The sequence below is a fragment of the Microbacterium wangyouchuni genome, assembly GCF_054072595.1.
Genome location: NZ_JBSVRM010000006.1, coordinates 1 through 57,671 on the forward strand (window position 1 = coordinate 1; position 57,671 = coordinate 57,671).

The 57,671-nt window shown below is 64.2% G+C and carries 51 protein-coding genes and 1 pseudogene (1 of these 52 running past the window's edge); 46 read left to right on the forward strand and 6 right to left on the reverse strand.

All coding sequences use genetic code 11. The features are described from left to right. Both ACW5CM_RS11280 and ACW5CM_RS11285 read left to right on the forward strand, forming a co-directional pair. A partial coding sequence (locus ACW5CM_RS11280) for an immunoglobulin domain-containing protein (RefSeq protein WP_457125052.1) occupies positions 1-994 on the forward strand: 994 nt, incomplete at its 5' end. A gap of 279 nt (positions 995-1,273) precedes the next feature. Beyond that, entirely contained in the window at positions 1,274-4,216 is a 2,943-nt protein-coding gene (locus ACW5CM_RS11285) for an RCC1 domain-containing protein (RefSeq protein WP_457125053.1), read from the forward strand. Positions 4,217-4,279: 63 nt separating this feature from the next. Here the strand turns inward: ACW5CM_RS11285 and ACW5CM_RS11290 are convergent, their stop codons facing one another. Next, entirely contained in the window at positions 4,280-4,786 is a 507-nt protein-coding gene (locus tag ACW5CM_RS11290; RefSeq protein WP_457125054.1) for a hypothetical protein, read from the reverse strand. Between the two features lie 237 nt (positions 4,787-5,023). Here ACW5CM_RS11290 and ACW5CM_RS11295 point away from each other — a divergent pair, with 237 nt between their 5' ends. The 4 genes from ACW5CM_RS11295 (at position 5,024) to ACW5CM_RS11310 (ending at position 9,735) form a co-directional block, all read left to right on the forward strand. After that, positions 5,024-6,463: a cell wall-binding repeat-containing protein gene (locus tag ACW5CM_RS11295; RefSeq protein ID WP_438254496.1), complete on the forward strand. Its 1,440-nt coding sequence runs from the start codon at positions 5,024-5,026 to the stop codon at positions 6,461-6,463. Between the two features lie 126 nt (positions 6,464-6,589). After that, positions 6,590-7,036, forward strand: a complete 447-nt coding sequence (locus ACW5CM_RS11300; protein WP_457125055.1) for an aromatic acid exporter family protein — start codon at positions 6,590-6,592, stop codon at positions 7,034-7,036. Positions 7,037-7,246: 210 nt separating this feature from the next. Then, the gene (gene thrS / locus ACW5CM_RS11305) at positions 7,247-9,184 is read left to right on the forward strand and encodes a threonine--tRNA ligase (protein WP_438254854.1); all 1,938 of its coding nucleotides are present in this window, start codon (positions 7,247-7,249) and stop codon (positions 9,182-9,184) included. Beyond that, on the forward strand, positions 9,181-9,735 hold the full coding sequence (locus ACW5CM_RS11310; RefSeq protein ID WP_457125056.1) for an HIT family protein: 555 nt from the start codon (positions 9,181-9,183) through the stop codon (positions 9,733-9,735). The genes thrS and ACW5CM_RS11310 overlap by 4 nt, the downstream gene beginning before the upstream one ends. Here the strand turns inward: ACW5CM_RS11310 and pdxY are convergent. Further along, positions 9,723-10,574: a pyridoxal kinase PdxY gene (gene pdxY, locus ACW5CM_RS11315; protein ID WP_439254589.1), complete on the reverse strand. Its 852-nt coding sequence runs from the start codon at positions 10,572-10,574 to the stop codon at positions 9,723-9,725. The two genes, ACW5CM_RS11310 and pdxY, sit on opposite strands and share 13 nt — an antisense overlap. 40 nt (positions 10,575-10,614) lie before the next feature. Beyond that, positions 10,615-11,922, reverse strand: a complete 1,308-nt coding sequence (locus ACW5CM_RS11320; protein WP_457125057.1) for an aminotransferase class I/II-fold pyridoxal phosphate-dependent enzyme — start codon at positions 11,920-11,922, stop codon at positions 10,615-10,617. A gap of 96 nt (positions 11,923-12,018) precedes the next feature. On the opposite strand from ACW5CM_RS11320, the gene pdxS reads away from it, so the two are divergent. The 11 genes from pdxS (at position 12,019) to ACW5CM_RS11375 (ending at position 23,160) form a co-directional block, all read left to right on the forward strand. Further along, the gene (gene pdxS, locus ACW5CM_RS11325) at positions 12,019-12,918 is read left to right on the forward strand and encodes a pyridoxal 5'-phosphate synthase lyase subunit PdxS (RefSeq protein WP_438254503.1); all 900 of its coding nucleotides are present in this window, start codon (positions 12,019-12,021) and stop codon (positions 12,916-12,918) included. After that, positions 12,908-13,525, forward strand: coding sequence for a pyridoxal 5'-phosphate synthase glutaminase subunit PdxT (gene pdxT / locus ACW5CM_RS11330; protein ID WP_457125058.1), 618 nt, complete (start codon positions 12,908-12,910; stop codon positions 13,523-13,525). Before pdxS ends, pdxT begins: the two co-directional genes overlap by 11 nt. A gap of 9 nt (positions 13,526-13,534) precedes the next feature. Beyond that, the gene (locus ACW5CM_RS11335) at positions 13,535-14,410 is read left to right on the forward strand and encodes a ribonuclease FAU-1 family protein (RefSeq protein ID WP_457125059.1); all 876 of its coding nucleotides are present in this window, start codon (positions 13,535-13,537) and stop codon (positions 14,408-14,410) included. Between the two features lie 121 nt (positions 14,411-14,531). Further along, positions 14,532-15,299: a YebC/PmpR family DNA-binding transcriptional regulator gene (locus tag ACW5CM_RS11340; RefSeq protein ID WP_438254509.1), complete on the forward strand. Its 768-nt coding sequence runs from the start codon at positions 14,532-14,534 to the stop codon at positions 15,297-15,299. Between the two features lie 57 nt (positions 15,300-15,356). Beyond that, the gene (gene ruvC / locus ACW5CM_RS11345; RefSeq protein WP_457125060.1) at positions 15,357-15,938 is read left to right on the forward strand and encodes a crossover junction endodeoxyribonuclease RuvC; all 582 of its coding nucleotides are present in this window, start codon (positions 15,357-15,359) and stop codon (positions 15,936-15,938) included. 9 nt (positions 15,939-15,947) lie between these two features. Next, a complete protein-coding gene (gene ruvA, locus ACW5CM_RS11350; protein ID WP_457125061.1) occupies positions 15,948-16,568 on the forward strand; it encodes a Holliday junction branch migration protein RuvA in 621 nt (206 codons plus the stop codon). Then, on the forward strand, positions 16,561-17,604 hold the full coding sequence (gene ruvB / locus ACW5CM_RS11355) for a Holliday junction branch migration DNA helicase RuvB (protein ID WP_438254514.1): 1,044 nt from the start codon (positions 16,561-16,563) through the stop codon (positions 17,602-17,604). Before ruvA ends, ruvB begins: the two co-directional genes overlap by 8 nt. A gap of 71 nt (positions 17,605-17,675) precedes the next feature. Next, positions 17,676-18,077: a preprotein translocase subunit YajC gene (locus ACW5CM_RS11360; RefSeq protein WP_457125062.1), complete on the forward strand. Its 402-nt coding sequence runs from the start codon at positions 17,676-17,678 to the stop codon at positions 18,075-18,077. Between the two features lie 43 nt (positions 18,078-18,120). After that, complete coding sequence (secD, locus tag ACW5CM_RS11365) at positions 18,121-19,851, forward strand: protein translocase subunit SecD (protein WP_438254517.1); 1,731 nt, start codon at positions 18,121-18,123, stop codon at positions 19,849-19,851. After that, a complete protein-coding gene (gene secF / locus ACW5CM_RS11370) occupies positions 19,851-20,840 on the forward strand; it encodes a protein translocase subunit SecF (RefSeq protein ID WP_438254518.1) in 990 nt (329 codons plus the stop codon). The genes secD and secF overlap by 1 nt, the downstream gene beginning before the upstream one ends. Positions 20,841-20,910: 70 nt before the next feature. Next, positions 20,911-23,160: a RelA/SpoT family protein gene (locus tag ACW5CM_RS11375; protein WP_439254602.1), complete on the forward strand. Its 2,250-nt coding sequence runs from the start codon at positions 20,911-20,913 to the stop codon at positions 23,158-23,160. Here the strand turns inward: ACW5CM_RS11375 and ACW5CM_RS11380 are convergent. The 3 genes from ACW5CM_RS11380 to ACW5CM_RS11390 all read right to left on the reverse strand — a co-directional run bounded on the left by ACW5CM_RS11380 (position 23,130) and on the right by ACW5CM_RS11390 (position 25,525). After that, positions 23,130-23,708, reverse strand: a complete 579-nt coding sequence (locus ACW5CM_RS11380) for a type IV toxin-antitoxin system AbiEi family antitoxin (protein ID WP_457125063.1) — start codon at positions 23,706-23,708, stop codon at positions 23,130-23,132. The two genes, ACW5CM_RS11375 and ACW5CM_RS11380, sit on opposite strands and share 31 nt — an antisense overlap. Positions 23,709-23,758: 50 nt before the next feature. Continuing rightward, on the reverse strand, positions 23,759-25,123 hold the full coding sequence (locus ACW5CM_RS11385) for a DUF349 domain-containing protein (RefSeq protein ID WP_457125064.1): 1,365 nt from the start codon (positions 25,121-25,123) through the stop codon (positions 23,759-23,761). Positions 25,124-25,237: 114 nt separating this feature from the next. Continuing rightward, a complete protein-coding gene (locus tag ACW5CM_RS11390) occupies positions 25,238-25,525 on the reverse strand; it encodes a hypothetical protein (protein WP_457125065.1) in 288 nt (95 codons plus the stop codon). 97 nt (positions 25,526-25,622) lie between these two features. Between ACW5CM_RS11390 and ACW5CM_RS11395 the strand changes: the two genes are divergently transcribed. From ACW5CM_RS11395 to ACW5CM_RS11535, 29 genes and pseudogenes are all read left to right on the forward strand, one after another. Next, positions 25,623-26,951 (forward strand): replication-associated recombination protein A, encoded by a 1,329-nt coding sequence (locus ACW5CM_RS11395; protein WP_438254525.1) that lies wholly within the window; start codon positions 25,623-25,625, stop codon positions 26,949-26,951. Between the two features lie 161 nt (positions 26,952-27,112). Beyond that, positions 27,113-27,742, forward strand: coding sequence for a 30S ribosomal protein S4 (gene rpsD, locus ACW5CM_RS11400; RefSeq protein WP_438254526.1), 630 nt, complete (start codon positions 27,113-27,115; stop codon positions 27,740-27,742). A gap of 118 nt (positions 27,743-27,860) precedes the next feature. Further along, positions 27,861-28,049, forward strand: coding sequence for a hypothetical protein (locus ACW5CM_RS11405; RefSeq protein ID WP_438254527.1), 189 nt, complete (start codon positions 27,861-27,863; stop codon positions 28,047-28,049). Positions 28,050-28,116: 67 nt separating this feature from the next. Beyond that, complete coding sequence (alaS, locus tag ACW5CM_RS11410) at positions 28,117-30,777, forward strand: alanine--tRNA ligase (RefSeq protein ID WP_457125066.1); 2,661 nt, start codon at positions 28,117-28,119, stop codon at positions 30,775-30,777. Next, positions 30,774-31,250: a Holliday junction resolvase RuvX gene (gene ruvX / locus ACW5CM_RS11415; RefSeq protein WP_438254530.1), complete on the forward strand. Its 477-nt coding sequence runs from the start codon at positions 30,774-30,776 to the stop codon at positions 31,248-31,250. The genes alaS and ruvX overlap by 4 nt, the downstream gene beginning before the upstream one ends. Before the next feature lie 2 nt (positions 31,251-31,252). Next, on the forward strand, positions 31,253-32,629 hold the full coding sequence (gene mltG / locus ACW5CM_RS11420; protein WP_457125067.1) for an endolytic transglycosylase MltG: 1,377 nt from the start codon (positions 31,253-31,255) through the stop codon (positions 32,627-32,629). 7 nt (positions 32,630-32,636) lie between these two features. Then, entirely contained in the window at positions 32,637-33,449 is an 813-nt protein-coding gene (locus ACW5CM_RS11425; protein ID WP_457125068.1) for a shikimate dehydrogenase family protein, read from the forward strand. A 64-nt stretch (positions 33,450-33,513) separates the two neighbouring features. Continuing rightward, positions 33,514-34,743 (forward strand): chorismate synthase, encoded by a 1,230-nt coding sequence (gene aroC, locus ACW5CM_RS11430; protein ID WP_457125069.1) that lies wholly within the window; start codon positions 33,514-33,516, stop codon positions 34,741-34,743. Next, entirely contained in the window at positions 34,730-35,248 is a 519-nt protein-coding gene (locus ACW5CM_RS11435) for a shikimate kinase (protein ID WP_438254535.1), read from the forward strand. The genes aroC and ACW5CM_RS11435 overlap by 14 nt, the downstream gene beginning before the upstream one ends. Beyond that, on the forward strand, positions 35,245-36,333 hold the full coding sequence (gene aroB, locus ACW5CM_RS11440; RefSeq protein WP_457125070.1) for a 3-dehydroquinate synthase: 1,089 nt from the start codon (positions 35,245-35,247) through the stop codon (positions 36,331-36,333). Before ACW5CM_RS11435 ends, aroB begins: the two co-directional genes overlap by 4 nt. Next, positions 36,330-36,800 (forward strand): annotated as a pseudogene (locus ACW5CM_RS11445) (GNAT family N-acetyltransferase); the annotation flags it as partial. The gene aroB and the pseudogene ACW5CM_RS11445, both read left to right, overlap by 4 nt. Positions 36,801-36,839: 39 nt before the next feature. Next, positions 36,840-37,304: a type II 3-dehydroquinate dehydratase gene (locus tag ACW5CM_RS11450; RefSeq protein WP_439255035.1), complete on the forward strand. Its 465-nt coding sequence runs from the start codon at positions 36,840-36,842 to the stop codon at positions 37,302-37,304. A gap of 92 nt (positions 37,305-37,396) precedes the next feature. Further along, positions 37,397-37,957, forward strand: a complete 561-nt coding sequence (efp, locus tag ACW5CM_RS11455; protein WP_438254537.1) for an elongation factor P — start codon at positions 37,397-37,399, stop codon at positions 37,955-37,957. Between the two features lie 3 nt (positions 37,958-37,960). After that, on the forward strand, positions 37,961-38,371 hold the full coding sequence (gene nusB, locus ACW5CM_RS11460; RefSeq protein WP_438254538.1) for a transcription antitermination factor NusB: 411 nt from the start codon (positions 37,961-37,963) through the stop codon (positions 38,369-38,371). A gap of 86 nt (positions 38,372-38,457) precedes the next feature. Continuing rightward, complete coding sequence (locus tag ACW5CM_RS11465; RefSeq protein WP_457125071.1) at positions 38,458-41,718, forward strand: DEAD/DEAH box helicase; 3,261 nt, start codon at positions 38,458-38,460, stop codon at positions 41,716-41,718. Between the two features lie 86 nt (positions 41,719-41,804). Continuing rightward, positions 41,805-43,373, forward strand: coding sequence for a Rieske 2Fe-2S domain-containing protein (locus ACW5CM_RS11470; RefSeq protein WP_457125072.1), 1,569 nt, complete (start codon positions 41,805-41,807; stop codon positions 43,371-43,373). 236 nt (positions 43,374-43,609) lie between these two features. Continuing rightward, a complete protein-coding gene (gene pyrR, locus ACW5CM_RS11475; RefSeq protein ID WP_438254541.1) occupies positions 43,610-44,140 on the forward strand; it encodes a bifunctional pyr operon transcriptional regulator/uracil phosphoribosyltransferase PyrR in 531 nt (176 codons plus the stop codon). Next, a complete protein-coding gene (locus ACW5CM_RS11480; protein ID WP_457125073.1) occupies positions 44,137-45,099 on the forward strand; it encodes an aspartate carbamoyltransferase catalytic subunit in 963 nt (320 codons plus the stop codon). The genes pyrR and ACW5CM_RS11480 overlap by 4 nt, the downstream gene beginning before the upstream one ends. After that, positions 45,099-46,403 (forward strand): dihydroorotase, encoded by a 1,305-nt coding sequence (locus ACW5CM_RS11485; RefSeq protein WP_438254543.1) that lies wholly within the window; start codon positions 45,099-45,101, stop codon positions 46,401-46,403. Before ACW5CM_RS11480 ends, ACW5CM_RS11485 begins: the two co-directional genes overlap by 1 nt. After that, complete coding sequence (locus ACW5CM_RS11490; protein ID WP_438254544.1) at positions 46,400-46,909, forward strand: PH-like domain-containing protein; 510 nt, start codon at positions 46,400-46,402, stop codon at positions 46,907-46,909. Before ACW5CM_RS11485 ends, ACW5CM_RS11490 begins: the two co-directional genes overlap by 4 nt. Further along, positions 46,906-48,048: a glutamine-hydrolyzing carbamoyl-phosphate synthase small subunit gene (carA, locus tag ACW5CM_RS11495; RefSeq protein ID WP_457125074.1), complete on the forward strand. Its 1,143-nt coding sequence runs from the start codon at positions 46,906-46,908 to the stop codon at positions 48,046-48,048. Before ACW5CM_RS11490 ends, carA begins: the two co-directional genes overlap by 4 nt. Continuing rightward, positions 48,048-51,335, forward strand: a complete 3,288-nt coding sequence (gene carB / locus ACW5CM_RS11500; RefSeq protein WP_457125075.1) for a carbamoyl-phosphate synthase large subunit — start codon at positions 48,048-48,050, stop codon at positions 51,333-51,335. Before carA ends, carB begins: the two co-directional genes overlap by 1 nt. Next, positions 51,332-52,195: an orotidine-5'-phosphate decarboxylase gene (gene pyrF / locus ACW5CM_RS11505; RefSeq protein WP_457125076.1), complete on the forward strand. Its 864-nt coding sequence runs from the start codon at positions 51,332-51,334 to the stop codon at positions 52,193-52,195. The genes carB and pyrF overlap by 4 nt, the downstream gene beginning before the upstream one ends. Continuing rightward, the gene (gene gmk / locus ACW5CM_RS11510; protein ID WP_438254550.1) at positions 52,188-53,093 is read left to right on the forward strand and encodes a guanylate kinase; all 906 of its coding nucleotides are present in this window, start codon (positions 52,188-52,190) and stop codon (positions 53,091-53,093) included. The genes pyrF and gmk overlap by 8 nt, the downstream gene beginning before the upstream one ends. Before the next feature lie 83 nt (positions 53,094-53,176). Then, positions 53,177-53,434 carry a DNA-directed RNA polymerase subunit omega gene (rpoZ, locus tag ACW5CM_RS11515; protein ID WP_438254551.1) on the forward strand — a complete coding sequence of 86 codons (258 nt, stop codon included), beginning with the start codon at positions 53,177-53,179 and terminating at the stop codon, positions 53,432-53,434. A 14-nt stretch (positions 53,435-53,448) separates the two neighbouring features. Then, complete coding sequence (metK, locus tag ACW5CM_RS11520) at positions 53,449-54,645, forward strand: methionine adenosyltransferase (protein WP_457125077.1); 1,197 nt, start codon at positions 53,449-53,451, stop codon at positions 54,643-54,645. 22 nt (positions 54,646-54,667) lie between these two features. Further along, positions 54,668-56,608: a primosomal protein N' family DNA-binding protein gene (locus ACW5CM_RS11525; protein ID WP_457125078.1), complete on the forward strand. Its 1,941-nt coding sequence runs from the start codon at positions 54,668-54,670 to the stop codon at positions 56,606-56,608. A gap of 23 nt (positions 56,609-56,631) precedes the next feature. Then, positions 56,632-57,549 carry a methionyl-tRNA formyltransferase gene (fmt, locus tag ACW5CM_RS11530; protein WP_457125079.1) on the forward strand — a complete coding sequence of 306 codons (918 nt, stop codon included), beginning with the start codon at positions 56,632-56,634 and terminating at the stop codon, positions 57,547-57,549. Positions 57,550-57,641: 92 nt separating this feature from the next. After that, positions 57,642-57,671, forward strand: the 5' end (the start) of a protein-coding gene (locus tag ACW5CM_RS11535) for an RsmB/NOP family class I SAM-dependent RNA methyltransferase (RefSeq protein WP_457125080.1). 1,323 nt of this gene lie beyond the right edge of the window; the window shows 30 of its 1,353 coding nt (coding positions 1-30); the start codon lies at positions 57,642-57,644; its stop codon lies beyond the right edge, outside the window.

Here is a 57,671-nt window from a genome sequence, read left to right on the forward strand (position 1 = left end):
GGTCGAGACGACGGGCACCCCGGAACCGAGCTTGTTGTGGGAGTTCAGCACCGACGACGGCGCCACCTGGACTGTGGTTGGTGCAGCGGACGGCACGGTCAGTGATGACGGAAAGACGTTGACTATTGCGGCGACGGAAGCATTGTCTGGCTTCCAGTATCGGGTGACTGTCGAGAACAGTGTTGATGCGGTGACGAGTGAAGCGGCGACGTTGACGGTGTCTGCAGCGCCGGTGGCACCGACAGTCACTGACCCTGTGGATCAGGTGGTGACCGCGGGAGATCCTGCCACGTTTACGGTCGAGACGACGGGCACCCCGGAGCCGAGCTTGTTGTGGGAGTTCAACACCGACGACGGCGTCACCTGGAGCGAGGTGGGTGCAGCGGACGGCACAGTCAGTGATGACGGGAAGACCCTGACCGTTGCGGCGACGGAGGCATTGTCTGGCTTCCAGTATCGGGTGACCGCTGAAAACACGGTTGATGTGGTGACGAGTGAAGCGGCAACGCTGACGGTGACTGCAGCGCCGGTGGCGCCGACGGTGACTGACCCTGCAGATCAGGTGGTGACGGCGGGGGATGCTGCCATGTTTACGGTTGAGGCGACGGGCACTCCGGTGCCGAGCTTGTTGTGGGAGTTCAGCACCGATGACGGTGTCACCTGGATTGCGGTGGGTGCAGCGGATGGCACGGTCCGTGATGACGGGAAAACCCTGACCGTTACCGCGAGCGAGGCCTTGTCTGGCTTCCTGTATCGGGTGACTGCTGAGAACAGTGTTGGTGCGGTGACGAGTGCTGTGGCAACGCTGACGGTGTCTGCAGCGCCGGTGATTCCGCCGGTCACTGATCCGGTGGCTCCGCCGGTGACTGACTCTGTGGGTGAAACGGATCTAGCTCGCACGGGCAGTGATCCTGTACCGGCTATCGCGGCAGCAGTTCTCTTTGCGCTAGTTGGAGCTGGTCTTCTACTTGCCTCGCGGCGCAAGCACGCGTAGGTGTGTGGCGCATTCGTTCGAAGTATCGGGACGAATGCGCGCTGCTGCACATTATTTTCTGGCTCGAGGTTGAGCTGCCATATGGATAGAACGACAAGAGGTTGTTGAGTGATGTTGCGTAACGTGTTGCGGGGACTGCTCGCTGTGAGTGTGGCGGTAGGGCTCGTCGGGGTGGGGGTCGCGGCGAACGCGGCGCCAGATCCGGCGAACGCGGGATCGATACCGACGAGTGCGGTGCTGGCCCCGACGAGCGGACCTACGACAGGGGGTACCGAGGTTATGATCGAACCACCTCCCGGGGTGACCTTCACACAGGTGAGTGCAGGCCGTGAACATTCGGTCGCGCTTGCTGAAGACGGCACCGCGTATGCCTGGGGAGAGAACAACCTCGGGCAGCTGGGTGACGGCACAAGCGGGGACAGTCTGGTGCCGGTGCGGGTGGATATGCCTGATGGGGTGAAATTTACGCAGGTGAGTGCAGGCGGCTCACATTCGGTCGCGGTTACTGCAGACGGTACCGCGTATGCCTGGGGAGACAACAGCCGCGGGCAGATGGGTACCGGTGAAGGCTCGGTTATTGTGCGGGCGCCAGTGGAGGTAGAGATGCCTGGCGGGCTGGCCTTTACGCAGGTGAGTGCAGCTTATCTTCATTCGGTCGCGCTTGCTGCAGACGGTACCGCGTATGCCTGGGGATACAACCGCGACGGGCAGCTGGGTAACGATTCACTCGTTGGCAGCTCCGTGCCGGTGCGGGTGCATATCCCTGATGGGGTGACTCTTACGCAGGTGAGTGCAGGCTCTTCACATTCGATCGCGGTTGCTGAAGACGGTGCCGCGTATGCCTGGGGAAACAACACCTACGGGGAGCTGGGTAACGGTAGAACCGCGTTCATGCCGGTGCAGGTGCCGGTGCAGGTGTCTGCTGAGGTGTCTTTTACACAGGTGAGTGCAGGCAGTGCGTATTCGCTCGCGGTTGCTGACGACGGTGCCGCGTACGCCTGGGGATCCAACAGGTTCGGGAGGCTGGGTAACGGCACAGCCACGGAGATTCAGGTGCCGAATCCGGTGCCGGGGCGGGTGCAGATGCCTGATGAGGTGACCTTTACGCAGGTGAGTGCAGGCATGTTACATTCGGTCGCGGTTGATGAAGACGGTACCGCGTATGCCTGGGGATACAACTACGTTGGGGAGCTGGGTGACGGCAAAAACACGGACAGTCATGTGCCGGTGCGGGTGGAGATGCCTGATCAGGCGACTTTTACGCAGGTGAGTGCAAGCTCTGCGTATTCGGCCGCGCTTACTGAAGACGGTACCGCGTATGCCTGGGGAGACAACGACTACGGGCAGCTGGGCGACGGTACCAAGGATCAGAGGAACGTGCCGACCCCGGTTCTTACGGATGCGACAGTAACGGGTGTTTCGTTTGGCGGGGAGAGTGCAACCAATCTCGTGGATAACGGCGACGAGTCGTGGACGGCCACTACTCCGCCTCACGATGCTGGCCCAGTTGATGTTGTTGTGTCGTGGGAGCTGAACGGTGTGGCCCAACCAGACATCACGTATGCGGACGCGTTCACCTATGTCGCTCCCGATGTGGCTCCGACGGTTTCTGATCCTGCAGACCAGGTGGTGACGGCGGGGGACGCTGCCTTGTTTACGGTCGAGGCGACGGGCACCCCGGAACCCGGTGTGACGTGGGAGTTCAGCGCCGATGACGGAGGTACCTGGACTGTGGTTGGTGCAGCGGATGGCACGGTCAGTGTCGACGGAAAGACCCTGACTGTTACCGCAACCGAGGCATTGTCTGGAACCCTGTATCGGGCGACAGCCGAAAACACGGTTGGTACGGTGACCAGTGCTGCGGCGGCTTTGACGGTTTCTGCTGTGCCGGTGGCACCGCAGGTTACTGACCCTGCAGATCAGGCGGTGACGGCGGGAGATCCTGCCACGTTTACAGTCGACACGACGGGCACCCCGGAACCCGGTGTGACGTGGGAGTTCAGCGCCGATGACGGCGCCACCTGGAGCGAGGTCACTGCAGCAGATGGCACGGTCCGTAGTGACGGAAAGACCCTGACTGTTACCGCAACCGAGGCATTGTCTGGAACCCTGTATCGGGCGACAGCCGAAAACACGGTTGGTACGGTGACGAGCGCTGCGGCGACGCTGACGGTGTCTGCAGTGCCGGTAGCTCCGACAGTCACTGACCCTGTGGATCAGGTGGTGACCGCGGGAGATCCTGCCACGTTTACAGTCGAGGCGACGGGTACCCCGGAACCTAGCTTGTTGTGGGAATTCAGCACCGATGACGGAAGCACTTGGAGTGCGGTTGGTGCAGCGGATGGCACGGTCAGTGATGAGGGGAAGACCCTGACTGTTACCGCGACCGAGGCATTGTCGGGCTTCCAGTATCGGGTGACAGCCGAAAACAGTGTTGGTGTAGTGTCCAGTGCTCCAGCGACATTGACGGTGTCTGCAGTGCCGGTGGCTCCGACGGTTACTGATCCTGAAGACCAGGTGGTGACGGCGGGGGATGCTGCCATGTTTACGGTCGAGGCGACGGGAACCCCGGAACCCGGTGTGACGTGGGAGCTCAGCGCCGATGACGGCGCCACCTGGAGTGCGGTTGGTGCAGCGGATGGCACGGTCAGTAGTGACGGAAAGACCCTGACTGTTACGACGACCGAGGCATTGTCTGGCTTCCAGTACCGGGCGACTGCCGAAAACACGGTTGGTGTGGTGACGAGTGCTGCGGCGACGCTGACGGTGACTGCTGCGCCGGTGGCACCGACGGTTACTGATCCTGAAGACCAGGCGGTCACCGCGGGGGATGTTGCCACGTTTACGGTCGAGACGACGGGCACTCCGGAACCGAGCTTGTTGTGGGAGTTCAGCGCCGATGACGGTGTCACCTGGAGTGCGGTTGGTGCAGCGGATGGCACGGTCAGTGGTGACGGGAAGACCCTGACTGTTACCGCGGCCGAGGCATTGTCTGGCTTCCAGTATCGGGCAACAGCCGAAAACACGGTTGGTGTGGTGACGAGTGCTGCGGCGACATTGACGGTGGCTGCTGTGCCGGTGGCACCGCCGGTCACTGATCCTGTGGGTGAAACGGATCTAGCACGCACGGGCAGTGATCCTGTACCGGCTATCGCGGCAGCGGTTCTCCTTGCGCTAGTCGGAGTTGGCCTGGTGCTCACCTCGCGGCGCAAACAGGCGTAGGTGTGTGGCGCATTCGCCCCAAATTGTTGGGTCGAATGCGCCAGTTGCACTGCGCAGGAACCATCACGCCAACGGCCGGTATGCCTTGGCCAATCGAGGAGGAAGGTCGGAGAGCATGAGAGTGTCCTCGTTGCTTAACTCGTCGTCTGCATTATCGAGTTCATAGATGTCGCTGAGTAGCCTGTCAATGATGGTGTTGCTCGCATGACAGGGAGAACCTTTGATGAGGTCGTTCGCGCGCAGTTGAGCAGCGCGCTTTTCGGGGCTCAGCGACTCAGCGTCGTCTTCGTCGTTTTGCTCGCTGTCGAGCTCCCAGTCAATGCCGGTGAGTAGATGTGCATGGCGAGCGATGCGTTCCTCGCCGGAAATATCGTCGCAGACCGCAGAAGTGACCTCCGAGGGTGCTGTCCTAACGCTGGTGGGAGCGGGGCACGACTGCGGGTCAGAGTCGGACCAGAGCACCGATATGAAGGCACCGGACACTTCCGCGGCATCGTTTTCCTGCAGGACCGCGAACTCATCCAATAAACAGTAAAAGGCTCCGTATAGATGAACGTCGAGATTCTGCACACCAACGCACACTAGATGGTGGCGACGATTGGACGCCGGTGTCTCGAAATGACACAATTACACGACCGGGAACTGTCGTGAATCTGGGACAAAGTCGGACATCGTGACCGTGAACGGTCAGGATGTCATGGTGCTCACACACCTTCGATCCCAGTATCGCGCACAGAGAACCCCGGTTGTGCCGGGTTTTTTTATGCCCGGATGGGTATCGGCGGGGGCTGATCAGAAAGACACACCATGCGATTCAAGATCGTCCTCGCTGCAGCCGTTGCTGTGTTGCTTGGCCTCACAACGGCCGTTCCCGCCAACGCCGCTGACACCAACGCAGATTCACCGAACGTCGCATACAACGAGGTGCTCAGCGTTCAGCAAGCGCGCCAGCTGATTTTCAACGAGACCAATGCTGCGCGCGCAAGCAAGGGCCTCCCCGCGCTGAAGCAGTCCAGCGGCCTGACCGACTTGGCGCAAGGCTGGTCACAACAGCAGGCCCGAGCCGATCGGATGTATCACAACCCGAACTACGCCTCCGGGTCACCGGCAGGCTGGTTCTGGCTGGCGGAGAATGTGGCCGCCGGCTACAACTACACCGATGTCGTCGATGCGTGGCTGCGTTCTCCCGGTCACTACCGCAACATCATGAACGCCAACGCCACCCATATCGGCATCGGCATCGCCTACAGCGCGACACGAGGCACGGCCTACTTCACCCAGAACTTCGGCGGGTACTCGTCATCACCCGATTCGGGAATCGACGACGTCGTTGTGACGCCGTCGACGGTGAAGGTCTCACGATTGTGGGGCGCTGATCGCTATGAAACGGCGCGCCGCATCCTCTCGCAGTTCCCCAAGAGCGACACGTTGTATGTTGCATCCGGTCAGGTATTCGCCGACGCTCTGTCGGCAGCAGCCATCGCTGGACGAAGCGGCGACCCTGTGGTCATCACACCGTCACAGGGGCTCACGGACAACCTCATCCACTCCATCTGGAAGCGCAGCCCGAAGCGCATCATCATCATGGGCGGTACAGGGGCTGTCAGCGAGAACGTCGTCAACCAGCTTCGTCGGTATCTGCCGAACACCGAATACATCCGCATGGCAGGGGCCGACCGCTATGCGACGAGCATGATGGCGGTGGAGAAGCTCTGGCAGGGCAAGCTTGAGCACGCCTACCTCGCGGTGGGATCCAACTATCCGGATGCCCTCGCAGCTGCCCCGGCCGCGATCAAACAGGGCGCGACCGTCATCCCCGTTCGGGGCGCTAAACCTGACGCTCAGCTGTTGTCGCTGTTGCAGAAGAAGGGCGTGAAGAAGATCACCCTCGTCGGCAGCACGGGTGTCATTCCGAGCAGCTTCGAGCAGAGTCTCAGGTCGAAGGGATTCAGCGTCACTCGTCTGGGCGGTCAGGATCGGTACGCCACCGCCGAGGCGATCGCGAAGAAGGTTTTCCCCGGCGCACAGGAGAAAGCCTTCATCGCAACCGGCTCCAACTTCGCGGATGCTCTGGCCGCTGCGCCACTGGCCGGCAAGACGAAATCACCGCTGCTGCTGTCGCGGACGACATGCTTGCCCGCAGGAACATCTGCCTATCTGAAGAGCAGTACAACCCGTCAGGTCGTGCTGTTGGGCGGTTCAGGTGTTCTCACGAACGCGATTGAACGACACCTCGCCAGCTGCTGACCCGCGAACCCTCATCGGGCGCGGTGTCAATGGGGCAGTCGCATTCGGCGACACGGGCGATGATCTGATTCTGCACACAGATCGTATTACGCGCCTCTCGGCGTTCTCGTCAGCATGTATCCGACGTTGGCAGGGTCCGCGCGGGCGGGGGTGCAGTCGCTGGCGGGACTCGCGATCGGCATCGCGCTCGGAGTCGGAGGATTGGGAATCGTGCTCCTGGGCGGTCCCGCCGTCGTCGCCGTTGTCATCGCGGCCGGGATCATCATCGGAGGAATCAGGGTTCTCGGTGCCGGCAGCGACTGGGTAGCCATCGCCGGACTGTTCGTCCTCCTGCTGGGTGGCACCGCAGCCGATGAGTTCTCCGTGTCTTATCTGCTGACGATGGCCTTCGGCATCATCGTCGGAGTTCTGACGAACCTTCTTGTGTTCCCTCCGCTTCATCTTCGACGTGCCGCTGCACGCCTATCGGCTTTGCGTGATGCGACGGCCACGGCGCTGGATGACATCGCGGATGCATTGCAGCGCGATCGCGCCAGCGCGGAACCGGCATCCGAATTCCGCGACGAAGCCTGACTATTCGCCCGCGTATGCGTACGCCGCCATCGTGTGTGCGAGGCGCATCGTCGACGCCTGCAGGGCGTTCGCCATCGGAACCCGCTGAACGTGCGTCGAAGCATCCCTCGGGCGAGTAATCTGGACGAAGACCTAGTGGAGTGATCTGTGCCTGAAAATGCCCAGCCGAAAGACGGCTTCGCCCTGTTCTCTGACCGTTCCGTCGTTGCCATGCGCGTCGACGGCGAGCTGAAGGATCTCGCGGCTACCGTGACGGATGCCGATGTTGTCGAGCCGGTCACGATCGATAGTGAGGATGGGCTCGCGATCCTGCGGCACTCTGCAGCTCACGTGCTCGCCCAAGCTGTGCAGCGGATCAACCCGCAGGCGAACCTCGGCATCGGCCCGCCCGTCACCGACGGCTTCTACTACGACTTCGGCGTCGAAACGCCCTTCACTCCCGAAGACATCAAGGCCATCTCGAAGGAGATGCAGCGCATCATCCGCGAGGGACAGCGCTTCACCCGTCGTGTCGTCACCGAGGCAGAAGCACGCGCCGAGCTGGCGGACGAACCGTTCAAGCTCGAGCTCATCGAACTCGCCGGTGGCCCCGGTTCCGGGGCGAATGCCGCTGAGGGCGCGTCTGCGGAGATCGGCGCGGGCGAGCTGACCATCTACGACAACGTTTCCAAGGACGGCGAGGTGGTCTGGAAGGACCTCTGCCGGGGCCCGCACCTGCCGAGCACGCGCATGATCGGCAATGGTTGGGACCTCACGCGCATCGCTGCCGCATACTGGCGCGGTAGCGAGAAGAATCCGCAGCTGCAGCGCATCTACGGAACGGCCTGGCCGAGCAAGGATGAACTGAAGGCCTACAAGGACCGTCTCGCCGAGGCCGAGCGCCGCGATCACCGCAAGCTCGGCGTCGAGATGGATCTGTTCTCCTTCCCGGACGAGATCGGCTCGGGACTCGCGGTCTTCCATCCCAAGGGCGGAATCATCCGCTACGAGATCGAAGAGAACCTGCGCAGGCATCTGCTGCGCAACGGCTACGACGTAGTCAACAGTCCGCACATCACCAAGAAGGATCTGTTCCAGACTTCTGGGCACCTGCAGACCTACTCGGACGGCATGTTCCCTCCGATGCACCTCGACGAGATTACGGACGAGGACGGCAACGTCACGAGGCAGGGCCAGGACTATTACCTGAAGCCGATGAACTGCCCGTTCCACAACCTCATCTATCGCTCGCGCGGACGTTCATACCGTGAGCTGCCGCTGCGATTGGCCGAGTTCGGAACCGTATACCGCTATGAGAAGAGCGGCACACTGTCGGGCCTCACCCGTGTGCGCGGTCTCACCCAGGATGACGCGCACATCTACGTCGCCCAGGACCAGGTGCAAGAAGAGCTCACGACGAACCTCAATCTCGTGCTTGATCTGCTCCGCGATTACGGTCTGAATGACTTCTACCTCGAGCTGTCGACCAACGAGGAGGGCAACCCGAAGTTCCTGGGCGAGCCGGAGCAGTGGACAACTGCGATCGAGTCACTGCGTCAGGTCGCCGTGGCATCCGGTCTGGAGCTCGTCGCCGATCCCGGAGGCGCCGCGTTCTACGGCCCGAAGATCTCGGTGCAGGCGCGTGACGCGATCGGACGCACCTGGCAGATGTCGACCATTCAGCTCGACTTCAACCAGCCTGAACGCTTCGAACTCGAATACACCGGCTCCGACGGCCAGAAGCATCGTCCGGTGATGATTCACCGTGCACTGCTCGGGTCCGTTGAGCGCTTCTTCGCGATCCTCCTCGAGCACTACGCCGGCGACTTCCCGGTATGGCTGGCCCCGATGCAGGTTGTTGGTGTGCCGGTAGCAGAGCAGTATTCGGAATACCTCGACGGCGTGATCGCCCAGCTGCGCCAACAAGATGTGCGTGCGGAAGTGGATCACTCCGATGACCGGATGCAGAAGAAGATTCGCAACCACACCACGGCCAAGGTCCCGCTGATGCTCATCGCCGGTGAGCAGGATCGGGATGCCGGTACCGTCTCGTTCCGCTTCCGCGACGGCACGCAGGAAAACGGTGTGCCGATTGCGGATGCTGTCGCCCGCATCCGTGCGGCCATCGCATCGCATGCGCTTGTGCACACGGCGGAAGACCTCGCATGATCGATAGGGATGCCGTCGAGGATGCCGCACACCTCGCCGGCGTCCCCGACGAGTTTCAGCGGCTGTGGACCCCGCACCGGATGGCATACATCCAGGCGGGGCCTGAGCCGCTGCGCGAAGAGTGTCCGTTCTGCGAGGCGCCGAAGCATCCCGATGCCGAGCGTCTGATCGTCGCCCGCGGGAAGACTGCCTACGTGCTGCTGAATCTCTTTCCGTACAATTCCGGCCACCTGCTGGTCTGCCCGTATCGGCACATCGCCACCTACGATCAGGCCACGGCAGAAGAGGTCGCTGAAATCGGCGAGCTCAGCCAGATCGGCATGCGTGTGCTGCGCCAAGTCTCGAACTGCGACGGCTTCAACCTGGGCATGAACCAGGGTGCGGTGGCGGGGGCAGGCGTCGACGCCCACCTTCATCAGCACATCGTGCCGAGGTGGACGTCGGATGCGAACTTCTTCCCGATCATCGCCAAGACGAAGCCGCTGCCGCAACTGCTCGGCGAGGTGCGCGAAGCGGTGGCCGCGGCGTGGTCGAGCGGTCAGCGGACCTGACGCGCAGCGAACTGCATCTTCGGGTGCGCGTAGTACTCCTGCGCCTCGATGAGCTTCAGCTCGCGGGCGTCGGAATCCAGCGTCAGCTGCAGCAGATCGAACACGCTTGACGCGGTGCGCTCCAACGCCACCTGAGCGCTCCGGGTCGAAACGTAGTGCGCGGTGAAGAGCGCCGCGGTGACATCTCCGGACCCGTTGGCCTTCATCGGCAGGAACGGGGTCTGCACGATCCAGGCGCCGGCATCGTCGGCGGCGAGCATTTCGATGGTGCCCTCTTCACGGTCAGGACGCTCCACACTGGTCACCAGAACGATCGACGGGCCCATGGCACGTGCCAGATCAACGGAATCGAGCGTCGACTCCAGTGTGTCCGGCTCAGTTCGGGTGAGGAACCCCAACTCGAACTGATTCGGCGTGATGATGTCAGCGACGGGAACCACCCGCTCGCGCAGAAGCTCAGGGATAGCCGGTGCGACGAAGCATCCGGACTTGGCATTGCCCATGACCGGATCGCACGCGTACAGCGCGGCCGGGTTCGCCGCCTTGACTCGCGCGACGGCATCGATGATCACGTCGCCGATGCCCTCGCCGCCCTGATAGCCGGAAAGAATCGCGTTGACCTCGGGGAAGACCCCGCGCTCTTCGATGCCGGTGATCACGTCTGCGACGTCGCTGGGAGCGATCAGCGGACCACGCCAGGCGCCATAGCCGGTGTGGTTCGAGAAGTTCACAGTGTTGACCGGGAGGACATCGACGCCGATGCGCTGCAGGGGGAACACCGCGGCCGAGTTGCCGACGTGGCCGTAGGCGACAGCTGACTGGATCGAGAGGATCTTCATCTTTGAATCTTCTCACTGCCGGCGGCGTGCTTCGCGCACATCAGTCGATAGCCGCGGCGATATCTGCGACGAGTTGCTCAGCATCGGTGGGGGAAAGGTCATGCACGGTGAGGCGCAGGTGATGGGAAGGCCTGTCCGTGTCGATGAGCGAGAAGCCGTCGCCGGTCCTCACCAGCCACCCTCGTCGCATCAACCGTTCTGACACAATCTGGGCTGGCTGGGGCAACTCGACCCAGAGGTTCATACCGTCGGAGTAGTGGGTGCCGATGCCGTGATCGCGCAGCCGCCCGGCAAAGGCCGTATTTCGCTCGACGTAGTGCGCTCCGGAGGCGCGGATCGACTCTCGCACCTGTTCATTGCTGAGCAGGCCGAGCGTCAGACGCTGCAGCAGGTGACTCACCCAGGTGGTTCCGGGGCTCAGCCGCATCGCGAGTTGGCCGGCTGTTTCCCGGTCGGTGGCAGCCACGGCCAGGCACATGTCGGGACCCAGGAACTTCGACACCGAGCGCAGCAGGGCGAACCGCTTGTGCTCGGGGCCGATCAGAGACTCGTATGGTCGTGATGACAGCATCGAGAAGTGGTCGTCTTCGATGATCAGAACGTAGGGATGCTCCGCCATCAGTTCCCGTAGCGCCGCAGCACGTGCTTGCGAGAGGCTCGCACCGGTCGGGTTCTGCGCGCGCGGTGTGCAAATGACTGCGCGCACACCGGCATCCAGCGCCGCCTGCAGTCCCTCGACGGTCATGCCCTCGTCATCGACCGGGACAGGGACCGCGCGATAGCCACCCAGGCGAACGGTATGGATGCTGGCAAGAAAGCACGGATCCTCCAGAGCGACGGCATCGTCGCGCATCAACGCCTGCGCGAGCAATCGCTCGACGGCATCCACTGCGCCACTGGTGATCGTGATCTGAAAGTCAGACGGGTGCAGGTCGGGAGAGACCCAATCCCGCGCCCAGGCGTCAAGCGCAGTGTCGATGACCGGCTCCCCGTACAGCACCGGCCGGCCGGTCACGCTCGCCAGGACGGGGGACGGGTCCGGGATCAGTCGGGGGTCAGGATTTCCGGTGCCGACATCGCGCAGGACAGTGTCGGCGGCATACCCTTCCTGCGCGACAGCGCTGTGCTCGACGAGCATCGTTCCGGCACGCCCGCGACTGATGACCAGACCGGCTTGGGCGAGTTGCCGGTACGCGGACACAGCTGTGTTGCGGTTGACGCCGAGGCGTGCAGCGAGCTCGCGCACCGGCGGAAGAACCGCGCCCGGGGTCAGGACACCGCGCTGTCGCAGTTCACGCACGCTCGAGGCGATATCGGCTGCCGTCGTACCCGTGATCTGGTCGCTCATGTCACCTCTCGACATATGAGTCTAGGCGGTCTCGAACTGGTGCTATCTTTTGGCATAGATCAATGACTCTGTTTGGATGATTGAAAGGAGCAGCTCATGGCTGCAGACCAGAATTCCACCACCGGATCATCCCGCGTCAAGCGCGGACTCGCTGAGATGCTCAAGGGCGGCGTCATCATGGACGTTGTCACTGCGGAGCAGGCAAAGATCGCGGAGGATGCCGGCGCTGTCGCCGTCATGGCGCTCGAGCGTGTTCCGGCAGACATCCGCGCGCAGGGCGGAGTTTCGCGCATGAGCGACCCGGACATGATCGACAGCATCATCGACACCGTCTCGATCCCGGTTATGGCCAAGGCACGCATCGGTCACTTCGTTGAGGCTCAGGTGCTGCAGGAGCTCGGCGTCGATTACATCGACGAATCGGAGGTGCTTTCGCCTGCCGACTACGTCAATCACATCGACAAGTTCGGCTTCACCGTGCCCTTCGTCTGCGGCGCCACGAACCTCGGTGAGGCCCTGCGCCGCATCAACGAGGGTGCCGCCATGATCCGCTCCAAGGGGGAAGCGGGCACCGGCGATGTCTCTGAGGCGACGAAGCACATTCGTAAGATCCGCTCCGAGATAAACGTGCTGCGATCTATGACCAAGGACGAGCTGTTCGTCGCGGCCAAAGAACTGCAGGCACCGTACGAGCTCGTCGCCGAGATCGCTGAGACGGGCAAGCTCCCGGTCGTGCTCTTCGTCGCCGGGGGAGTCGCAACCCCCGCCGACGCCGCGATGATGATGCAACTCGGCGCTGATGGCGTCTTCGTCGGCTCGGGCATCTTCAAATCGGGTAACCCCGCCGAGCGTGCGGCGGCAATTGTGAAGGCGACGACCTTCTATGACGACGCGAAGGTGGTCGCAGAGGTGTCACGCGGACTCGGCGAGGCGATGGTGGGTATCAACGTCTCGGATCTGCCCGCACCGCACCGGCTCTCCGAGCGTGGCTGGTAACCCCGACGCTCCACGGATCGGCGTTCTCGCGCTGCAGGGCGATGTGCGCGAGCACGAACGCGTGCTGCACGGACTCGGGGCGGACGTCATCCGCGTGCGCCGCCCCGAGGAGCTCGCGACGGTGAGCGGCCTCGTGATTCCCGGCGGCGAATCCACTGTCATTGACAAGCTGTCCCGGCAGTTCGGATTGCAGCAGCCGATCCGGGATGCGATCGCCGGGGGGATGCCCGTACTCGGCACCTGCGCCGGGCTGATCATGCTCGCCGACTGTGTGCGCGACGGAATCGACGGTCAGCAGAGCTTCGGCGGGTTGGACGTGGTCGTCCGGCGCAACGCGTTCGGTCGACAGCTCGAGTCATTCGAAGCCGAACTTGATGTCGCTGTGCTCGGGGCTCCGCCGGTGCGGGCGACCTTCATCCGCGGTCCTGTCGTGGAGTCCGTCGGCACGAGCGCCACGGTGCTGGCCTCGCTGCCGGATGGTCGCGTCGTCGCGGTCGGGAAGGGCCATCTCGTCGGGCTGAGCTTTCACCCGGAGCTCACGGGGGAGTACCGGTTCCACGAACGGCTGGTGAGGGTTACTGCCGTTCACCACGCCGTCACACGATAGCGTGGCGGGATGCGATTGCCGATCGGGTCCACAGCTGTCAGCGCGAGTGGTGGAAACGCCGAACTCATCGGCCGGATCGGCAGCGGGTGGCTCCCGATCTCTGCGGGAACCATGACGCTGGATCAAGCGATCTCCCTCCTCGATGATTCCGGCCGCGACGAGTACGTCGACCCGCTCCTGCGCAGCGCGGTGCCCTCATCCGACGAGGATGCCCCGCGCTTCACACCGGGAGAAGCGATTCTCTGGCGGTACTCGCGCCATATCGAAGCGGCACGGGTGGTCCGTGATGATGCCCAGGGTCTGGTGATCTGGATCCCCTCCGGATCGGCACGTCTGGAATCAGTTCCTGCCGATGGCCGGCGCCCGCGCGAGGTGTCGCTGGATGAACGCTTCAGCGTTCCCTGGAAGATGCAGGAGTCGACGTGGACGGGCCCCGGCATCGTTCGAGTGGCTCCTGCCGGTCGCCCCTGGTCGATCTGGTTCTTCCGTCGCCCGGACGGTACGCCCGACGGCGCCTACGTGAACGTGGAGCTGCCCCACCGCCGCGTCGCCGGTGAAGCCGGCGGAATCTTCTCGCGCGACCTCGTGCTGGACATCTGGATCGATGCCGAGCACCCGGGAGCGCAGGATGTCTGGCTGAAGGATGCCGACGAACTGGAAGCAGCGGTCGCGCAGGGACGCTTCACGGCAGAACAGGCCGAAGCCGTGCGCGTACTGGCTGATCACGCCGGCGCGGAATTCATCGCCACAGGCGGTTGGCCGCTCGATGAGCAGTGGGATGAATGGAAGCCAGATGCCGCATGGGATCTGCCGGTGCCACTGCCGGACAGCTCCGTCATCGACTCCGCACGCCGACGATCAGGGCGGTCGAGCCTGGAGGGCTGAACAACTGGCAGACGGTCCCGCGGACCGTCTCGGCGGGGGCGTTCCCACACGTCACGACCAGATTCTTTAGAATGGACCATGCGCTGCGACGTCAGCAGAGCGAAACGAAGAGCGGAGAAACATGGCCGGGCACTCTAAATGGGCAACTACGAAGCACAAGAAGGCTGTCATCGACTCCCGTCGTGCGAAGTCGTGGGCAAAGCTCATCAAGAACATCGAAGTTGCGGCCAAGCTCGGTGGTGCCGACCTGGCTGGCAACCCGACGCTCTATGACGCGGTGCTCAAAGCGAAGAAGATGTCGGTCCCGAAGGACAACATCGACCGTGCCGTCAAACGCGGCGCCGGTATCGGTGGCGAAGCGATCGAATATACCTCGATCATGTACGAAGGCTACGGTCCCAACGGCGTCGCACTCATGATCGAGTGTCTGACCGATAACAAAAACCGTGCAGCCGCTGAGGTGCGTACGGCACTCACCCGCAACGGTGGCACCCTCGCCGACCCGGGCAGCGTCGCCTACAATTTCACCCGCAAGGGCCTCATCGTTGTCGGTGCGGAAGACACGACCGAAGATGCCGTGATGGAAGCGGTCCTGGAAGCCGGTGCTGAAGAGATCGAGCCGCACGGCGACGGCTTCGGCGTCATCACCGAGGCAACGGATCTGGTCTCCGTGCGCACCGCCTTGCAGGAAGCCGGTATCGACTACGACTCGGCTGATGTGGAGTTCATCCCGAACCTCAAGGTCGAGATCGATGCTGCGACCGCTCGCAAGATCTTCCGCCTCATCGATGCGCTCGAAGACAGCGAAGACGTGCAGAACGTATACAGCAACTTCGACCTCACCGCTGAAGTGCAGGCCGAACTCGAGGAAGACAGCGACGAGGACTGACCTGCCTTCACAGCGCGCCGCTGAAGCCGTCGCTCCTCTGGCACCTAGCCTGGGGGAGTGACGGCTTCTTCTTTGCGCGTGCTCGGTATCGACCCGGGACTGACCCGGTGCGGCATCGGCGTCGTCGACGTGGACCGCGCACGCCGAGGAACCCTCGTGCATGTCGGGGTGATACGAACGTCGCCGGATGCTCCGATCGGCGAACGACTGGCCGGAGTTGCCGCCGGCATCCGAGAGGTTCTCAACGAACATCAGCCGGATGCCGTAGCTGTCGAGCGGGTGTTCGCACAGCACAACAGCCACACGGTGATGGGCACGGCGCAGGCCAGCGGGGTGGCCCTGCTGATCGCCGCAGAGGCGGGCCTGCCCGCGGCGACCCACACCCCGAGTGAGGTAAAAGCGGCAGTCACCGGGTACGGATCGGCCGATAAGAAGCAGGTACAGGCGATGATCGCCCGTATCCTGCGGCTGGATGCCCCACCGCAACCCGCGGACGCGGCCGATGCCCTCGCTATCGCCCTGTGCCATGCGTGGCGGCGAGGCGGTGTTGCAGCGGCAGCTGGCGCTCTGACCCCGGCCCAGCAGGCCTGGGCCGATGCTGAGCGTGTCGCTCGAACATACATACGATCCGGCTCGTAGGCTGGGGAGATGATCTCCTCTCTGCACGGAACCGTGCTGGCCACCGGTGCGGACCATGTCGTCATCGAAGTTGGCGGGGTCGGATTCTTCGTGTTCGTGCCCGGAGACGTCGCTCACACCGCGCGCACTGGCGCTCAGCTGCGGTTGCACACGAGTCTCATCGTGCGCGAAGACGCTCTCACGCTGTACGGCTTTGCCGAGCCGACGGAGCTGGAGGTCTTCGGACAATTGCTCAGTGTCACCGGTGTCGGTCCGAAATCTGCGTTGGGCGTGCTCGGACACCTCAGTGTCGATCAGATCGCTACGGCGGTCATCGACGACGATGACGCACCGTTCCGACGTGTCTCCGGTATCGGACCGAAGACGGCGAAGTTGATCGTCGTGCAGCTTGCCGGAAAACTGCAGCCGCCGTCTCCTGCTGCCGCGTCCACCGCCCCTGGTGCTGTGGACATCACGGCCCAGGTAACCATCGCGCTGGTGGGTCTCGGCTGGTCGGAGAAGGTCGCGGCTGAGGCTGCCGAGGCCGCAGCTGCCGCTGCCAGCGAGTCTGACCGCGGCTCTGTCTCACTGTTGCTGCGCCAGGCGCTTGCTGCGCTGGGGCCGGCCAAGGCGGGAGCAGCACGTGGCTGAGGAGAACTTCTCTGAGGGTCGCGATGCGGCCGAGCCGATCGACGAAACAGAGCTCGCCATCGAAGGTGCGCTGCGGCCGGAGAGCCTCGGCGAGTTCGTCGGGCAGCCGAAGGTTCGCGGACAGCTGCAACTGCTTCTAGACGCGGCACGCATCCAGAACCGGCCACCCGATCACATTCTGCTCGCCGGCCCTCCCGGGTTGGGTAAGACGACTCTCGCGATGATTGTCGCGTACGAGAGTGAACGTCCGCTCCGCCTTTCCAGCGGCCCCGCGATCCAGCACGCCGGCGACCTCGCGGCGCTGCTGTCCAGTCTCATTCCCGGGGAGGTGCTGTTCATCGACGAGATCCACCGGATGGCGCGCTCGGCGGAAGAGATGCTCTACCTCGCGATGGAAGACTTCCGCATCGACATCATGGTTGGAAAGGGCGCGGGCGCCACCAGCATCCCGCTGGATCTTGCGCCCTTCACGCTCGTCGGGGCCACGACGCGCTCTGGTCTGCTGCCGAATCCTTTACGCGACCGCTTCGGCTTCACCGGTCATCTGGAGTTCTATGACGACGGTGACCTCGAGAAGGTGATCGCGCGCTCGTCGAGCGTTCTCGGTGTCGGGCTGCCTGACGACGCGCTGAATGAGATCGCTCGCCGATCCCGAGGTACCCCGCGAATCGCGAACAGGCTTCTGCGCCGGGTCCGCGACTATGCCCTTGTGCATGGAGATCACGGATCGGCATCGATTTCGGACGTCAACGCGGCGTTGGAACTCTACGACGTCGACCCGATCGGCCTCGACCGCCTCGACCGTGCTGTTCTCGACATGCTCGTGCGGCGCTTTCGCGGTGGTCCGGTAGGACTGAGCACGCTCGCCGTGGCCGTCGGTGAAGAGGCGGAGACCGTTGAGAGCGTGGTCGAGCCCTATCTCGTCCGAATCGGATTCCTCGGTCGAACGCCACGCGGACGCGTTGCGACTCCTGAGGCATACCAGCACCTCGGCCTTCAGCATCCGGAAACGGCGACATTGCTCAATGACCTATAATCGCTGGAGACTTCCCCCCGAACTCTCTGCGCGTCCACCGTTGGCGTGCGCACTTTGAAAGGCCCTGCCTGATGGAAATCATCCTCTTCGGCGTACTAGCCGTCCTGCTCGTCTTCATGTTCCTCAACACGCGCAAGCGTCAGAAGCAGATGAAGGCCGAACAGGAAGAGAAGGCCACGAAGACGGTTCCCGGGGTCAAGGTGCTGATGCAGGGTGGTCTCTACGGAACCATCGTCGCGTACGACCCTGAGGACCTGGACTCGCCGGCTCTCGTCGAGATTGCCCCGGGAACAGTCATCGAGGTACACAGCCAGGCGATCCTGCGCATCGTCGAGCCGAACGTGGTCGACGACCTCGAGGGCGAAGACCTCGTTGAGGTTGAAGATGAGGCCATTGCATCCGAGGCAGATTTTGCCGCCGAGACTCCTGAGGAGACCCGCGCCCGTCTGGATCGGGACTCCGACAGCAAGTAATTCGTCCGACCGCCTGACCGGCATCGTAGAAAGCTGAACATACGTGGCTTCGTCTTCTCCCGTCCGTCATGCCTGGAAGGTTCTGCTCAGCCTTCTGATCGTGACTGCTGCGCTGTTCGGCGTGAACGCAATCGGTGTCTATGGCTTTGAAAAGAGCTCGTGGACACCTGAGCTCGCGCTTGATCTTCAGGGCGGCACACAGATAGTCCTGAGTGCCGTCACTGAGGACGGTGCCAATCCCACGCAGGAGCAGCTCGATCAGGCTGCGGCGATCATCCGCCAACGCGTCAACGCGTCTGGTGTGACAGAGGCCGACATCACGACCGAGGGCGGACGCAACATTGTTGTGCAGATCCCCGGTGTCGCTGATGAGGAGACGCGCGCGCGTATCGAAGCGAGCGCGCAGCTCGAGTTCCGCTCCGTGATCTTCTTCGGAAGCCCAGCGACCGAGTTCGTCGGAGAAGACGGCAACGCAACGCCGTACCCGGCCCCGGACCCGACTGCGAACGCGATCCCCACGCCGGAGCCGACCGACGGCAGCGATATGGCCTGGGTGACGGAGAAGCTCCAAGCCGAGTTCCTCGCCTACGACTGCGCGAACCCCGACAACGAGTCTGCCGATACACCTGCGGACCAGCCCCTGATCACCTGTGACGACCTCGGTCAGGCCAAGTACATCCTCGGACCGACCGAGCTCACCGGCGATGCGATCGATGATGCCACCAGCGGTCGCGACCAGCGCAACGGTGCATGGACGGTCAACCTCACCCTCGATTCGCAGGGTGCCAAGACCTTCGGCGAGATCAGCCAGCGCCTCTACCAGAACCAGCTCGCCGGCCTCACCCCGCGCGACCAGTTCGCCTTCGTTCTCGATGGCAAGGTCATCTCCGCTCCGCAGATGAACGGTGTGATCCTCGACGGCAAGCCCAGCATCTCCGGCTCGTTCACGCAGGAGAGCGCTGAAGCTCTCGCGGATCAGCTGAAGTACGGTGCGCTGCCGCTGAGCTTCACCACCGAGAGTGCGTCGAGTGTTTCGGCGACGCTGGGTTCGCAGCAGCTCATGATCGGTCTCATCGCCGGACTCATCGGTCTTGCGCTGGTGGCTGTGTACTCGTTGCTCAGTTACCGAGCACTCGGCGCCGTGATCATTGCATCCATCGCGGTCATGGGCGTGTTGACCTACATCATCGTCTGCATCCTGGCCTGGCGCCTCGGCTTCCGCCTGTCGCTGGCCGGCGTGGCAGGTCTGATCGTGTCGATCGGTTTCGTCGCCGACTCGTTCATCGTCTACTTCGAACGAATACGAGATGAGCTGCGCGACGGCAAATCCATCACGAATGCGGTGGAGGACGGCTGGGGACGCGCCAAGCGCACGATTTACATCTCCAAGTCGATCAACATCCTGGCCGCAGTCGTGCTGTACATCCTGGCTGACTCCACGGTGAAGGGCTTTGCCTTCACCCTGGGACTCACGACGATCATCGACATCTTCATCTTCGTCATCTTCACGCACCCGGTGATGCAGATCCTGGCGCGCACCAAGTTCTTCGGAGGCGGGCACAAGCTCTCCGGCCTTGACCCCGACGCGCTGGGGGCGGTTTACCACGCCCGCTCGCAGTATCGGACTGTCGAGCCTGTGCGCGGTGGACGAGCAGGAAAGATCAACCGTTCTCGAAACGAGGCTGAGCGCCGGCAGACCATTGCGGAGCGCAAACGTGCCGAAGCCCTCATCGGAAACAGTCATACCAACGCCGGAAGCGAGGGAGAGCGCTGATGGCCTCCATGAATGAATTCGGCAACAACCTGTACACGGGAAAGACCTCTTTCCCGTTCGTCGGCAAGCGCCGTCTGTGGTTCATCATCGCGATCGCACTGATCGTGGCATCCGCCCTTGTGCCGTTGCTGCGCCCTGTGCAGTTCTCGATCGAGTTCACTGGCGGGTCGCAGTTCACGGTCGTCGCGCCCGAGTCGACTGATCAGGCCAAGGCATCCGACGCCGTGCAGTCTGTCGTGCCGAATGCCGCCGTCAAGGTCGCCATCGTCGGTGAGAGCGACGTGCGCGTGCAGACGGATCAGATGACGCAGAGCGAGACTCTCGCCGTGGCGCAGGCGCTGGCTGACCAGTATCAGGTGGATGCTGACGAGGTGAACACATCGTTCATCGGCCCGCAGTGGGGGGAGAACGTCACACGACAGTCGCTCTGGGGCCTGGTGGTGTTCCTGATTCTGACGTTCCTGATTCTCGCGGTGTACTTCCGCACGTGGAAGATGTCGGCCGCTGCCATCATTGGTCTGCTCGATGTGCTCGTGATCACCGTGGGCATCTATGCACTGGCCGGGTTCGAGATCTCGCCCGCGGCCGTCATCGGGTTCCTCACGATCCTGGCGTACTCGTTGTATGACACGACGGTGGTGTTCGACAAGATTCGAGAAAACACCACGGAGGACGGCGAAAACTCCTCACGCACCTTCGGAGAATCGGTGAACCTCGCGGTGAACCAGACGCTGGTGCGCTCGATCAACACTTCGATCGTCGCAGCGCTCCCCGTCGGCGCGATTCTGTTCATCGGAGCGTTCTGGCTCGGGGCGGAGACGCTGACCGATATTTCGCTGTCGATCTTCGTGGGCATCATCGTCGCGACGTACTCCACGCTGTTCGTTGCAGCACCGCTGTACTCGCTGTTCCGGGAGAAAGAACCGGACATCATCGAGCGCGACAAGCGCGTGCTCGAGCTGCGTGAACGGGCCGCCGCTGACGCCTGAACGCGTAATCGTTCGAGCGCAGCCGATGTGCTGGCACACGCGTAAGATGTTCTGACCCGGAGGTGAAGTGATGGCGGAGGCGAACGCGTCGACGCAGGGATCGAGTTTGAGAAGACTCGTGCCCCGAATCTTCTCGCGTGCGCCCCGGGTCAACGATCTCGACAACCTGATCCGCACGGTTCGGGCCAGCCACCCTAAAGGTGACCTGGCGATCATCACGCAGGCCTACAACGTCGCGAAGCAAAAGCACGAGGGTCAGAAGCGGCAAAGCGGTGAGCCATACATCACCCACCCGCTCGCCGTCGCCCAGATCCTGGCCGAGATGGGGCTGGGGCCACGAGCCATTGCGGCAGCGCTGCTTCATGACACCGTCGAAGACACCGGGTATGCGCTGTCTGAACTGACGGAGACCTTCGGTGACGAAGTCGCCATGCTCGTGGATGGCGTCACCAAGCTCGACAAGGTCAAGTACGGCGAAAGCGCGCAGGCCGAAACGGTCCGCAAGATGATCGTCGCAATGTCGAAAGACCTGCGTGTTCTGCTCATCAAACTCGCCGACCGGCTCCACAATGCGCGCACCTGGGGCTTCGTTCCACCCGAGAAGGCGGAGAAGAAGGCCAGAGAGACACTGGAGATCTACGCGCCCCTTGCCAACCGCCTCGGTATCCAGACGATAAAGTCCGAGCTCGAAGACCTCTCGTTCGCTGTCTTGCACCCCAAAATCTATGTCGAGATCAACAGTCTTATCGCGCAGCGCACCCCGCAGCGAGAGAAGTATCTGAAGCAGGTCATCGAATCGATCAATGAGGACCTGCACGACCTCCGTATCCGCGGCAAAGTGGGCGGACGACCGAAGCAGCTGTACTCGGTGTACCAGAAGATGGTTGTGCGCGGACGGGAGTTCGATGACATCTACGACCTCATCGGCATTCGGGTGCTCGTAGGCTCGGTGCGTGACTGCTACGCGGTTCTCGGTGCTATTCACGCACGCTGGACGCCGCTGCCCGGCCGGTTCAAGGACTACATCGCGACGCCGAAGTTCAATCTCTACCAGTCACTGCACACCACGGTGATCGGCCCGAGCGGCCGTACGGTGGAGATTCAGATCCGCACGCACGAGATGCACCAGCAAGCGGAATTCGGTGTTGCCGCACACTGGATGTACAAAGAGCGGATGGCCGGTGGCAAGCCCGGTACCGTGCCGACCGACACCGATATGACCTGGCTTGCGCACATCTCGGACTGGCAAGCAGAAACCGCGGATCCGAGCGAGTTCCTCGACTCGCTGCGCTTCGAAATCGGTGCGAAGGAAGTTTACGTGTTCACGCCGAAGGGACGGGTGATCGGGCTGCCTGCCGGCGCGACACCGGTCGACTTCGCCTACGCCGTGCACACCGAGATCGGCCACCGCACAATGGGTGCGAAGGTCAACGGCCGGCTCGTCCCGCTGGAGACCGAGGTCAAAAGCGGCGACGTCATTGAAGTGTTCACCTCGAAGAACCCGGACGCCAGTCCGAGCCAGGACTGGCTGAGCTTCGTCAAGAGCACCCGTGCCCGCAACAAGATTCGCGGCTGGTTCACGAAGGAACGTCGCGAAGAAGCGATTGAGCAGGGCAAGGAATCCATCGCACGGTCGATGCGCCGGCAGAACCTGCCGCTGCAACGGCTGATGGGTCAGGACTCGTTCGCCCAGGTCGCTCAGCAGTTGCATTACGAAGACGTCGACGCGCTGTACGCCGCCGTCGGTGAGGGCCACGTCTCCACGCAGTCCGTGCTGGAGAAGGTTACTGCCCTCACCGCGGCGAACGACACCGGTACCGGGGCGATCACGATTCCGGGCCGTCCGCACCTGCGCGAACCGCGCGCGGGCGATTCCGGCATCCTCGTCCGCGGCGCGGACGACATTCTCGTGAAGCTCGCCAAGTGCTGCACGCCGGTTCCCGGTGACGAGATCGTCGGCTTCGTGACACGTGGCAGTGGTGTCTCGGTTCATCGCGTTGACTGTGCCAACGTGAAAGCCCTCGGTGCCGAGCAGGAACGTTTCGTCGAGGTCTCCTGGGCACCGACGACCAAGAGCGTGTTCCGCGTTCAGATCCAGGTCGAAGCGCTGGATCGGGCTGCACTGCTCTCCGACGTCACCCGGGTGCTCAGCGAGCACCATGTGAACATCCTGTCTGCGACCGTGAACACGAACGACAGTCGCTTGGCGATCAGCCGTTTCGTGTTCGAGATGGGCGACTCCGTGCACTTGGATCGTGTACTCAACGCCGTGCGTCGCATCGACGCGGTTTACGACGTGTATCGGGTGACCACGTCCTGATGCGCTGACTCCAGGAAGTCGTTCAGCCGTCGCAGGGCCGAACGTTTGCCGGGTACTCTCGAACGCGTCTCGAGGCAGTCGATGGCGACGGCTACGAGTTGCGGTTGCTGTTGCGCCACCAGAAGCAGCCAGGCGCCGCTCTCGGTGTCTTTCTCTGCGCGGATCGCGAGGTCCGTCAGCGTCCGCAGCGGCGTTGTCACCAGTGTCGACGAGATCAGCTGCACGTCCTCCTCAGGTAGTTGCACCTGGTGTACGACCACATCTCGGTGCGGCGCTACCCGGTGACGACGCATCGACGTGCGCTGAATATGGTGGCGAAGCGGAGCGCGACTGCCGATGCCCTGGAGCCAGGCTGCGGTCGTGCCGCTGGCCGCATAACCGGGGGAGAGGATCGGTGCCAGCGCCGTGACGCGAGCATCCGCATCCTCCGGGATGTCGGCGGGCATATAGGCATCGTCGATCTCGAACAGCAGACCATCCAGGCGCGCAGAGCACAGTTCCGGCTGGGACAGCAATGCCCCGGGCCGATACAGCAGCAGCGGGTTCACACTTTCAGTGTGCCGTGCTGACGCCGTTCCCGGGGCAGCTGTGGATAAGATCAGCCTTCGAGAGCGCTCAACCACGCCTTACGTGCTTCGAGTGCTTCGGTGGCTTCCTTGAGCGCCTTTGCATCTCCAGCCTTCTCGGCGGCGTCGCGCTCAGCCTCCAGCTTGGTGATGGTGTCCAGCAGCTGCTGGCTCATGTCGTTGGCGCGCGCCTTGGTCTCCGGGTTGTTGCGCTTCCAGTCGACCTCTTCGCGTGACTTCAACGACTGCTCGACGGTGCGGAGCTTGTCATCGAGTGCACGCTCCTTCTCGCGAGGGAAGACGCGCCCGATCTCGTCCCACTGGCGCTGAATGCGTGTCAGCAGCGCACGAGCCTGCTTGATGTTCGACTCATCAGCGACAGCCTTCGCTTCATCCAGCAGGGCGTTCTTGGCCTCGATCTTCGGCGCGGACTCGGCTTCTTCCGCGGCCGATTGCTCGGCACGAGCCGCGTACAGTGCGTCGCCTGCGGCCTTGAAACGCGCCCACAGCGCGTCATCGGCCTTTCGGCCGGCGCGGCCGGACGCCTTCCACTCGTCGAGAAGATTGCGATACGCGGGGATGCCGTCGACGCCCTTCGGCGCGAGGGCTTCCGCACGCTCGATCAGCTGATTCTTCTCGCTGCGAGCATGCTTGTGGGTCTCATCGAGCTCTGCGTAGAAACTGCGACGGCTCTTATCAACGACGGAGCGTGCGTCGCGGAATCGCTTCCACAGCTGCTGCGAGATGCCCTTCGGAAGGCGCGGTCCGCTCTGCTGCTGCGCCTGCCAGGTATCGAAGAGCGCGGTCACTTCGGCGGTGACCTGCTTCCACTGCACCTTCGAGAGGTCGCGGGCTGCGATCTGCTCGATGGCGTCGACGAGCAGGGTTCGCTCGGCGATCGCGGCGTCGACAAGAGCCTTCGCCTGCTGGGCCTCGGCCTCGCTGGCCTCAGCCAGCGTGCCGGTGAGCGTGTCGAGACGCTCCCGCAGCGAGGCCAGGTCGCCGACGGCAGCGGCCCCGGTGACGTCGTCCACCAGACGCTTCGCCTGTGTGGTCAGATCGCTCGCGGAGGCCCCGCCGGCCTGGTGACGCTGTTCGAGCGTGTGCACCTTGAATGCCAGATCGTCGAACTTGCGCACGTAGTAGGCGAGTGCTTCATCACTCGTGCCGTCCGGGTACTGCCCGACGACGCGCCATTCATCACCTTCACGTACCTCAACGGTGCCGTCTTCGGCAACGCGGCCGAAGTTCGCAGAGTCAGCAGAGGCGACGGGCGCCACGGGAACCACAGGTGCGGCGGGCGCGGCGGCTGCCGGTGCCGGCATGCGCGGCGGCGTCGGAACGCGCGGCGGTGTGGGGACCGGTGGAGTCGGCTTCGAAGGTTCGGTGGCAGACACGATGTGCTCCTTGCGCGGTCAGCCCGCGTGAGGGGGAAGGGACGTTGATCAGCCTAGTACGCGCAGCGGCGGTCTTGATGGCACCGTTCCGTCCAGGAGGTCACGGACCTGCGACTATTCGGCAGGTGCTTCGGTGAAGAATAGGTCGGAGAACGGATTCTCCAGTGGTGTGGGCGAAGATGTCTCCGTCGGATCCGGCTCGGGAGCAGTCACAGCAGCATGCACGGACTGGCTGGCGATGGCCGCCACGATGATGAGCCCGCCGGCGACGCCTGCGATGGTGTTGTCGCGGATACGGCGGGTGATCTGCCCGTCATACCACGTCGTGCGAGCGGCATACAGGCGCGCACGCTCGGTCTCGGCGCGTGAGCGCTGGGCGTTCTTGGATCCGCGGCCGGCCATCGTTTTCCTCCCTGTGGCGCCTCGCCTGGGCACCGCTGTGAGCCTACCGCGATTGCCACGGTGCGCCGGAGTCAGAGGGGCGCATTAGCCTGGAGGCATGACATCCGCGCCACTACTCTCGGGACAGACGCCCCTTGCCGTGCGGATGCGTCCGGTCTCCCTCGACGAGGTGGCCGGTCAGCAGCATCTTCTGCGGGCCGGCTCGCCGATCGTGGCGCTCGCTGACCCCGAAGCATCCGCTCCCGGGGCTGTATCGATCATCCTGTGGGGGCCGCCGGGCACCGGGAAAACCACCGTCGCGCAGGCGATCGCGCGTTCGTCCCGCCGGCGGTTCGTGGAACTTTCGGCGATCACTGCCGGCGTCAAAGACGTCCGAGAGGTGATGCAGGAGGCGATCACTCAGCGCGATCTCTATGGTCAGACCACGATCCTGTTCCTCGATGAGATCCACCGCTTCACCAAGGCTCAGCAGGATGCCCTGCTGCCCGGCGTCGAGAACGGCTGGGTTCTCCTGATTGCCGCCACCACCGAGAACCCGTCGTTCTCCGTGATCTCACCGCTGTTGTCCCGGTCATTGCTGCTGACGCTGCAACCGCTGACCGACGAAGACATCGGGGTGCTCATCGATAGAGCACTCTCGGATGCCCGCGGGCTCAACGGCACCGTCACCGCGGGTGACGACGCGCGGCGCGCACTGATACGTCTGGCCTCTGGTGACGCCAGGCGAGCGCTGACCGGATTAGAAGCTGCCGCAGCCGTCGCGCTGTCGACAGCCGAAGACGCTTCCGTCCCCGAGATCACCGACGAAGACGTGGCGCAGGCGGTTGATCGTGCACTGTTGAGATATGACCGTCAGGGTGACGAGCACTATGACGTGATCAGTGCGTTCATCAAGTCGATTCGCGGCTCAGATCCGGATGCTGCGCTGCACTATCTCGCCCGCATGATCGAGGCGGGGGAGGACCCGCGTTTCATTGCCCGCCGGCTGGTGATCTCGGCAGCAGAAGATATCGGACTCGCCGACCCGCAGGGGCTGGTGATCGCCAACGCTGCTGCCGACGCTGTCGCGTTCATCGGGATGCCCGAGGGGCGGATCCCACTGGCGGAGGCAACCGTCTACCTGGCGACCACTGCGAAATCGAACGCGGCATACGCCGGTATCAACGCCGCGATCGCCGATGTGCGCGCCGGTAACTTCGGGCGTGTCCCCGCTCACCTGCGAGACGCCCACTACGCCGGGGCCAAGCGACTCGGCCACGGCAAGGGATATCGCTACCCGCACGACAACGAGTTCGGCATCGTGCCTCAGCAGTATCTGCCTGATGAACTCGACGGACGTCAGTATTACCAACCGAAGCCTCTCGGTGCCGAGCGCGACATCTCATCGCGGCTTGAACGCATCCGGCGCATCCTCGGCGATCGCTGAGAAGCCGTCTGCTAAGCTGAATCGGCTCGAAACCGTGTTTTCGGGCATCTCTTCGTTCACACCCACCTTTTCTGCGCCCCGACGTGCGCACGAAGGCAGAACGCAGAAGATACGTCCGTGAGATGTGAAAGTCACGTCCACGTCATCGGAAGGAATACTTCGTGGTTACGAAGTCCCAGGACCGCCGCAAGGTCCGCCTGTCCCGTGCCCTCGGCATCCCGCTGACGCCGAAGGCTGCCCGTTACCTCGAGAAGCGTCCCTACGCTCCCGGTGAGCACGGCCGCACCAAGCGCAAGACCGACAGTGACTACGCTGTTCGTCTGCGTGAGAAGCAGCGTCTTCGCGAGCAGTACGGTATCCGCGAGAAGCAGCTGCGCATCGCGTTCAACGAGGCTCGTCGCGTTGATGGCCTGACCGGTGAGAACCTTGTCGAGCTCCTCGAGATGCGTCTTGACGCTCTCGTGCTGCGTTCGGGCTTCGCCCGCACCACCGCACAGGCTCGCCAGATGGTTGTGCACCGTCACATCCTCGTCGACGGCCAGCTCGTCGACCGCCCGTCGTTCCGCGTGAAGCCGGGTCAGCTCATCCATGTCAAGGCCAAGAGCGAGGGCACCGAGCCCTTCCAGGTCGCAGCAGCCGGCGGCCACGCCGAGGTCCTGCCTCCCGTTCCTGGTTACCTTGAGGTCGAGCTCGACAAGCTTCAGGCTCGCCTGGTTCGTCGTCCGAAGCGCGCTGAGGTCCCCGTGACCTGTGAAGTGCAGCTCGTCGTCGAGTACTACGCAGCTCGCTGATTCACTGACTGGTCCCTGACTGGTCAAGCCAAGAGGCGTCGGGATTCCCGACGCCTCTTGTCGTTTCCGCATACGATGGAGGCACCGCGTTTTGCGGGCTGAGGGCGAGGAAGAACACATGAAGAAGCTGTCGTGGTTCCTGATCGGTGTGATCGGCGGGTTCGTAGCTGCCCACTTCATGAACAAAGATCCGCGCGGACACGTCCTTCTGGCCGATGTTGACGCGCGCATCAGCGAGTTCACCGCGATCCTCAGCGATTCGTACCGCGAGCAGCAGGCTCGACTGGTCGATTCCGCCGACAACTGATCATCCGCGCCGGTCGCAGCACTCTGTGCTGCGATTATTCGTCTCACACAAGGACAGCCGTACCCCTATGAAAACCGCGGACATCGCGCAGCGCTACCTGAATTTCTTCGAAAAGAACGACCACACGATCGTTCCCTCCGCGTCGCTGGTGAGCGACGACCCGACGGTGATGTTCACCATCGCCGGAATGGTCCCGTTCGTGCCGTACCTGACCGGCGTCGTACCTGCTCCGTTCCTGAGAGCGGCCGATGTGCAGAAGTGCATCCGCACCAACGACATCGAAGAGGTCGGCAAGACGGCTCGTCATGGAACGTTCTTCCAGATGCTGGGCAACTGGTCTTTCGGCGATTACTTCAAGGAAGGCGCGATCTCCTACGCGTGGGAGCTGCTCACAACGTCCGAGGCCGATGGCGGACTCGGCTTCGCGGAGAAGGACATCTGGGTCACCGTCTACGAGACAGATGACGAAGCAGCGCTGCTCTGGCAGAAGATCGCTGGCCTCCCCGCCGAGCGCATCCAGCGGATGGGGCGCGAGGACAACTACTGGCACACCGGTCAGCCAGGACCCGGTGGCCCCTGCTCAGAGATTTACATCGACCGTGGTCCGGCGTACGGCCGCGACGGTGGTCCGATCGTGGATGACAACCGCTTCACCGAGATCTGGAATCTCGTGTTCATGCAGGATCTGCTTTCGGATGTGCGCACGAAGGTCGACTTCGACATCGCCGGGTCGCTGCCCAAGCGCAACATCGACACCGGCATGGGGCTTGAGCGCGTTGCGATGTTCAAGCAGGGTGCCGAGAACATGTACGAAACCGATCAGGTGCGTCCGGTTCTGGACCGCGCGATGGAGATCTCCGGACGCAAGTACGGCGTCGATCACACCGATGACGTCCGTTTCCGCATCGTTGCCGATCACGTGCGCTCTTCGCTGATGCTGCTCTCTGATGGAGTGAAGCCCGCGAATGACGGCCGCGGGTATATCCTCCGTCGTTTGATGCGCCGCACCGTTCGCTCGATGCGGCTGCTCGGCGTTGACGCTCCGATCTTCCCCGAGCTGTTCGCCGCTTCGCGCGATGCGATGAAGGCGTCGTACCCGGTGTTGGAGACGGAGTGGGATCGTCTGTCCGGTCTCGCGAACGCGGAAGAGGTCACCTTCCTTCGTACGCTGGCACAGGGCTCGACGATCCTCGATCTCGCACTGGATGCGACGAAGCAGGCTGAGAAGAAGACTCTGGCCGGCCCCGAGGCCTTCCTGTTGCACGACACCTACGGCTTCCCGATCGACCTCACCCTGGAGATCGCCGAAGAAGCGGGACTCAGTGTCGACCGCGAGTCGTTCGACTCGCTGATGCTGGAGCAACGCACCCGGGCGAAGGCGGATGCGAAGAGTCGCAAGCGCCAACTCGCCGACGTTTCGGTGTACCGCGAGTTCCGTGCCCTGGGTGAGACCGGGTTCGCCGGGTACTCGGATCTGAACATCGACTCTCGTGTGCTAGGCATTCTTGTGGACGGTCAGCCCGCAACCTTCGCCACGGAGGGGCAGGTTGCCGAGATCATCCTCGCGGAGACCACCCTGTACGCGGAGTCCGGGGGACAGGTCTCTGACAAGGGCAGCATCGTCGGCGCCGGTTTCGAACTCGACGTTCTCGACGTGCAGAAGCCGGTTGCCGGGCTCATCAGCCACACGGTGCACGTCACCAGCGGAACCGTCGCGGTCGATGATCGAGCCACTACGCAGGTGGATGCCGCGAACCGTCGCGCAGCTCGGCAGGCGCACTCGGCAACGCACCTGGTCCACGCAGCCCTGCGCGACACGCTCGGCTCGGGCGCCACCCAGGCGGGCTCCCTCAACCGCGCCGGTTACATGCGCTTCGACTTCTCGTGGTCACAGGCGCTGTCTGCCGAGACACGCACCGAGATCGAAGACATCACGAACCGCGCGGTTCAGGACGCTCTTGAGGTCACCACGCGAATCGTTTCTCTTGACGAGGCCAAAGAAGCCGGAGCAATGGCTCTGTTTGGTGAGAAATACGGAGATGTCGTGCGCATGGTCGACATCGGCGGTCCCTGGTCACGGGAACTGTGCGCGGGGACGCACGTGAATTCCAGCTCGGAGATCGGTCTGGTCAGCGTGGTCGGTGAAGCATCGGTCGGGGCATCCAACCGCCGTATCGAGGCGCTGGTCGGTCAGGACGCGTTCCGCGAGCTCTCCGCCGAGCGTGCCATCGTCTCGCAGCTGACGACGGCGCTCAAGACCCCCCGTGAGCAGCTGCCGGATCGGATCGCGGAGATCGCCGCGAATCTGAAGGCCGCTGAGAAGCGCATCGCACAGTTCGAAGCGAAGGAACGCGAAGGGCGTGTCCCCGCGATTGCGGAGGCTGCGCAGCAGGTTGGCGCCTACCGGGTCGCTGCGGTGTCTGTCGGCGAAGTGGGCTCAGCGGACGATGTCCGAGGCCTGGCGCTCTCGGTGCGCGAGCGCCTGGGATCGACTGCTGCAGTGGTCGCCCTGGGCGGCATTGCTGGCGGACGCCCGGTGGTCGTGGTCGCGACGAACGACTCCGCACGCTCGGCGGGCGTGAAGGCCGGTGCGCTGGCGAAGCGTGCGGCCGGTGTGCTCGGTGGTGGCGGCGGCGGACGCGATGACGTGGCCCAGGGCGGTGGAACGGATTCCTCGGCACTCGACGCAGCGCTGGACGCGGTGGTCGCGGAGCTTCGTAGCGCGTGAGCGGCGGCTTCCGCCGCGGTGTGCGGCTTGGCATCGATGTGGGCAAAGCCCGCGTCGGTGTGGCGCGATGCGACCCGGACGGCATGCTGGCCGTCCCGGTTGAAACTGTGCCACGATCGGACACCTCTCTCACCCGCATCGCAGAGCTTGCGGGGGAGTACGGGCCGATGGAGTTCGTCGTCGGGCTGCCAGTGAACATGCAGGGTGCTGATACCCCGTCAACCACGGATGCCCGTGAGTTCGCCGCCGCGTTGCAGCGGCTGACCGGTGTGCCCGTACGCATGATGGATGAACGGCTGAGCACCGTCACCGCACACTCGGCTTTACGGTCTTCTGGGCGAAATCAGCGAAACTCTCGTAGCATTGTCGATCAGGTCGCGGCGGTGGTTCTGCTGCAGCACGCGATCGACACGGAGAAGAGCACCGGTATCCCGGCCGGTGTCGCTGTGCCGCTTGATGAGGAGCCCGCCTGAGCATGCCCGAACGTGAGACCCCCGACCACGATTCGCATTCAGTTTCCGACGCACTGTTCGAAAACCTGCCGGCGCCGACGCATCGCGCACCCGCGTCTGATTTTGCCCCGCCGACGCCCGGATCACGACGGGCGCGTCGAGAAGGCGTAGCGCCGACTGCCGCAGCAGCTGCGTTGCCAGAAAGTCACGGCGCTGCCCGCGAAGGCACCGCCCCGATCGTCGCCGCACCCGCACCCGCACCCGCGCAGCAGCCGACTCTCGATGACCTGTTTCAGCCTGAGCATGAAGAAGCACACCACGCCGCGCCGAAGAAACGACGCCGCAAGGGATGTCTGATCGCGCTGCTGGTTCTGCTCGTCCTTATCGGCGGCGCCGTCTACGGCGGTTTCTGGGCGATGAACAACTACGGCGACAGGATCAACGAGGTGATGGGCTGGGGAGAGCCGGCGGACTGGGAGCCGGGCCTGGCAACAGGCGAGACAACGGTGACAGTCTTCGCCGGTGATACCGGAAGCCCGGTCTCCACAGCCCTGTACGAAGCCGGAGTCACCAAGACTGAAGGTGTCTTCTATGACTATCTCGTCAAGGAGAACATCGATTTCACGATCTATCCGGGCATCTACACGCTTCAGCAGAAGATGACGGCGGAGGCCGCTCTCGAAGCTCTCAACAATCCCGCCAACAAGGTGGAGAATTCTGTCGGAATCGCCGAAGGCGGCACCGTCGAGCCTTCGTTGATCGCGATCAGTGAGAGCCTCGGCATTCCGTTGGAGGAGATGAAGGCTGCGGTGGCCGATCCACGGGCGTACGGTGTGGATGCAGACAGCCTCGAGGGCTGGCTGTTCCCGGCTGTCTATACGTTTGACCCCGATGTGACTGCTCAGCAGGTCATCCAGCGGATGGTGGATCGCACGCGTGAGTCCCTGGCCGAGGCGGGAGTTCCGGCGGGGGACGAGAATCGGGTATTGACGATCGCATCCATAATTCAGCGTGAAGGTCGCCTCGACGACTTCGCGAAGGTATCTCGCGTCATTCAGAATCGTCTCGATGACGGGATGATGCTGCAGATGGATTCGACATCGCAGTACGGCTACGGCGAATTGCATGCCGGCGTTGTCAGCACTTCTGAAGAGGCGCAGTACGACGACAACCCGTGGAACACATACGTTCACACAGGACTCCCGATCGGTCCGATCGCCAGCCCCAGCAGCGCAGCAATCGAGGCCGCGATGCATCCGGTCGATGGCCCCTGGTTCTACTTCGTGACGATCAACATGGCGACGGGCGAGACGGTGTTCTCCACGACGTACGAGGAGCATCAGGCGGCGATCGAGCAGTGGGGTCAGTGGTGCGACGCCAACCCCGATCAGGGGTGTTGAACGAATGATGTCTCGTCGCCTCGCGGTCTGGGGCGATCCGATCGCTCACAGCAAATCTCCGCTCCTGCACAGCGCTGCCTATCGTGCACTCGGGCTGGACTGGGCGTATGGCCGACAGCGGGTGGATGCCCACGGCTTCATCGAGGCGTTCGAGGAACTCGATGGCACATGGCGCGGCCTGTCGGTGACCATGCCGCTGAAGGAGCAGGCCTATGCGGTCGCATCCGTGCGGGATCGCCACGCGGAGTTGACGGGAGCGGTGAACACACTGCTCCTCGGTGACACCGTCGCGGGATTCAACACCGATGTCGGGGGCATCGTCGATGCTTTCGCTGAGAACGGCATCCGCTTCTGCCCCAGCGCTCGTGTGCTGGGCGCCGGTGCAACGGCCTCCTCGGCTCTGGTGGCTCTTGCCGAGCTCGGCGCCGAGCAGATCGACGTACGCGCGCGCCGGCCCGAGCGCGCCGCTGGGCTGGTCGCGCTGGGAAGCAGCCTGGGCACCACCGTGGTGGTCAGAGACTTCGCTGCCGATGCTGCGCCGGTGAGTGCGACGGTCGCGACGCTTCCGAGCGGCACTGTTCTCGATGACGGGGTTGCGGCGAAGTTCGCAGAAACAGGCGGCGCACTTCTGGACGCGGCCTATGCGCCCTGGCCGTCGGCGCTGGCAGCGCGATGGGCTGCGCCGACGGTGATCTCGGGGCTGGAGATGCTTCTGCATCAGGCTGTGCGTCAGGTGCGCATCTTCGTCGCAGGCGATCCGAGTGCCGAGCTCGTCGATGAGGCAGCAGTGGTCGCTGCGATGCGCGCGGCACTGATCTGACCGGGCGCTTTCGCCGGGGCGTCACGCGGCCGGGCTGAGACCAAACACATGCCAAACTAGAGGCATGCTCCGCGTGCTCACGGCCGGCGAATCGCACGGTCCCGAACTCATTGCCGTCATGGAAGGGCTGCCCTCCGGCGTCCCGATCTCCTCCGAGGCCATTCAGGCCGATCTCGCACGCCGAAAGCTCGGCTATGGTCGCGGCTCGCGCATGAAATTCGAGCAGGACGAACTGAGCATCTCCGGTGGCGTCCGCCACGGTAAGAGCCTGGGAAGCCCGATCGCCCTGCGCATCGGCAACACCGAATGGCCGAAGTGGGTAGAGGTGATGAGTCCGGAGCCGGTGGAGCTCACCGACAAGTCCCGCGGCCGCTCCGCTCCGCTGACCCGTCCGCGACCGGGCCACGCCGACCTGGTCGGAATGCAGAAGTACGACTTCGATGAGGCGCGTCCGATCCTGGAGCGTGCCAGCGCGCGTGAAACCGCGGCGCGTGTCGCGCTGGGGGCCGTCGCGCGTTCGTTCCTGAGCGAGCTGGGCATCCGCCTCGTCAGTCACACGCTGTCGATCGGTCCGGTCCAGGCCCCTGACGGTGCGGTGCTCCCGACGCCGGACGATGTCGATGCGCTCGACGCCGATCCGCTGCGGTGCTTCGACGCGGAAACCTCCGCACGCATGGTTGCTGAGATCGATGATGCGCGCAAGCACGGCGATACCCTCGGCGGCATCGTCGAGGTGCTCGCTTACGGGCTTCCGCCAGGCCTCGGCTCCCACGTGCACTGGGACCGTCGTCTGGATGGCCGTCTCGCGCAGGCTGTGATGAGCATCCAGGCGATCAAGGCCGTGGAGATCGGCGACGGCTTCGAGACCACCCGCCGCCGTGGCTCGGCCGCACACGATGAGCTTTTCGCCGCAGAACGCGGCATCACACGCGCTTCCGATCGTGCTGGCGGTACCGAGGGCGGCATGTCCACCGGCACCGTGCTGCGCGTTCGCGCAGGTATGAAGCCGATCGCGACAGTGCCGCGCTCCCTGCGCACTATCGACGTCGCCACCGGTGACACCGCAACTGCGCACCATCAGCGTTCAGATATCAGCGCGGTGCCCGCAGCCGGCGTTGTGGCCGAGGCGATGGTGGCAGTGGAACTGGCGAACTCCGTGCTGGAGAAGTTCGGCGGCGACAGCATCCGCGAGACGCTTCGCAACCTCAACAGCTATCTCGCAGCGATTCCGGCGGAACTGCGCACGGCTCCCGCTTCCGAGGCCGCGCTGATCGCCCACGATGAGCAGTCCTGAGCAGTTGACTCTCGTGCTCGTCGGCCCGATGGGCGCGGGAAAGACGAGCGTGGGTCGCCGTGTGGCCAAGACGCTCGGCGTCGGCTTCACCGACACCGACAAATACATCGTTGCTGAGCACGGACCGATCCCAGACATCTTCGCTGCGCACGGCGAACAGCGCTTTCGCGCGTTGGAGTGCGCCGCTGTGGCCGCAGCGCTGAAACACGGGGGAGTGATCTCCCTGGGTGGAGGCGCCGTCACTTCGGCGGACACCCGGAAACTGCTGCATGAGCATCCGGTTGCGTTCCTCGCTGTCACACCGGAAGCAGTCGCAGCACGGATCCGATCCGGTGGGCGCCCGATGCTCGCAGGAGATGAAGACCCGCTTGAGCGGTGGAAAAGCATCTACGAGCAGCGTCGCGGCTGGTACGACGAGGTCGCGACCGAAACATTCGACACGTCACGTCGACCGATGCAGCGCATCGCCGACGAGATCGCAGCCTGGAGGAAGAACCTGAGATGAGTACCACCACGATCAGCGTGACCGGACAGGCAGCGTACGACATCACCGTCGGCCGTGGCATCCTCGACCAGGTCTCTGCCGCCCTCGACCCGGCTGTGCGCAAGATTCTTGTGGTGCACCCGCCGACGCTGGCGGTGCGTGCCGCCGAGCTGCGCGATCGCCTGCTCGCCGACACGACGGACGGGCCGCGGGAAGTTCTGCTCGCCGAGATTCCGGATGCTGAGCAGGGCAAACGCATCGAGGTCGCAGCCTTCTGCTGGCAGGTTATGGGGCAGGCGGACTTCACGCGCACGGACGCGGTGATCGGCTACGGCGGTGGATCTGTGACCGATGTCGCCGGGTTCGTCGCCGCCACCTGGCTGCGCGGTGTGCAGGTCATCCAGGTTCCGACCACCGTGCTCGGCCTGGTCGATGCCGCCGTCGGCGGAAAGACCGGCGTCAACACCGCCGAGGGCAAGAACCTGGTCGGCGCCTTCTGGCCGCCGCAGGCGGTGATCGGAGATCTGGATGAGCTCGCCAGCCTGAGCGCCCACGAGGCAACCGCAGGATTCGCCGAGGTGGTCAAGGCCGGATTCATCTGGGCTCCAGAGATTCTCGACATCATCGAGGCAGATCCCACACGCGCTGTCGACCCGACAACCGCAGAGTTCCGCCGTGCTGTGGAACTCGCCATCGGTATGAAAGCCCAGGTCGTCTCGGAAGACTTCCGCGAGGCCGGTCAGCGCGAGATCCTCAATTACGGGCACACGCTCGGGCATGCGATCGAGCACGCTGAACGGTACCGCTGGCGTCATGGCGCTGCGATCTCGGTCGGCATGCTGTTCGCCGCCGAGATCTCCCGTCTTGCCGGTCGACTCAGTGACGCATCCGCGGACCGGCATCGCACTGTGCTCGAGTCGCTCGGACTGCCGACCAGCTATCGCGCCGGAGCCTGGCAGACTCTGCTGGCCAGCATGCAGCGGGACAAGAAGAGCCGGGGCGGGATGCTGCGCTTCATCGTTCTCGACGAGATCGCCAAGCCCACCGTGCTGCAAGCTCCGGATGAAACCCTGCTGTTTGCCGCCTACCAGGAGGTCGGGGCGTGAGCGTCGAAGTTCGGCGGGTTCGCGCTGATGACTGGCGCCAGGTGCGTGCCAGCCGACTGGAGGCACTCGCGGACGAGGCAGCGCCGATCGCGTTTCTCGACACCGTCGACAACGCCGCGGCGCAGTCCGACGAGTTCTGGCAGGAACGCGCTGCGAATGCCGCCAGCGGCGATGCCGTGGCGCAGTTTGTCGCCGTCGACGGTGATGTCTGGGTCGGGTCCGCAACGGTGCTGCGGCGTGAAGCCGGGGAAACCGATCACCATGGCCGGACCCTCACTGCCGCACGTGGGGATGTGGTCGGTGTATTCGTGCGCCCATCCCACCGCGGCCAGGGTGTTGTCGATGCCCTGTTCGCGGCGGCCGCCGGATGGGCGCGTTCGCTGGGCGATGCAGCTCTCACGCTTGACGTGCACGCCGACAACGTGCGGGCACAGGGCGCGTACCAGCGCGCCGGTTTCACGCCGACCGGGCTCCAGTTCACCGGGACGATCGGAGCAGAGCTGGAGATGGCGCAAGACCTGGCTGTAGCAACGCCGCATCGCCGCATCCTGCTCGTGAACGGCCCGAACCTCAATCTGCTCGGCACTCGTCAGCCGGAGATCTACGGTACCGCCACGCTGACCGACGTCGAGCAGATCACCGCTGACGCTGCAGCACAGGCGGGCTTCCAGGTGCGCAGCATCCAGAGCAATCATGAGGGCGTGCTGATCGATGCGATTCACGCAGCACGGGAAGACTGCCTAGGAATCGTGATCAACCCGGGCGGGCTGACCCACACCTCGGTTGCGCTGCGCGATGCCCTCACCGGGGTCTCGCTGCCTTTCGCTGAGATTCACATCTCCGACGTGAACGCCCGAGAGGAATTTCGACGCTTCTCCTACCTCCACGATGTGGCGGCGGTGCGGGTCATTGGCGAGGGCGTCGACGGCTACGCGAGCGCAGTTCGTCAGCTCACGGCGCTCATCGCGTAGAATCGACTGTCGGCCCCCACTAACTCGGTCCCTGAGCCTGTCGAAGGGCAGTGAGCGGTCCTTCCCAATAAACGAAACGGAACTCTGAACGCATGGCATCCACCGCAGACATCAAGAACGGCGTCGTCCTCAGCATCGACGGACAGCTCTGGAACGTCATCGAGTTCCAGCACGTCAAGCCTGGCAAGGGTGGCGCGTTCGTGCGTACCAAGCTGAAGAACGTCGTCTCCGGCAAGACCGTCGACCGCACCTACAACGCCGGCGCGAAGATCGACATCGAGAACGTCGATCGTCGTGACTTCACCTACCTGTACGCAGACGGCGACGGCTTCGTGTTCATGGACACGACCGACTACGACCAGATCACGGTCGGCGCTGCCACCGTCGGCGACGCGAAGAACTTCCTGCTCGAGAACCAGCAGGTCACGATCGCGCTGAACAACGGCAACCCGCTGTACCTCGACCTTCCGACATCCGTCATCCTCGAGGTGACCTACTCGGAGCCTGGTCTGCAGGGCGACCGCTCCTCGGCCGGCACCAAGCCCGCCACCGTCGAGACCGGTTACGAGATGCAGGTTCCGCTGTTCGTCGAGACCGGCACGAAGATCAAGGTCGACACCCGCACGGGTGAGTACCTCGGTCGCGAGAAGTAAGGCGTGAGCGCTCGGACGAAGGCGCGCAAGCGCGCACTCGACATTCTCTTCTCGTCAGACGTACGCGGCGATGACCTCGCCGTGACGCTGGCGGCAGAAGCAAAACGTGCTGCCAGCGAGCCTGCACGAGAGGCCTCCTGGCTCTACGCCCGCGAAATCGTCGACGGAATCTCCGATCACCGCGATGAGATCGACGAGAACATCATCACGCACAGTCGTGATTGGAAAATTGAGCGGATGCCGGCCGTTGACCGCGCTCTGCTGCGCATCGGCGTGTGGGAGATCGTCTACAACGATGAGGTCCCGACGGCCGTTGCTATCGATGAGGCAGTGGAGCTTGCCAAAGAGTTCTCCACGGACGATTCCGGTGCATTCGTGCACGGCGTTCTCGCTCGGGTTGCTCGCTCGAGCTGAGCCTCACCATCGCCATCGCGACTTCGCGGTGATATCGGCCTTGTCGATGTCACCGCGATGTCTGCCGTCACGGAGAGGATGCCATCATGTCTGCTCCGTACATTGATGAATCCGATCTTTCGCGGATGATCGATCGTGGAAGCTACGAGCGTGGCCGTGCGTACTTCCTCGAGGGGATGGTCTCCGAACTGCGTTGGAGTGCAGATTCGGATACTTTGACCGCCAGCGTCCGCGGATCGGGTAACGCGCTCTACCGCTGCGTCGTGCGGATGAAGCCGGGAACCGCGCAGATCACGGTAGCCACCTGCTCGTGCCCGGTTCCGCGCACCTGCAAGCATGTCGTCGCGGTTGTGCTCACAAGCAACGCAGAACGCGATGATGTCGCGGACGAATCCGTGGCAGCAGCGGAGCCGGCACGCCCAGGATGGCGCACTCTGCTCGAGGGCTCGGCATCGGGAAAGACGCCCACCGCTCTGGCGTTGGGTATCGAACTTCGACACCGTTCCGCGCAGGGCGTACATCAGTGGGCGCGGCGGCCGATGCGACCCGCCACAGCACGAGATGTCGCGCGCGGCGAGGGAGAACTTCTCGTCGGCATCCGACCGCTCATGCGCAGCGAGACAACAGGCTCATGGATCCATGGGACGGTGTCATGGGACTCCGTGCGGCGCTCAGGTACGCAGTTCGGTAAGGATCGCGTGCGGTGGTTCGCAGACTTGCTCAGCATCTCGCGTGATTCGCTGCTATCAGGCACAGCGGGTGATTGGCTCGTGCTGGACCACGTCGAATCGAACCTGCTCTGGGCGCACCTGCGCGCCGGAGCGGCACTGGGTATCCCGCTCGTCTCCACGCAGAAGAGCTTCACTTTCGCGATGGCCGAGGAAGGCTCTGTCACCGCTCAGGTCGTGCGGGCCGAAGACGGCGATCTGTCGGTGAGTGCCGAAGTCACTCTCGACGGTCGGAGCATGGACGAAAGTCGAATTCATCCGATCGGTCATTCCGGGATATTCGCGGTCACGTCGATCGGGGCCAGAGTCTCCGTAACACTGGCCGAAGTGCCGCTGAGCGCTCCGGTGCGTGCACTGCTCGACGCGGGTGCGCCGCTGTCTGTCCCTGCTGAAGAAGAAGCCGTGTTCCTCCGTGACGCCTATCCGGTGCTGGCGCGCCGGGTCCACGTGCAGGCTGTCGGAAAAATCGAACTGCCGACGATCCCGCAACCCATACCGACACTCACGATCTCCCACCACCCCGGAGACACGGTCCGCTATCGATTCGACTGGACCTATCGAGGGTTCGGACGCTTCCCGTTCACCGCCACCACGGATGCGGTTCGCGACGAAGACGCCGAGGCACAGCAACGCCCAACCCTCGAGGCACAGTGGAGCGAGGCAACAGGCCTGCGCTTCGCAGACAGCGGCGCGTTCGAAGATGTCGAGGCGGCCGAGTTCGTTACTCATATCGTCCCGGCGCTCGAGAAGCAGGGCATCACGGTCGTCGTATCCGGAAAGCGCAAGTCCTATCAGGAGCTCAGCGGAGTGCCGGAGATCACCGTTTCCACGGTTGAGAGCGCTGACTCGGACTGGTTCGATCTCGGTGTCCTGGTCAAGATCGATGGGCGGAGCATCCCTTTCACTCCGCTGTTTCGCGCGCTGAGCATGCGCCGGACGAAGCTGCTTCTTGTCGACGGCAGCTACTTCTCGCTGGCACATCCGGCACTGGATACACTGCGTGAACTCATCGACGAGGCTACCGAACTGTCGGAATGGGAAACCGCTCCGCGCATCAGCAGATACCAAACCGATCTCTGGGAAGAGTTCGAGGATCTTGCCGACGAAGCGCTACCTGCGACGAGCTGGCGCGCCACCGCTGACGGACTTCGGGCTGCGAGCGGAGTGCCAACGGCCGAGCTGCCTCAGGGGCTGAACGCCGAGTTGCGTCCCTATCAGAAGGCAGGGTTCGACTGGCTCGCCTTTCTCTGGGGACATCGCTTGGGCGGCATCCTCGCCGATGACATGGGTCTCGGAAAGACCCTGCAGTTGCTGACGCTCATCCTGCATGCGCGCGAATCAGGCGAAACGCGACCGTTTCTCGTCATCGCTCCGACGTCCGTGCTGTCGACCTGGCAGGACGAAGCGACGCGATTCGCCCCAGGGCTGCGCGTTCAGATCATCGACGGCACGAGTGGCAGACGGGTCTCCTCGATCGCAGAGACCGCGAAGGATGCCGATCTCATCGTCACTTCGTACACATTGGCCAGGCTGGACGCCGATGAGTACGAATCGATCGAGTGGGCAGGTCTCATCCTCGATGAGGCGCAGTTCGTGAAGAACGCGTCGACGAAACAACATCGTGCTGTGGCCTCGCTGCGCGCCGACGTGACATTCGCTGTGACGGGCACGCCCATGGAGAACAGCCTCAGCGATATCTGGGCGTTGCTGAAACTCGCAGCTCCCGGACTCTTCCCCTCAGCCCGGAAGTTTCGGCAGGACTACATCCAGCCGATCGAGAAGGGAAAGGTGCCGGAGAACGAGGAAGGCAGTGAGTATCGCCAGCGGCGTCTGGAACGGCTGCGCCGCCGCATCCGTCCGCTGATGCTGCGCCGCACCAAGGAACTCGTCGCGACCGATCTCCCGGAGAAGCAGGAACAGCTGCTGCATGTCGAGCTGAGCCCGGCGCATCGGGCGCTCTACGACACCGTGCTGCAGCGTGAACGGCAGAAGGTCCTCGGGCTGCTGAAGGATCTCGATCGCAACCGGTTCATCGTTTTCCGTTCGTTGACGATGCTGCGGATGCTGAGCCTTGCGCCGGGGCTGGTGGACGAATCCGATGCGAAGATCGGTTCGCGCAAGCTGGACGCTCTGATCGAGCGAGTCATCGAGTTGCAGACCGAACATCATCGCGCGCTCGTCTTCAGCCAGTTCACCTCGTTCCTGCAAATGGCCGCGGCTCGGTTGGATCGAGCGGGGATCCCGTACGTGTATCTGGACGGCTCCACACGAAACAGGCAGAGCGTCATTCAGGAGTTCCGCACAGGTGAGCAGCCGGTGTTCCTGATCAGCCTGAAATCTGGTGGGTTCGGGCTCACTCTGACCGAGGCCGACTACGTCTTCATGCTCGACCCGTGGTGGAACCCAGCGGCCGAGTCGCAGGCCGTCGACCGTGCTCATCGCATCGGCCAGGACAAACAGGTGTTCGTCTATCGGATGATCTCTGCGGGCACCATCGAGGAGAAGGTGCTGGCGCTGCAGCAGCGCAAGGCGCGTCTGTTCACAGCCGTGATGGACGACGAGGCGTTGTTCTCCCAGGCGCTGACCGCTGACGACATCCGCGGACTCTTCGAGGACTGAGCCACCGGGAGTATCTCCGGCCCATCGCGGCGGATGCCCGGGCGTCCCCGGGTAGAATCGAGGCTTGCACAGCGGGAGGAAAAGCAATGCGGATCACGGGACTCGGCCACGCCGGGATGTTCATCGAGACGGTCGGCGGAAACATCATCTGCGACCCGGTGCTCGGCCCATCCTTCTACGGTTCGTGGTTCCCGTTCCCTGACAACCGTGGCCTGGAGTGGGAACGACTGGGCCGCGAAGCGGACTTCCTCTACATCTCGCACCGCCACCGTGATCACTTCGATCCGGCGCTGTTGGAGCGGTATATCCGCAAGGACATCGAGGTGCTCTTGCCGGAGTACCCGATCGATGACCTCGAGCAGGACATCCGAGCGCTCGGCTACCACAACATCACGTATGCTCCCGCCGGTGAAGTCATCGAGCGTGGCGATCTGAAGATCATGATTACACCGTTGCGTGCGCCCAGCGACGGCCCGATCGGTGACTCGTCGCTGAGTGTCGACGATGGCACCGCGTCGATCCTGAATCAGAACGACTCGCATCCCCTGGACCTGGAGACGCTGCTGAGCTTCGGCAAACCCGACGCCTATTTCACGCAGACCTCCGGCGCTATCTGGTGGCCGATGGTGTACGACCTGCCGCAGGACGCCAAGCAGAACTTTGCGCGTCTCAAGCGCGACGCGCAGAACAAGCGGGCGATGTTCTATATCGAGAAGGTCGATGCGCCGCACGTGTTCCCGATGGCGGGGCCACCGATGTTCCTGCGAGATGACCTATTCAAGTACAACGGCTTCGGCAAGGACGACGACTCGATCTTCACCGATCAGAAGCAGTTCATCGCGCATATGAAGGAGCTCGCTCCCCAGTACAACGGGCAGCTTTTCGTGCCCGGAACCGTCGTCGAATTGCAGGGCAGCGACCTCACCATGTCGCAGTCGCTCTACACGGATGACGAGATCGCGCACATCTTCGATGAAAAGTGGGACTACCTCGAGTCTCAGCGCGCGAGCCGGCAGCAGGAGATCCGTGACGAGGAAGCGTCCCGCGCTGAGGTTCTTCCGCCCGACGAGATGCTCGCCGCGATCAAGGCGTGGTGGGAGCCGCTGCTGAAGAAGTCGCGCACCATCCGGCTCGGTGTCGGAGGAAATGTGCGGTTCCGGATCGGTGAGCTCGACATGGTGGTCGACTTCCCCAAAGCGAAGGTTCGCGAGTACGCGGGGGAGGAGTGCATCTACTGGTACACGATTCCCGCCGACCTGGTGTCGACCAACATCGCCGACCACGAGATCGACTGGTCGAACTCGATCTTCCTCTCCATGCAGTTCTCGGTCGGCCGCAGCGGGAAGTTCAACGAGTTCCTCACCACGTTCCTCAAGTGCCTATCGGTGGACCGCATCGAGTACGTGGAGAACTGGTACTCCGAGCAGACCGACCAGACCGAGGATGCCGCGATCGGCGACTGGACCGTGCAGCGCCGTTGCCCGCACCTGCGCGCAGATCTCACCAAGACCGGCAAGGTCGATGAGGACGGCGTGCTCACCTGCAGCATGCACGACTGGAAGTGGGATCTGAAGACCGGTAAGTGCCTCAGCACCACCGGCCACGAGATCCGTGCGACGAAGTCCGCCGACGCGGCGCAGCCTCCGTCGTCCTGATTCATCCGATGCCATCCGCTCGCGTGTCTCAGTACGTGCGGGTCTCCGGCTCGATATCTGCACGTACTGTGACACGTGCGGCGGTGCGTCTCACTTAGTGTGGGAAGACCCCGGTCGAAGTCGCACGTACTGTGACACGGTCCGGCGGTGCGACCGGCGACGCTCGTGGGCACCTGTAGAATCAGAGGGTAAGCAACCTTTAACACCGTCCAGAGAGGCGGAGAAGGGAGCGGTAAATGAGCACGCGCACTGTGCTGCATGAAGCCGATATTTCCCGGGCTCTGACCCGTATTGCCCATGAGATCCTCGAATCCAACCGGGGAGCAGCCGATCTGGTGCTGCTGGGCATTCCTACTCGAGGCGTCGCCCTCGCACAGCGCCTCGGCGCTCTGATCAGCGATATCGCACAGACTGAGGTGCCGGTCGGCTCGCTGGATGTCACGCTGTTCCGCGACGATCTGGCCAAGCATCCGACGCGGTCGCCGCGACCGACCGAGATCCCCGCCGGCGGCATCGGCGGTAAGACGGTCGTGCTCGTTGATGACGTGCTCTTTTCCGGGCGCAGCATCCGCGCCGCGCTCGACGCGATCCAGTCGATCGGACGCCCATCCGTCGTACGCCTCGCGATCCTCGTCGACCGTGGGCACCGTGAACTCCCGATCCGACCGGACTTCGTCGGCAAGAACATCCCGTCCGCACGCACCGAGCGCGTAAACGTGCGCCTGCACGAGTACGACGGCGCCGACGAGGTGACGATCGAATCATGAGGCACCTGCTCGATACAAAGACGCTCGACCGCGAGACGGCCCTGCGGATCCTCGATGTCGCGGAAGACATGTCCGACACGCAGTCGCGGGAGGTGAAGAAACTCCCCACCCTTCGCGGCAAGACCGTGGTCAACCTGTTCTTCGAAGACTCCACGCGCACGCGCATCTCGTTCGAGGCGGCCGCTAAACGGCTGTCGGCCGACGTGATCAACTTCGTGGCCAAGGGCTCCAGCGTCTCCAAGGGCGAAAGCCTGAAGGACACGGCGCAGACCCTCCAGGCGATGGGCGCGGATGCCGTGGTCATCCGGCACCCGGCATCTGGCGCACCGCGCACACTCGCCACCAGCGGGTGGATTTCCGCCGGCGTCGTCAACGCCGGTGATGGCACGCACGAGCATCCCACCCAGGCCCTGCTGGATGCCTTCACCATTCGTAAGCGACGCTTCGGCGCCGACAGCCGGGGGCGAGACCTCGCCGGGGTCACCGTCGTGATCGTCGGTGATGTGCTGCACTCCCGGGTCGCGCGTTCGAACGTGTGGCTGCTGGCAGCCCTCGGCGCTGAGGTGACTCTCGTTTCGCCGCCGACGCTGCTGCCGCAGAACGTCTCGCAATGGCCGGTTCGCGTCCTCTACGACCTCGATGAGGCCCTACGCGAGGGACCGGATGCGGTCATGATGCTGCGCATCCAACTGGAACGCATGGGCGCCGCATATTTCCCCAGTGAGCGGGAATATTCCCAGCGTTGGGGCCTGGACGCTGTGCGCGCAGCATCACTTCCGGGAGATAGCATTGTTATGCACCCGGGACCCATGAATCGCGGCCTGGAGATCTCCTCCGCAGCCGCTGACTCTCCGCGCTCCACGGTGCTGGAACAGGTCACCAACGGGGTGTCTGTGCGCATGGCGGTGCTGTACCTGCTTCTTGCCGGAGAACGAAACGACGAACGAGGGGAAAACTGATGACTGAGACCCTCGTAATCACGGGCGCCCAGTTGCTCGGAACCGACAGCGCGGACATCGTTGTCGAGGATGGCATGATCGCCGAGATCGGAACCGGCCTCAGCCGTTCCGGCGCGCGCATCATCGATGCGGCGGGGCTCGTTGCCCTCCCCGGCCTCGTGGATCTGCACACCCACCTGCGCGAGCCCGGGTATGAAGCATCCGAAACGATCCTGACCGGCACGAGAGCCGCGGCAGCAGGCGGCTTTACCGCGGTCTTCGCGATGCCGAACACGATGCCCGTCGCCGATTCCGCGGGAGTGGTAGAGCAGGAACTCGCCCTTGGCGAAGCTGCCGGCTACGCCACGGTCCAGCCGATCGGTGCTGTCACCGTCGGCCAGAAGGGCGAACGCCTCGCCGAGCTCGGCGCGATGGCATCCTCCCGGGCGAAGGTTCGGGTATTCAGCGATGACGGCTTCTGCGTCTTCGACCCCCTGATCATGCGCCGCGCACTCGAGTATGTGAAGTCCTTCGGCGGCGTCATCGCCCAGCACGCACAGGATCCTCGCCTGACAGAAGGCGCCCAGATGAACGAGGGTGCTGTCTCTGCCGAACTGGGCCTGGCCGGCTGGCCCGCCGTCGCCGAAGAGTCGATCATCGCGCGCGACGTGCTGCTGGCCGAACACGTGGGTTCGCGCCTGCACGTGTGCCATCTGTCCACCGCAGGTTCGGTCGACATCATCCGTTGGGCCAAGAAGCGCGGCATCAACGTCACAGCTGAAGTCACGCCGCACCACCTGCTGCTGACCGAAGAGCTGGTGCGCGGCTACGACCCGCGGTACAAGGTGAATCCTCCGCTGCGCCGCGAAGAAGATGTTCTCGCCGTGCGTGAGGGTCTCGCCGACGGCACGATCGACATCGTCGCCACCGATCATGCCCCGCACCCGAGTGAGAGCAAGGCCTGCGAATGGCAGGCTGCCGCCAACGGCATGGTGGGTCTCGAAAGCGCACTGCGTGTCGTGCATCAGTCGATGGTGCAGACCGGCCTGATCGGCTGGGCGGATGTCGCCAGGGTGATGAGCGCGGCTCCGGCACGAATCGGGATGCTGGAGGGCCATGGCACTCCGCTTGAGACCGGCCGGCCGGCTCAGATCACGCTGTACGATCCCAGCATCGCCGGCACATTCACCGCAGCCGACTTGCACGGTCGCAGCGAGAACTCGCCGTACCTCGGGCGTGAGCTTCCCGGTCGCGTGGAGTACACCGTGCACCACGGCCTGGTCACACTCGCATCGGGCATCGTTGTAGAGGAGTTGGGCGCATGAGTACCCGCGATATTGCCATCGCGATCACGATCGCGGTCGCACTGCTGATTCTTCTTGCCATGCTCTTCGCGTGGCGACGACGATTGCGACGCGACTCGCAATTCTCGGCTCCGTTAGGAGTGCCCGAGCATGCCGAGGTCCGCTCCCGCCACGAAGTTCTCTACGTCTCCACAACGCGGCACGACGAGCCACTGGAGCGCCTGGCGATCTCGCCGCTGGCATACCGCGCCAGGGGAGAAGTAGCAGTCACCGACCGCGGGGCAGCCCTCTGTCTCGACGGCTCGCCCACCGTGTTCATCGCTTCTGCGTCACTCGTCGCGGTGGACCGCGCCTCCGTCACGATCGACCGGGTGGTCGAACCGGGCGGTCTCGTGCGATTGGCCTGGAAGCTCGACGACAACACGATCGTCGACTCGTATCTGCGCGCCACCAGCGGCGCCCCCGAAAACCTCATCTCAGATCTGCAGCGGCTCACCCCTGCTCACAACTCAGGAGCTACGTCATGACATTGCCTGAACCCGCCGTCCTTGTCCTGGAGGACGGAACCCGTCACACGGGCCGCGCCTACGGCGCACGCGGCACCACGCTCGGCGAGGTCGTCTTCGCCACCGGTATGAGCGGCTACCAGGAGACACTGACCGACCCGTCCTACGCCGGCCAGATCGTCCTGCAGACAGCACCGCACATCGGCATCACCGGGATGAACGAGGAAGACTCCGAGTCTCACCGCATCTGGGTCGCCGGCTACATCGTCCGCGACCCTTCGCGTGTCGTGTCCAACTGGCGCGCCGAGTCATCACTCGACGCGGGCCTCATCAACGACGGCATCGTCGGCATCAGCGGTATCGACACGCGCTCGATCACCCGCCGCATCCGCTCGGCGGGATCCATGCGCGGAGGCATCTTCTCGGGTGCGGATGCCGCGCTCGATCCCGATGAGCAGCTGCGCATGGTGCAGCAGGCTCCGCAGATGAGCGGGCGTAACCTGTCGGCCGAAGTCTCTGTCGATGTCGTCACCGTGACGACCGCGGTGGGGGAGCGCCTGGGCAATCTCGCCGTGCTCGATCTCGGTGTCAAGCAGGCGACGATCGACAACCTCGCTGCTCGCGGCTTCGAGGCGCACGTGCTGCCGCAGACCTCGACGATCGAGGATATCCGTGCGATCGACCCGGTAGCAGTGTTCTACTCCAACGGCCCGGGCGACCCGGCTGCATCCGACGGCCACGTCGCGCTGCTGCGCGAGGTACTCGACGAGGGCCTGCCGTTCTTCGGCATCTGCTTCGGCAACCAGCTGCTCGGGCGGGCCCTGGGACTGGGCACCTACAAGCTTCCGTTCGGCCACCGAGGCATCAATCAGCCGGTGCTCGACAAGTCGACAGGCAAGGTTGAGATCACCGCGCACAACCACGGGTTCGCCGTAGAAGCACCGCTGGAAGGGTCCTTCGAGAGCCCCAACGGCTACGGGCTGGTTGAGGTCAGCCACGTCGGCTTGAACGACAACGTCGTCGAGGGCCTCCGCGCCCTCGACATCCCGGCATTCTCGGTGCAGTATCACCCCGAGGCCGCTGCCGGTCCGCACGACGCCAACTATCTCTTCGACCGCTTCCGCGATCTGGTCATCGCCACCCAGGGAGACAAGAACTAATGCCCAAGCGCGACGACATCAAGTCCGTCCTCGTCATCGGCTCCGGCCCGATCGTCATCGGCCAGGCCTGCGAATTCGACTACTCCGGAACCCAGGCGTGCCGCGTGCTGCGCGAAGAGGGCGTGCGCGTCATCCTCGTGAACTCCAACCCGGCCACGATCATGACCGACCCTGACTTCGCGGATGCGACCTACATCGAGCCGATCACCTGGCAGGTCATCGAGACGATCATCGCCAAGGAGCGCCCTGACGCGATCCTCCCGACGCTTGGCGGTCAGACCGCCCTGAACGCCGCGATCGAGCTGCACAACCACGGCATCCTCGAGAAGTACGATATCGAGCTCATCGGCGCGAACTTCGAGGCCATCAACCGGGGCGAGGATCGTCAGATCTTCAAGCAGCTCGTGCTGGATGCCGGTGCCGATGTCGCTGACAGCCGCATCGCCCGCACCATGGACGAGGTGCTCGCCGGTGCTGCAGAGCTCGGATACCCGTTGGTCGTCCGCCCCAGCTTCACCATGGGCGGCCTCGGCTCCGGGTTCGCCTACGACGAAACCGACCTCCGTCGCATTGCCGGCGCCGGCCTGCACGACTCACCGACCAACGAGGTGCTCCTGGAGGAGTCGATCCTCGGCTGGAAGGAGTACGAGCTCGAGCTCATGCGTGACACGGCCGACAACACGGTCGTCGTCTGCTCCATCGAGAACGTCGACCCGGTCGGTGTGCACACCGGCGACTCGATCACCGTGGCACCCGCGCTCACCCTGACCGACCGCGAGTATCAGAAGATGCGCGACATCGGCATCGACATCATCCGCGCCGTCGGCGTGGACACCGGTGGATGCAACATCCAGTTCGCCGTTGACCCGTCCAACGGCCGCATCATCGTCATCGAGATGAACCCGCGCGTTTCGCGCTCGAGCGCGCTCGCTTCCAAAGCGACCGGTTTCCCGATCGCCAAACTCGCCGCCAAGCTCGCGCTCGGCTACCGCCTCGACGAGATCCCGAACGACATCACCGGCGTGACGCCGGCGAGTTTCGAGCCCACGCTCGACTACGTCGTGGTCAAGGTTCCGCGCTTCGCGTTCGAGAAGTTCCCGGCGGCCGATGCCACGCTGACGACCACTATGAAGTCGGTCGGCGAGGCGATGGCCATTGGCCGCAACTACGCCACCGCGCTGCAGAAGGCGCTCCGCTCGCTGGAGAAGCGTGGTTCAAGCTTCCACTGGGGCGAGGAATCCCGCAGCGTCGAAGAGCTTCTGAGCATTTCGGAGACCCCCACCGACGGTCGAATCGTCGTGCTGCAGCAGGCGCTGCGCAAGGGCGCGACGATCGAGCAGGCATTCGAAGCCACGGCGATCGACCCCTGGTTCATCGACCAGATCGTACTGATCAACGAGGTCGCCGAGCACGTGCGCACGGCCGCGGAGCTCGACGCCGACACGATCCGTTATGCCAAGGATCACGGCTTCTCCGACGCGCAGCTCGCAGAGATCCGCGGTATCGACGAGGCAGCGGTTCGAAGCATCCGCCATGGTTTCGGTGTGCGCCCGGTGTTCAAAACCGTCGACACCTGCGCCGGCGAATTCCCGGCCACGACGCCGTACCACTACTCGAGCTACGACCTTGAGACCGAGGTCGCTCCCTCCGAGCGCACCAAGGTCGTCATCATCGGTTCCGGCCCGAACCGCATCGGCCAGGGTGTCGAATTCGACTACTCCTGCGTGCACGCATCCTTCGCGCTGTCGGATGCCGGATACGAGACCGTCATGGTCAACTGCAACCCGGAGACCGTCTCCACCGACTACGACACCTCGGACCGTCTCTACTTCGAGCCGCTGACGCTTGAGGACGTCCTCGAGGTGCTCGACGCGGAAGCCGCCAGCGGCACGATCCTCGGCGTCGTCTGCCAGCTCGGCGGACAGACCCCGCTGGGTCTCGCGAAGGGGATCCAGGCCGCCGGCTACACGGTCTTGGGCACCAGCCCCGAGGCGATCGACATCGCCGAGGAACGCGAGCTGTTCTCGCAGCTGCTCGACAGGGCCGGCCTCGTCGCGCCCCGCCACGGCACGGCGACGGACGCCGACGGCGCCGTTGTGATCGCCGAGGACATCGGATACCCGGTGCTCGTGCGCCCGAGCTTCGTGCTCGGCGGCCGCGGCATGGAGATCGTCTACGACACCCCGAGCCTGCGCGACTACTTCGTGCGCACCGCCGGTGAGGTCATCGTCGGTCCCGGCACCCCGCTGCTCGTCGACCGGTTCCTGGACGACGCCATCGAGCTCGATGTGGACGCACTGTACGACGGAAGCGAGTTGTACATCGGCGGTGTGATGGAGCACCTCGAAGAGGCTGGCATCCACTCCGGCGACTCCAGCTGCACGCTGCCACCGATGTCGCTGGGTCGCAGCGACGTAGACCGTGTGCGTGAGGCGACTCTCGCGATCGCCGAGGGCGTCGGTGTACGGGGCCTGCTCAACGTGCAGTTCGCCGTCAGCGCGGATGTGCTCTACGTGATCGAGGCGAACCCGCGCGCAAGCCGCACCGTTCCCTTCGTGTCGAAGGCACTCGGCATTCCGATGGCGAAGGCCGCGAGCCGCATCATGGTGGGTGCAACGATCGCCGAGCTCAAGGACGAAGGTCTGCTGCCGCAGTCTGACGGCTCCCGCGTCCCGCTGGATGCTCCGGTTTCCGTCAAGGAAGCGGTGCTTCCGTTCAAGCGGTTCCGCACCAAGGACGGCAAGATCGTTGACTCCGTGCTCGGCCCGGAGATGCGCTCCACCGGTGAGGTCATGGGAATCGACAAGGACTTCCCGACTGCATTCGCGAAGAGCCAGGCTGCCGCGTACGGGGGCATGCCCACGTCCGGCACGGTGTTCATCTCGGTCGCCGACGCAGACAAGCGCGCAGTGATCCTGCCCGCGCACCGCCTGCAGCAGTTGGGCTTCGACCTTGTCGCAACCGAGGGCACGGCCGAGATTCTCTCGCGCAACGGCATCAAGGTGCAGGTCGTGTCGAAGTTCAGTGAGACCCAGCAGGATGGCCGCGAGAATATCGTCGACCTCATCAACAACGGCGCGATCGACATCATCGTGAACACGCCGTCCGGTGGGGCCGCACGCGCAGACGGTTACGAGATCCGCGCGGCAGCCGTGGCCGCAGACAAGGCGCTGTTCACGACCATCGCCGTGCTCGGCGCTGCCGTCAGCGGGATGGATGCCGCAGACCAGGGCTTCAGCGTCAAGAGCCTGCAGGAGTATGCGATCGACCGACAGGCAGCCCTGTGACCGAACGCTTCGGAGAGCGGGTCCGCGCAGTGCTCAGCACACGCGGCCCGCTCTGCGTGGGGATCGATCCGCACGGATCGTTGCTGCAGGCCTGGGGCCTGCCTGATTCAGCGGCAGGCGTACGCGATTTCGGCTTGCGGACCGTGGATGCTGCCATCGGACGCGTCGGTCTGGTGAAGCCGCAGGTGTCGTTCTTCGAGCGCTTCGGTTCGGCCGGATTCGCTGCGCTGGAAGATGTGCTCCGAGCCGCTCGTGACGCCGATCTGCTCGTGATTGCGGATGCCAAACGCGGCGACATCGGCACCACGATGGATGCTTATGCTGCGGCCTGGTTGACGCCCGGCTCGCCGCTCGAGGCAGATGCGCTCACGGTGAACCCTTATCTGGGCATTGGCACGCTGGATCACACGTTCTCGCTCGCGGAGAGTCATGGCAAGGGCGTGTTCGTCCTGGCCGCGACAAGCAACCCCGAGGCGCACAATGTCCAGCGGGCGCGCACGATTGCGGATTCGGGCGTGGATGTCGGGCAGACCGTCTCCGGATCGATTATCGAACAGGTCAGCAGTCGTAACGCCCAGGTCACACCAGCCGGGCGCTGGGCGAGCGTTGGTTTCGTCATCGGCGCAACCGTCGAATGGTCGGATGCCGGCATTTCACCGTTCGCCCCACCGGCACCCATCCTCGCGCCCGGGTTCGGCGCGCAGGGTGCAGGACCCGCCGACCTCTCCGCACGCTTCGGCGATGCAGCAGCGATGGTTATTGCGACCGAGAGTCGGAGCATCCTGTCAGCCGGTTTCGAGGCTCTGACCGCGACAATAGACTCCCGTGTTGCGGAGTATCAGGAGGCTCTGAATGGCTGAGCGCAGTATCCCCGAAGTAGATCGCGCCGCCGCGGCCCGTCGCGCCGTCGAGCGTCGTCGTGCGCGTGCTGCTGTGAAGCGTTCGCTCACGATGCGTGTCGTAGCGCCGCAGGCTGTCGCCCGGCAGGCATTCGATGATGCGGACTCGGTTGCCGGTTCCATGCGCATCACGGATTTTCTGATCGCGCTGCCAGCCATCGGTGTCGGCAAACGCGACCGGATTCTGCTTGACCTCGATATCTCGCCTGTGAAGCGCTTGGGCGGTCTCGGCGTCCGCCAGCGCACGAGCCTCCTGCAGTGGCTTGATCTTCGATTCCCTGAGCACGGTCCGCGCGCCGGACGCAGCCGACTGTTGGTTCTTGCCGGGCCCACTGCGGTCGGCAAGGGCACCGTTGCCGCCTACATCCGCGAGCATCACCCTGAGATCCACCTCTCGGTGTCGGCGACCACCCGCGCGCCGCGCCCCGGCGAGACCGACGGCGTGCACTATTTCTTCGTCGACGAGGCCGAGTTCGATCGGATGGTTGCAGCGGGAGAGCTCCTGGAGCACGCGGTCGTTCATAATCGTTCGCGGTACGGCACACCGCGGCGCCCGATCGATGCCGCCCTGGCCGAGGGCAAGACTGTGCTGCTCGAGATCGATCTGCAGGGAGCGCGTCAGGTCCGTGCGGCAGAGCCGTCGGCGACGCTGGTGTTCCTGCTGCCGCCATCGTGGGATGAACTCGTGCACCGGCTGGTCGGCAGAGGGACCGAGGACGAAGAAGAGCGCGCCCGTCGACTGCGCACTGCGAAGGTCGAATTGGCCGCGCAGAATGAGTTCGATTATCTGATTGTGAACGAGGAAGTCGCCCGAGCTGCGCGCGAGGTCGTAGGATTGTCTGAGGCGTCTGCGCGCTGAGCGTTCCCTGAGCCCGTCACAGGGTCGCGCGCCCGCCGATTCGACTTCGCGACGAACCCGTCGCCTGATCTGGAGGTCCCACCATGGCCGGACACCACACCAAGGGCATCATCGATCCCCCCATCGACAACCTGCTCGACCGAGTCGACTCGAAGTACGAGCTCGTGATCTACGCGTCCAAGCGTGCACGTCAGATCAACGACTACTACGCAGATCTCCACGAGGGCAACCTGTTCGACAACGTCGGACCGTTGGTCGACTCGTCCGTCGAGGACAAGCCGCTCACCATCGCGCTTCACGAGATCAACGAGGACAAGCTGCGCCTTCGCCACGTCGAGTGAGGGCTGCTTCGTCGATGAGCGCGCTGCGCCTTTTCACGTCTGAGTCCGTCACCGAGGGACACCCTGACAAGATCTGCGACCAGATCTCTGACAGCATCCTCGATGGGCTGATCGCTAAAGACCCCGGTTCACGAGTCGCGGTGGAGACCCTGGTCACCACCGGACTCGTGCACGTTGCAGGAGAGATCCGCACCGAGGCGTACGTCGATATTCCGACGATCGTCCGCGAGGTCGTCAACAGCATCGGATACACGTCCAGTGAGACCGGCTTTGACGGCGATTCCTGTGGCGTGAGCATTTCGGTGGGGGAGCAATCCACCGATATCGCCCACGGCGTTGACCAGGCACAGGAACAGCGTGATGGCAGCTCGGTCGATGCGCTCGACAGCCTGGGCGCAGGCGATCAGGGCATCATGTTCGGGTTCGCGACGATCGAGACGCCGGAACTGATGCCGATGGCGGGGCACACTGCGCACCGGATCGCGGAGCGCCTCACCGAGGTGCGCCGTTCCGGCGAATTGGCCTTCCTGCGGCCGGACGGCAAGACCCAGGTCACACTCGGTTACGAGGGCTTCACGCCCAAGACGATCGATGCCGTCGTACTCTCCACGCAGCACCACCCCGACATTGCACAGGATGAGCTCAAGGAACAGGTTCGGCGCCTCGTCATCGACCCGGTTCTGGAGAGCACGGGCCTGGAGATGCCGGCAGCTGACCGCTACTTCATCAACCCGGCGGGCCCCTTCGTGACCGGTGGCCCCAAGGGCGACGCCGGGCTGACCGGTCGCAAGATCATCATCGACACCTACGGCGGTGCAGCGCGCCACGGCGGTGGTGCGTTCAGCGGCAAGGATCCGTCCAAGGTCGACCGCTCGGGCGCTTACGCGATGCGCTGGGTGGCGAAGAATGCCGTGGCAGCCGGCCTGGCCGATCGCCTCGAAGTGCAGGTCGCCTATGCGATCGGCGTCGCGCGTCCGGTCGGACTGTATGTCGAGACATTCGGAACCGGAAAGGTCTCCGACGAGGTGATCACCGAGGCGATTCGCACCGTCTTCGACCTCCGACCCCAGGCGATCATCGAAGAGCTGCAGTTGCTGCGTCCGATCTACCGGCAGACCGCAGCATACGGACACTTCGGCCGTGAGCTTCCTGACTTCACATGGGAGCGAACCGACCGCGCAGACGAGTTGCGCCGCGCCGCAGGACTGTGATGGGCACGCGCGGAGCCCGGCGATGAGCCGGCGCATCGCGCGGGTGCAGCTGGATTCTCCGCTGCCCCAGCTGGACCGGCTGTTCGACTACGCGCTACCGGCGGAACTCGGCGACGTCTCTCCCGGGGTTCGGGTGCGGGTGCCATTGCGCAGCGCCGGACGTCTTGTCGATGGTTACGTTGTCGAGGTGGCTGAAGAGGATGACGCTGAGCGTCCACTCTCCGAGGTGGACAACGTCGTATCGCAGATCGCCGTTCTACCGGATCGCCTCTACCGGCTCGCGCGTCGTACCGCGGACCGGGCAGCAGGGTCGGCATCCGACATTCTGCGTCTGGTGATCCCCAAACGACAGGTGCGTGTAGAGAAGGCCTGGAAGGCGGATGCACCGGTTCCTGTGTTGGGTCCGGATGCGATCGCCCGAGCCAGCGCAGTACTCAGCGAGTACGAGGGACTGAGCGCCGTGCTCGATGAACGCGGACGAGCAGGGGTCGAAGCGATCCCCGGAATCCGCGACGATATGCCGCGGTGGACACAGCTGCTCGCGGCCGCTGCCACCCACACCCTTGCTGCCGGTGCATCATCGATCCTCGTGGTTCCCGATCACCGCGATCTGGATCGTCTTTTGACGGCGTTGGAGACGATGCTGCCTGCCGAAGCCATCGTGCGCCACGATTCGCGGCAGACAAATCCAGACCGCTATCGCGGGTTCTTGCGATCACTGGAAGACGCGCCCTGCGTGGTTGTCGGAAACCGCTCGGCCGTGTATTCGCCGGTGCGTGCGGGACTCGTGGCGATCTGGGATGACGGCGACTCGCTCCTCGGCGAGCCCCTCGCACCCTACGTGCACGCCCGGGACGCGGCGCTGCTGCGGCAGGAGCAGGAATCCTCTGCGCTGCTGGTGGCTGCGCACAGCCGGACTACCGACGTTGAGCGACTGGTGATCCACGGCTGGCTGCAGGACGTCCGTGCAGCGCGCCGGGTCCTGCCGAAGGTCGTGCTGAGCACACAGCATGAACTGGAAGCGCCCACGCAGCGGGTGCACTCCAGCGCTTTCGCAGCGGCCCGCACTGCCACCGAATCCGGCCCGGTGCTGGTTCAGGTTTCCCGACCCGGATTCTCGCCCACTCTCGTCTGCGCTGAATGCCGCGCGCCCGCACGCTGTGCACCCTGTGGCGGCCCGCTGGGCGCGCGCCATCGCGGTGCCGTGCCGGTGTGCGGCTGGTGCGGACGGTCGGCTCGGGCGTGGGCGTGCCCCTCGTGTTCATCCACTCAGCTGCGGTTGGCGTCATCCGGGAGTGAGCGAACCGCAGACGAGCTGGGGCGCGCATTCCCCGGCGTGCGCGTGATCATCGCCGATGGCGCCCACCCGGTCGAATCGGTGTCGGACAAGCCCGCACTCGTTGTCGCCACCAGGGGAGCGGAGCCGATCGCCGAGGGCGGATATCGTGCCGTTGTGCTGTTGGACGGCTCCCGAATGCTGCAGGCCCCCGACCTCCGCGTCGGTGAGTCGTGCCTGCGCTGGTGGTCGAATGCCGCCGCTCTGGCAGCTCCCGGAGCACCGATCCACCTGGTCGGCGTCGATGGACCGGTGGCTCGGGCGCTGGCGACCTGGAACCAGTCCGGTTACGCCCGTTCCGAGCTGGCGGAGCGTGCACCGCTGCACATGCCGCCGGCAGCGAGAGTCGCCCTGATCGAGGGGATCGGGGCATCCGTGGAGCGCGCACTCACGAGCCTGCGTGCACTGCCGTTACCGGCTGACGCCATTCTCGGCCCGGTGCCGATCGAATCCGATGAGGACCGTGTCCGGGCGCTCGTCCGCTTCGAGTACGCCGCCGGCGCGACAGTGGCGACGACACTTCGTGCCGCGGTCGTTGCCGAAGCTGTCAAACGGCGACGGGGCAAAGCAGGCAACAACCGCATCCCACTATCACTGCGGCTCGATATCCTCGATCCAGAGCTTTAATCCCTTCCTTCCGGAGAACCTTTATGCGCCTCGTCTTCGCCGGCACCCCCGCCGCAGCCGTCCCGACTCTGCGAACCCTCGTGCGTTCGCACGAGATCGCAGCCGTCATCACCCGACCGGATGCCCCGCTGGGGCGTAAACGCGTCCTCACACCCTCGCCCGTGGCTCAGGCTGCCGAGGAGCTGGGGCTGCCGATCATCAAGGCCGCACGCCTGGATGACGAGGCCACCGAAAAGATCACGGCGCTGGAGCCTGAGCTGGGCGTTATCGTCGCCTATGGCGGGCTGGTGCGCGAGCCATTGCTGTCTGCTCCTGAACACGGGTGGATCAACCTGCACTTCTCGTTGCTGCCGCAGTGGCGGGGCGCTGCCCCCGTGCAGCGCGCGCTGATCGCCGGAGATACCGAACTCGGCGCCAGCGTCTTCCAGCTGGTTCCCGCGTTGGATGCCGGTGACGTCTATGCCGCTCGCACGGTGCCGGTTGCGGCGGACGCGACCGCGGACGTCGCCCTGCGGATCCTCGCGGACGACGGGGCAGGCCTGACAGCAGATGTCGTCGCATCCATCGCTGATGGCACCGGCGTGGCTGTTGCGCAGCAGGGCGAGGCCACCGTCGCCCCCAAGCTCACCCTCGAAGACGGTGCGCTGGAGTGGACGCAGTCCGCGGCCGAGCTGTTCGCCCGGTTCCGCGGCGTCACGCCCGAACCCGGCGCCCATACGACGGTCGAAGGACTTCGCGTGAAGGTCTTGGAGATGGCGCCGATCGACGCCGAGGCGCAGGCGCCCGGAACTGTCTGGACGACGAAACAGGCGCTGCTGGTCGGCACCGGAACAACACCCGTGGCGGTGACCCGCGTGCACCCCGCTGGCAAGGGCGCGATGAATGCCACCGACTGGTGGCGGGGTCTCCGCGCCGACGAGAACGTGCGGTTCGGCGCATGACCGGCCAGCAGAGGCGCGGTAACGCCAGACAGAGTTCCCCGGCACGCGGAGCACAGCAGCGCCGCCCCGCGCGTGCGCCACAGGCACGCCAAGTGTCTCCTGCGCGCCGCGTCGCCTACGAC

Excerpts from the sequence above, each read along its gene's own strand:
- ACW5CM_RS11285 (WP_457125053.1), top strand. The coding sequence starts at position 1,274 with ATGATCGAACCACCTCCCGGGGTGACCTTCACACAGGTGAGTGCAGGC.
- ACW5CM_RS11295 (WP_438254496.1), top strand. The coding sequence starts at position 5,024 with ATGCGATTCAAGATCGTCCTCGCTGCAGCCGTTGCTGTGTTGCTTGGC.
- thrS (WP_438254854.1), top strand. The coding sequence starts at position 7,247 with ATGCGCGTCGACGGCGAGCTGAAGGATCTCGCGGCTACCGTGACGGAT.
- ACW5CM_RS11310 (WP_457125056.1), top strand. The coding sequence starts at position 9,181 with ATGATCGATAGGGATGCCGTCGAGGATGCCGCACACCTCGCCGGCGTC.
- pdxY (WP_439254589.1), bottom strand. The coding sequence starts at position 10,574 with ATGAAGATCCTCTCGATCCAGTCAGCTGTCGCCTACGGCCACGTCGGC.
- ACW5CM_RS11320 (WP_457125057.1), bottom strand. The coding sequence starts at position 11,922 with ATGAGCGACCAGATCACGGGTACGACGGCAGCCGATATCGCCTCGAGC.
- pdxS (WP_438254503.1), top strand. The coding sequence starts at position 12,019 with ATGGCTGCAGACCAGAATTCCACCACCGGATCATCCCGCGTCAAGCGC.
- ACW5CM_RS11335 (WP_457125059.1), top strand. The coding sequence starts at position 13,535 with ATGCGATTGCCGATCGGGTCCACAGCTGTCAGCGCGAGTGGTGGAAAC.
- ACW5CM_RS11340 (WP_438254509.1), top strand. The coding sequence starts at position 14,532 with ATGGCCGGGCACTCTAAATGGGCAACTACGAAGCACAAGAAGGCTGTC.
- ruvA (WP_457125061.1), top strand. The coding sequence starts at position 15,948 with ATGATCTCCTCTCTGCACGGAACCGTGCTGGCCACCGGTGCGGACCAT.
- ACW5CM_RS11360 (WP_457125062.1), top strand. The coding sequence starts at position 17,676 with ATGGAAATCATCCTCTTCGGCGTACTAGCCGTCCTGCTCGTCTTCATG.
- secF (WP_438254518.1), top strand. The coding sequence starts at position 19,851 with ATGGCCTCCATGAATGAATTCGGCAACAACCTGTACACGGGAAAGACC.
- ACW5CM_RS11375 (WP_439254602.1), top strand. The coding sequence starts at position 20,911 with ATGGCGGAGGCGAACGCGTCGACGCAGGGATCGAGTTTGAGAAGACTC.
- ACW5CM_RS11390 (WP_457125065.1), bottom strand. The coding sequence starts at position 25,525 with ATGGCCGGCCGCGGATCCAAGAACGCCCAGCGCTCACGCGCCGAGACC.
- ACW5CM_RS11395 (WP_438254525.1), top strand. The coding sequence starts at position 25,623 with ATGACATCCGCGCCACTACTCTCGGGACAGACGCCCCTTGCCGTGCGG.
- ACW5CM_RS11405 (WP_438254527.1), top strand. The coding sequence starts at position 27,861 with ATGAAGAAGCTGTCGTGGTTCCTGATCGGTGTGATCGGCGGGTTCGTA.
- alaS (WP_457125066.1), top strand. The coding sequence starts at position 28,117 with ATGAAAACCGCGGACATCGCGCAGCGCTACCTGAATTTCTTCGAAAAG.
- mltG (WP_457125067.1), top strand. The coding sequence starts at position 31,253 with ATGCCCGAACGTGAGACCCCCGACCACGATTCGCATTCAGTTTCCGAC.
- ACW5CM_RS11425 (WP_457125068.1), top strand. The coding sequence starts at position 32,637 with ATGTCTCGTCGCCTCGCGGTCTGGGGCGATCCGATCGCTCACAGCAAA.
- aroC (WP_457125069.1), top strand. The coding sequence starts at position 33,514 with ATGCTCCGCGTGCTCACGGCCGGCGAATCGCACGGTCCCGAACTCATT.
- ACW5CM_RS11435 (WP_438254535.1), top strand. The coding sequence starts at position 34,730 with ATGAGCAGTCCTGAGCAGTTGACTCTCGTGCTCGTCGGCCCGATGGGC.
- aroB (WP_457125070.1), top strand. The coding sequence starts at position 35,245 with ATGAGTACCACCACGATCAGCGTGACCGGACAGGCAGCGTACGACATC.
- ACW5CM_RS11450 (WP_439255035.1), top strand. The coding sequence starts at position 36,840 with ATGGCGCAAGACCTGGCTGTAGCAACGCCGCATCGCCGCATCCTGCTC.
- efp (WP_438254537.1), top strand. The coding sequence starts at position 37,397 with ATGGCATCCACCGCAGACATCAAGAACGGCGTCGTCCTCAGCATCGAC.
- ACW5CM_RS11465 (WP_457125071.1), top strand. The coding sequence starts at position 38,458 with ATGTCTGCTCCGTACATTGATGAATCCGATCTTTCGCGGATGATCGAT.
- ACW5CM_RS11470 (WP_457125072.1), top strand. The coding sequence starts at position 41,805 with ATGCGGATCACGGGACTCGGCCACGCCGGGATGTTCATCGAGACGGTC.
- pyrR (WP_438254541.1), top strand. The coding sequence starts at position 43,610 with ATGAGCACGCGCACTGTGCTGCATGAAGCCGATATTTCCCGGGCTCTG.
- ACW5CM_RS11480 (WP_457125073.1), top strand. The coding sequence starts at position 44,137 with ATGAGGCACCTGCTCGATACAAAGACGCTCGACCGCGAGACGGCCCTG.
- ACW5CM_RS11485 (WP_438254543.1), top strand. The coding sequence starts at position 45,099 with ATGACTGAGACCCTCGTAATCACGGGCGCCCAGTTGCTCGGAACCGAC.
- ACW5CM_RS11490 (WP_438254544.1), top strand. The coding sequence starts at position 46,400 with ATGAGTACCCGCGATATTGCCATCGCGATCACGATCGCGGTCGCACTG.
- carA (WP_457125074.1), top strand. The coding sequence starts at position 46,906 with ATGACATTGCCTGAACCCGCCGTCCTTGTCCTGGAGGACGGAACCCGT.
- carB (WP_457125075.1), top strand. The coding sequence starts at position 48,048 with ATGCCCAAGCGCGACGACATCAAGTCCGTCCTCGTCATCGGCTCCGGC.
- gmk (WP_438254550.1), top strand. The coding sequence starts at position 52,188 with ATGGCTGAGCGCAGTATCCCCGAAGTAGATCGCGCCGCCGCGGCCCGT.
- rpoZ (WP_438254551.1), top strand. The coding sequence starts at position 53,177 with ATGGCCGGACACCACACCAAGGGCATCATCGATCCCCCCATCGACAAC.
- metK (WP_457125077.1), top strand. The coding sequence starts at position 53,449 with ATGAGCGCGCTGCGCCTTTTCACGTCTGAGTCCGTCACCGAGGGACAC.
- ACW5CM_RS11525 (WP_457125078.1), top strand. The coding sequence starts at position 54,668 with ATGAGCCGGCGCATCGCGCGGGTGCAGCTGGATTCTCCGCTGCCCCAG.
- fmt (WP_457125079.1), top strand. The coding sequence starts at position 56,632 with ATGCGCCTCGTCTTCGCCGGCACCCCCGCCGCAGCCGTCCCGACTCTG.